We start from the raw sequence: 53,522 nt of genomic DNA, 5'->3' as shown, positions 1-53,522 counted from the left end.
TCTGGTAGCGGAACTCTGAGAGTTGTTCGAAATCGCTTTTCGAGAGGCGCGACGACCTGGGGCTTCGGGACATAGCGGGGCATGGCGATCAACGGGATCGCCAATATATCACAGTATGATATATATGCCGAAACCCTATGACTGGTGGATAAGTGCCATCAGGTCGCCCTGAATATTCGTCGTGTACACATCCAGCGGCAGGTCGTTCGGCATCACGTCGAACGGATCCTCGATCTGATCGCCCAGGGCATCCAGGCCGAAGAAGGTGTAAGCCAGGATCGCCACCACCACCGGGGTGAACCAGCCCATGACGCCGACAAGGCAGAACGGCAGGAAGAAGCAGTACACGTGCACCGAGCGGTGCAGCAAAAGGATGTACGAGAACGGGATGGGCGTATTGCTGATACGTTCGCAGCCGGCCAATACGTGCGAAAGCTGGCTGACCTTGCTGTCGATACTTGCCAGCAGGATCGGGTCCGAGCCTTCCGCGCGCGATGCCTCGGCGAGCGCGACGCCAAGGCGATGCACAAGGAAGGCGGGTCGGTTGGGGGCGGCAAGCGCCTGCTCGGCCACGCTTGGCGCAAGCCATGTGGAGAGTTCGGGTGCGGGGTCTGTGTCGCGCAAGTGGTGACGCAGCGCGTGCGCAAACGCGATCACCATGCCGATGAGCGTGGCCCGCTCAGCCGCGGAAGCCCGCGGCAGGAAGGCGGTTACCTGTCGCGCAAGGTCGCGGCCCACGGTGACCAGCTCGCCCCAGAGGTTCCGCGCCTCCCACCAGCGCTGGTAGGCAACCTGGTTGCGGAAGCCAAGGAAGATCGCCAGCGTGAGGCCCATCAGTGTGAGTGGCGTGGCGTTCAGGCCGCCGCTGAACCAGCCGTATTTCAGGTCCAGCACGGCGACGACCAGCGATAGCGCCACGGCATAGAGCACCCGGCGCAGGATCACCGGCATGATCGTGCCGCGGTACGCAAAGAGCAGGGAGCGGATGCCAGGGGTGCGGGTATGTGGTGTCATCCCGTTATCGTACGCCCTCAGGTTCCGGGGTCTTCGCTCTTCTTGCGGCGGCGTTTTGGCGCAGGCTGGGCCAGCAAGGCCTGGAGGTAGGCGATGCCTTCTTCTTCCGGGAACCAGGAGACCACATCGGCGACGCTCAGCTTGTAGCTGATACGCAGGGCATCGAAAGCCACCCGCGCGTCGGCCAGGGGGTCTACGCGGACGGTCTTCGGCCTGCCGGGTTTGCGCTTCTCGGGCGCCGGCGCGGCGGGCGCCGCGACGGGCGGCGGGGAAGCGGCTTTCTGGCGGTCGAGTGCGGCGAGTTCGTCCTGGAACTGTCTGAAATCGTATTTGCCGGACGAATTCATCACTTCAATCTGCAGCGGCGAGGGCTGCCATTGTGGCACGGGCAGATGTCGGGAATTTGAGAATCCGGGACACTTGTTGGTGCGAACGTCTCACCGCGATCGGCCATTAGCCTCCGCGGAACGTCACCACCAGCACGTCGCGGTGGGAGGCCTTGGCCGGATCGAGCGGTGTAACGGGCGTAACCCCATGGAATACGCGCGGATCGTGGATGAGTGCCGAATCGAACGGCCGGGCCAGGGTGAACTCGCCGAGCGCGGTGCCATCCGGTGCGTGGATCGTGGTCGTGCCGCTGGCAATGTTTTCGCGATCGACCAGGAGGACCAGTACGTAGTCGACGCCATCGCGGTGGCTGCCCTCCGGGGTCGGTTCGCCGGCGGCGCCGGCGGTCGCCTCGATGCGGAACTGGTGCACCTCGATATGCCAGTGCGGCACCTCAGGCGAAAGGCCGCCGAAGAAGTCCCGGCAAAAGCCGAGGATGGCCTGCATGGTCGCACCGACGGCAATTTCCGGGAGCACCGGTTCAAACCACCGCTGGATATCCCCTTGCAGCGAATTGTAGGTCCGGGCCTGGAAGTGGGCCTGGTGCGGCCGTTGCTCGACGCGGCCGAAGCGCTCAGCGGAGTAGGTGGCGTGCCGGCGGCGGCGGAAACGTCCCGTGGCCGCAAGGTACGTATCCGGCTCGAGTGCGTTCCAGCTTGCCGCGAAGGCCTCCCAATCGGCCAGCGAAGCCACGTGGCTGACCAGGTCGCGCATGGTGTCGCCGTGTACGAAGGCGAAGCCCTCGTCGTGCACCTGGTCGTGGAGGGTCAGTTCGGTCGCTTCGAGGGGGGCGTTCATTCGCGCAGTATACGCCCGGCCACCGCGGCCGGGCTGCGGCAAAACGCATCAAGGCGGTGCGCTACAAGGTCTTCAGCAACTGTGGTTTGTTGAGCGCCGCCAACAGCGGCGCATCCCTGCCATAGATATCGTTCTTGTAAGCCAGCTTGCCGTCGTTATCGATATCGACCGTCCAGTAGGCCAGCAGGATCGGCACCTTGGTTGGCAAGGTCACGTTCTGGGTCTTGCCGGTGGCGATGCGCTCATCGATTGCATCGCGGTTCCATTTCTCATCATCGTTGAAGAGGAGCTGCACGAGATCCAGCGGGTGCTCTACGCGGATGCATCCGGAACTGGTATCCCGCTTGGCCTTGGAAAAGAGCTCCTGGTGCGGCGTATCGTGCAGGTACACCGCGAATGAGTTCGGGAAGCGAATGACCACCTGGCCCAGCGAGTTGCCGGGGCCAGCGTCCTGCCGCAAGGTGACGCCGCCGGGCCTGGACCAGTTCACGCTGCCCGGAGAAATGGCGTTGCCGGCGCTATCCAGCACCCGGATCCGGTTGTTCGCGAGATACGACGGGTTCGCACGGATCTTGGGGATCACGTCGTTCTTCAGGATCGTAGGCGGAATGGTCCACGTGGGATTAAACGTGATGTACGTGATATCCGAACGGAAAATGGGCGTGCTGCGGTAAGGCTTGCCCACCTGCACGCGGGATTTCCAGATCGGATTGCCGTCACGGTAGTAGGTAACCCTAAAGCCAGCCACATCCACGACCACGAAGGTGTCCGGCAACGCATGCAGCAGCCAGCGCGCGCGCTCCATGTTCGCGCGGACCTGGCCGATCCGCTGGGCGATGGAAACATTGAGCGCTGCGAGCGTATCGGCACCCACGGCCCCGTCGATCTCCAGGAACTGGTCCTGCTGGAAGCGCTTCACCGCATCGGTCACGGCATTGTCGTAGTGCTGCCCGTGGTCCAGCGACGCATCCAGGTGCCCGCCGGCGACCAGTCGCGCGCGCAACGCACTCACCCGGGGATCCTTCATGCCGGGCTTCAGCGATGGCCCCTCCGGCACGGTTGGCCATTCGCCGTTCGCGGCGGTGGCGCGGAGCTGGGCCAGGCCATCACGTAGTTGCGCATACAGGGGGTTCTGCGGCCGTGCCATGGCGAAGGCCTGCGTCACGGTGTGATCGTTGATCGACGCCTCGATAATGGCCAGGCCCTGTTGGGGATCAATGGCCAGCGGATCGATGTTCCACACCGGATCGAGCCGCGTCGGATCAACCTTGCCACGGGCGAGTTGCACCAGGGCCGTCATGTAGGCACGGGTCGCCATGAGGTCAAAATCGGCATGTTGGGCGGGGCTGGCATCCTTGTAACCGGGCGCCTGCCAGACATTGCGCAGGGCATCGAGCCCGTAATCCTGTGGCAGCAGGCCATCGCCCTCGAGCGATGCCAGGCCGCCGAGCAATTGATCGACGTTATCGCCATCGGCCCATGCGGGGGCGTAGTGCCGCTGGGTATAGAAATCTGACAGCGCCTGACCGATGGCCGCCTCCTGGCGGCTTATGGGCCCGCCCTGGATCGGGACCATGGCCACGATCCGGGCGTAGATAGCCTGCGCGGCCGGGTCATCCGACGGAGGGGGTTGCGGCACGGTGACGCTGGTGCCTGATCCCGGGGCAGGGGCAACGATGGGGGGTGGATTCGCCGCAGAGGCGGGGGGCGCAGGGGTCTGGGCATGGCTGCACAACGGCAGAGCCATTCCCAGGAGGAGCAGGGCGAGTAAGCCGGGTAGCCGCTTTTCCATAGTCATTATCTATTGCTTCCAGTTTTTTCTGCGGTGATTCCTTCACCCTTTCACATATATGAAGGGCAGAGATGTGACGATGTTGTGGTCAGTAAATGATCACCACGTTAGGATCGGCCCATCTGTAGTCCCCCCGGCTGGCCTGATGATTCGATCGATTCGTACGCTTATCGCGTCCGCACCGCTCCTGGGTGCGCTCGCTCTCCTCCCGCTCCAGGCCCATGCCGCCGATTCGCTCGGTGCTGCGCTGGCCAAACTGGCTCCCTCCGCCGACCCGAAAGTGATTGGACTTGCTGTCCAGGCGGCGGAGTGTGCGCAGAGCCAGGGCGGCAACCCTTCGAGCCGCCTGGCCGTCATTGATTACTCGAAGCCATCCTCGCAGCCGCGCCTTTGGGTGTTCGATACCGTGAACCGCAAGCTGCTGTTCCAGGAGCTGGTGGCCCACGGCAAGAACAGCGGCGATGGCAGCAGCACGAAATTTTCGAACGCCCCGAACAGCCTGGCCTCGAGCATTGGGCTGTTCCGCACCGAAGACACCTACATGGGCAAGAATGGTTATTCGCTGCGCATGGAAGGGCTCGAGCCGGGTGTGAACAGCAACGCGCTGGCGCGGGCGATCGTGATCCACGGCGCTGCGTACGTGAGCGAAACCATGGCGCGTGCAGCTGGCCGCATCGGCCGTAGCTGGGGTTGCCCGGCAGTGAGCACGGCCGTGGCGCACAAGCTTATCGATGCGCTGAAGGGTGGGCAGATGGTGTTTTCGTACTACCCCGACCAGAAGTGGCTGGCCTCGTCGAACTACCTGAAGTGCAGCGCCAACCAGCTTGCGAAGGCCGACGCCAATACCTCGGTGCACGCGGGGACCTGATTCCGGTACCCGCTCTCGGCTAGAATCCCGGGAACCTTACCGTGGAATCCAGCATGAAACACGTTCTTGCGATCGCCGGCTGCATCCTCCTGGCCGGCTGCGCCACCAGCGGCATGAAAGACACCCTGCCCAAGCTCAGCAGCAAGACGGGCAAGAGCGTGCCGGCCTACGTGCAGTGCGTCGTGCCGAAGTGGCAGGCCATCACGAAGGATGCGAAGGGCGACGCGAAGGACGACAAGGGCGTGGTCACTGCCAGCGACGATGGCAAGCACGAGCGCCTGGAAGTTACCGCCAACGGTTCCGGCGCGCAGGTCGTGATGTACGAACTGCAGAAAATGAAGAAGGGCTCGGAATACGACAGCCGCTTCCGCGACGAAGCCATCAGCTGCCTCTAAGCGATTCACCTGTAGGAGCGCGCTGGCGCGCGATGGGCGTTACCGCAAGCCACCTATCGCGCGCAAGCGCGCTCCTACAGGGGTTGTACCAGCTCGGGGGTGTTGTTCCTGGGCGAGCCTACGGCCTTGGTGACCGGGTAGTAGACCAGGTCCGGCTCCCTGGCCGCCTCCAGTAGTGGCAGCGCGACATCCGCCGGCGCAAACAGCCAGTCTTCCCAGGCGTCCGGCGCCAGGATGACCGGCTGGCGGTCGTGGATATCGCCGCCGACCTTGCCAGGTTCGCCGGTAATGATCGTGTAGGTGCGCACCGGCTCACCCTCCGCGTCACGCCAGACTTCCCATAAACCCGCAAACAACAGCAAGCTGCCATCGGGCGGCCGGATGAAGTACGGCTGCTTGCTGCCTTTCTCGCCCTGCCACTCAAAGTACCCAGAGGCGGGCACGAGGCAGCGGCGTTTCTTTACCGCGGCCCGGAATGCCGGCTTTTCCGCAAGGCCCTCGCGGCGGGCGTTGATCATGCGGGCGCCGATCGAGGGGTCCTTCGCCCATGACGGAATGAGCCCCCAGCGGAACAGCCCGGCCTCGGCGTGGCCCTCCGCAGGCCCCGTCACCACCAGAGCGCGTTGGGTCGGAGCGATATTGAAGTGATCCTCGCGCTGGTTGATCTCGCTGGAAAGATCGAGTTCAAGACGCTCGAGCACATCGCGGGCTTCCCGCGACATGCTGGCCGGGCCGTAGGTGGCGTAGCGTCCGCACATGCGCCCGAGCATACCGCCATACTGGCAAGCGGGTGCCTTGCTGCCGGGTAGCTGGGGACGTCCCAGGGCCCTTGCCAGCCAGCCCGGGCAAGGCCAAACTCGCCCCGTCCTTGGGGGAGGCACGCATGGCGCGTTTGTTGATGATCGGCCTGCGCCTGGTGGAGGGGTCCGACGATGCCGGGCTGATCGGGCTGGTACGCTCGGCCCTCGACGTGGCGCGGCTAAAAGGCTACCTGAGCGAGTTCCCGGCGCGGCTGGTCCGCACCGAGGCCGGCATGCTCCTGCTGCTGGCGGAGCTCGTCTCCGTGCGCACGGTGGATGCCATGGACGAGGACCCCGATTTGCAGGATGTGATCATGCAGATTTCGGCGATCGCCGAATCCTTTCCGTTGCACTCGCTGGTGGAGTTCAACGCGAACCGGGTCACGTTCGAGACGCTGGATAGCTAGGCCGACACTTTTTTTCCCTGGCGTTCGCGCGTTCTTTATACGGACCTTGCTGCACTCATCCTCCCGACAGCCGGCGGAGCGTGCCATGGGCCATGACCTGGACGAAGAAACCCGCATCGACGTGGAATGCCTGCGCGACAGCAGTGCCCACGATGTGCCGCGATACACCTGGGATTACCGCGTGTTTGCGCGCGACGGAACCACCATCATAGACACCAGTGATAGCGGCGGCGTGTCCTACGATTCGCAGAAGATGGCCTTGTCCGAGGGCTGGCGCATGGCCCGGGAGTCGCTGCATCGCCTGGAGCGTTAACTAAGCGCTTTCGTGGCGCGCGCCGCGGGCCTGGGCGATCGCCTCCAACAGCTGGGCGCGGTCAAACGGCTTTTCGAGGAACACGGCGCTGGGCGGGAATGGCGCCAGGTCCTCGGGCACGCGGCTGGAAACCACGACAATCGCCGTCTTTGGCCGCTCCCGGAGCACCGCCTGAAGCAGGGCCGTGCCCCGGCGCTCCCCTGGCGTATCGGCGTGTATTACCAGCAGCGATAGATCGGGCATGTTCTGGTAGGCCCGCTTCGCGTCGCGGTAGGTCACCGTGGCGCGCGCGGCGTAGCCCTCGAACTCGAGGGCCACGGCGACGGTCTCCGCCACCAGGCTGGCTCGGTCGAATACAAGGGCGTCAGGGCGGGGGCTCATGGGCTGAGTCTAGATCTGATTGGCGTGGCCGGGGTGAGTTATTTGCCTGGGGACCCGGGCGGCCACGCCGCGTTGACGGTTTTGACCTTGGCCATCAGCTCGCGCACTTCTTCATCGCGGTCGGCGATGCGCTTTTCCTCGGCTGCCCGTTGGGCCGCGTAGTCGTGGTTGGTGCCCTGTACGGCATCGTTGACCAGGCGGCAGGTTTCCTCGATGTGCGCCGCGCGGGTGTGGAATCCCAGGCGGTCGGCCAGGATTTCCATGCGCAGGCCCGGCTGGGTCTGTTCGAGTGCCCGGGCGCGGACGACGAAGAACTGCTGCCATTCGCGCTCAGGGGCACCGCTAAGAATCGCCTCAACCCGCGGGATGTCGGGCCGATCGAACTGGCCGATGTCGTCGACGGCTTCGAAGGATTCGATTTCGATCCAGTCGCGGCTGGCCATGGCGGGTTTTCCTTAAGGGGCGTGGGGGCGGCATTGTTCGGTGCCCTGCGTGCAGGCCGCGTTACGGCACTTCACTCCGGTTGCACACTTGCGAAAGAATGCTGGGCAAGTCCCCCAAGGAGTTGCACGCCATGCGTTATCTCGCCATCGCCGGCCTTGTCCTGCTTACCGGCTGCGCCACCCAGAACGAGCGCCACGTCGGGATCCACGATGTCCTGTCGAGTACTACCTTTGCCTACCAGAACCCCTCCGACGGTGATGCCACGCTGACGATCGTCCGTGACCAGGGGCTTTGGGGCGCGGGTTGCTCCAGTGCCATCTACCTCGACGACAAGGTGGTGGCTGACATGGAGATCGGGCAGCAGCTGGTCCTTCACGTGCCCTCGGGCAGCCGCAAGCTGACCGTGATGCCGCATGGTGCGTGCAGCAGCGACCGCGTGGACGCCGATGCCACGGTGGGCCAGGGCGAGACCAAGACCTTCTCGATTCCTGCCAGTGGCGAAGGGCTCGCGGCTGCGACGGCGGCCCAGCCCAAGGCCTGAGCGGTCATATAACGCTTGTCATTGGCGACGCGAAGGCGCAAGAATCCAGTTATTCGCATCGCGTCGCCAGACGGGAGTTCCGTGACATGCACCGGCGCATCGTGGGCCAGTACTGCGTAGAAGTGCGCACCCTCCGCAACCCGCTGGGGTTGTGGAAGTCGGCCTATATCGTGGAGTTGGCGCATGCCGGCCCACGTGATTTCGTAATGATTACCCTGCTCGAGGAGTTTCTCGACGAGCGCGCCGCCGTGGACGCCGCCATGGAAAAGGGCTGCCAGCACGCTAACTGGCTTGCCGCCGCCCGCAATGCGTATTCCGGCTGACGTGACCGCCACGGCCACCTGGCCGTAACGCCTCCGCGACGACCCCGCCCCTAGCTTCGAACCATGGAGGGCAATTCGCCTTCCCATGGCGGAGTGCCTTGTGCGGATCATTCTTTACCTGCCTTTTAACGCCGCACCGCGCGGACAATGGATCGTGCGCCGCAACTCGGACCTGGCGGGCCAGTTCGCCACGCGTGAGGAGGCTCTTCGCCACGCGCGCATGTTGCTTGGTTCCATCCAGGCCCAGCCCGGCCAGGATGCGGAGATCAAGGTAGAGGACGAAAACGGCAACTGGCATGTCGATGCCGCCCATGGCGAGCCCAGCCTCGCTGGGTGATCGGGGCGGTCGCAGGATCTGAGACGGGGCGGGCCCATAAACGGGCCTCCCCTTTGTGCCCGACCCGCCATGGCCGCCTACCTCCAAGCTAAGCGCAACGACGAGGCCGATGCGGCGCTCGCTACCCACCACGATGGCCGCACGCTGGCCCACCGGTTAACCGACAAATACGGCGACCGGGTCGCCACGGCGTTCACGGTCTTTGGGCGCGAGGGCAGCTTCGTGCCATTGCCGGCCGACCTCCCGCCATCGCTCGCCGCGGCGCTCGCTGCCCGGGGTATCGAGCGGCTTTACTCGCATCAGCAGGAGGCCTGGGACGGGGCCCGCGCTGGCAAGCATGTCCTGGTCGCCACGCCGACCGCCTCCGGCAAAACGCTCTGCTACACGCTGCCCGTCGTGTCCTCGGTGCTCGAGGCGGGCGCCAAGGCCCTGTACCTGTTCCCGACCAAGGCGCTCGCCCAGGACCAGGTGGCCGAACTGCTGGAACTGAACCGGGCAGGGGACCTGGGGGTGAAGGCATTCACCTTCGATGGCGATACCCCGGGCGATGCGCGCCAGGCCATCCGGCTGCATGGCGATGTGGTGGTAAGCAACCCCGACATGCTGCACCAGGCGATCCTTCCGCACCACACCAAGTGGGCGCAATTCTTTGAGAACCTGCGTTACGTGGTGATCGACGAGATCCACACCTACCGTGGTGTATTCGGCTCACACCTGGCCAACGTGCTGCGCCGGCTGAAGCGGATATGCGCGTTTTACGGTGTGCGCCCTCAATTTATCCTCTGTTCGGCCACCATTGGTAATGCGACGGAGCACGCCGAGGCATTGATCGAGGACGAGGTGCTAAGCGTGGCAACCAGTGGCGCGCCCAGTGGCGACAAGCATGTGCTGCTGTGGAACCCACCTGTCGTCAACCCGGATCTCGGCTTGCGCGCCTCCGCTCGCTCGCAAACGAACCTGATCGCGCGCGTGGCGATCAAGGCAAAGATGAAGACGCTGGTTTTCGCGCAGTCGCGGCTGATGGTTGAGGTGCTCACAAAGTACCTGAAGGATGTGTTCGACCACGATGCGCGGAAGGCGCCGCGCATCCGCGCTTACCGCGGCGGCTACCTGCCAACGGAACGCCGTGCGGTCGAGCGCGAAATGCGTGCGGGCAACGTCGATGGCATCGTGTCCACATCGGCGCTGGAGCTGGGCGTGGACATCGGCAGCCTCGATGCCGTCGTGCTGAATGGATACCCGGGCTCCATCGCCGCCACGTGGCAGCGTTTCGGCCGTGCTGGCCGACGACAGCAGCCATCGCTTGGCGTGCTCGTGGCCACCAGTGCACCGCTCGATCAGTACCTGATGCGGCATCCGGCCTTTCTTACCGAGGCCAGCCCGGAACACGCGCGAATCCAGCCCGATCAGCCGCTCATCCTCCTCGACCACATCCGCTGCGCAGCATTCGAGTTGCCGTTCGTCGGCGCCGATCCATTCGGTCCCAATGATGCCGAGCCCTACCTGCAGGTATTGCAGGAAGCCGAAGTGCTCCACCGTGAAGGCGAACGCTGGGAATGGATTGCCGATAGCTATCCCGCGAACGCGGTGAGCCTGCGTTCGGTGGCGGATGGCAATTTCGTGGTCGTGGATCGCACGGAAGGGCGCCAGTCGATCATTGCGGAAGTGGATTACTCGGCGGCGGCACTGACCTTGTACGAAGGCGCCATCCATATGATCCAGAGCGTTCCGTACCAGGTCGAGCGGCTGGACTGGGAGGGGCGCAAGGCGTATTGCACGCGTACCCGCGTCGATTACTACACCGATGCCATCGACTACACGAAGCTCAAGGAACTGGAGTGTTTCGATGGCGCCCATGCGGGTGAGGGCACGGCGCGCCATGGTGAGGTGCATGTGGTTCGCCGCGTATCGGGCTATAAGAAAATCCGCTATTACACCCACGAGAACATTGGCTACGGGCCGGTCAACCTGCCGGATCAGGAGCTGCACTCGACCGCGGTGTGGTGGCAGTTGCCGCAGGGGGTCCTCGATAGCGCATTTCGTTCGCGGCAGCACGCACTGGATGGCTTCCTTGGGGCCGCGTATGCGCTGCATACCGCTGCTGTCGTGGCAGTCATGGCTGAGCCGCGCGATCTGCAGAAGGCCGTCGGGTCGGGCGATGGCGGCTGGTCGGCGCAAGTCGATACGGGCGGGCGCGGGCAAATCCGTGCGCCCGATGGCTCGCTGGCCTTGCCCGATGCGTTCGAGCGGTTCCTGCCGACGGTCTATCTCTACGATAACTTCCCCGGCGGTGTCGGGCTCAGTGAGCCGCTGTTTCGCCGGGCGCCCGAGTTGGTGCGGCACGCGCTGGCAACCGTGCAGGGGTGCGAGTGCAAGGCGGGCTGCCCGGCCTGTGTCGGTCCGGTGCTTGCTGCTGATGAGCATCGCGATGACACGCCGCGTTCGCTGGCGGTGAAGGTGCTGGCGTTGCTGGGGGCGAATGCGTGAGTGACCTGGCCGCAAAGCTCGCCGCGCTGCGCAAGCAGGCCGGCGGGCAGGGCGCCACCGTTGCCCATGGCGGCGCGGGAGCGAGGGCTGCTGCCGGCGTCGTCCCGGCTGTTGCCGGAGCGCGCGCGATCGCCGGAGCGGTGGCTCCAGCCATCGCTCCGGGTGTGGATCTGGCGGCTTTGCGCCGCATGGCCGGTGTGCGCGATCGCCTCGGCATCGTCAAGGCGGTGACGCCGCGGGCCATGACGCGCGATGTGCCCGGTGAAGAAATCGCACCCGGCCTGCGCTATCTCGAGTACGCCACGGTGTGGCCCGAGCCACCGGAGGAGTTCGACCTTTCGTTTGCCCGGTTGACCACGGCGCGCCGTGAACACCTGCTGCACTTCGATACGGAAACGACGGGCCTGGCCGGCGGCACGGGCACGCGCGCGTTCATGATTGGCGCCGCCGACTGGCATGGTGGCCGGCTGCGCGTACGCCAGCTCTACATGACGAGCATGGCGGCGGAAACGGCGATGCTCAACGTGTTCGCCAGTTGGGTCGGCGTCGAAACGGTGCTGGTGAGTTACAACGGCAAATCGTATGACGCGCCGCTGCTGTCGACGCGCTACCGGCTGGCACGCCTTCCGAATCCTCTCATGGGTCTCACCCACGTCGATCTGCTTCATCCCATGCGCCGCCGTTTTCGCCACGCATGGGAGAACTGCAAAATGCAGACCGCCGAACGCAAGCTCCTGCGGATCGTGCGCGAGGATGACTTGCCAGGTTCCGAGGCACCCCGGGCGTGGCTCACCTACTTGCGCGGCGGCTCATCGATCGATCTGATCCGTGTCGCTGAACACAACCTGCAGGATGTGCGCAGCTTGAGCGGATTGCTGGTGGAGGCGCATGGGTGGGCCGCGCTCGATGCGCAGGCCGCTTCGCCGGCCAGTAACGAAAAATAGACGTCGCGCCGCGCACGCTCGCGGACGGAATGTAGGTCAGGAGACGTGGCGATGAATGAACCGACCAAGCCCTGCGACCACACCGGCTGCGGATGCCAGGTGCCCGTATCGCGAGACTACTGCAGCGAAGCCTGCCGCATGGCGGCCGAGACGCAAAACGTGGGTGGCGCGTGCGAGTGTGGCCATGCCGCCTGCCAGCAGCGGCACTGATGCGGAGGAGAGACGTATGACCACAACGAACGATGGTAAGCAGGAAACCCCAGGTTACAAGGAAGATAACCCCAAGCCCCGCACCGGTAAGGAGCACATTCCGGGCGAAGGCCACCCGAAGGAACACCAGAACATGCCGGAGAAAAAGCCCGGCAAGCAGGGCAGCTGAGCTGCCTGGCCATCGGGAAAAGCGATCGCGCGCAAGCGCGCTCCTACAGTCCGCCCGTCGCGTCGTGTAGGAGCGCGCTTGCGCGCGATGCGCTGTACGGTTACGCCGCCTTACGCAGCAGCCCGCCAATACCGGCCACGGCGGTCTCGACCGCCTGGGCCTTGTGGTCATCGCTCATGGCCACGCCTTCGGCGCGGACAAACTCGATGTCGGTCACGCCAAGGAAGCCCAGCACCGCACGCAGATACGGCTCCTGGAAGTCCATGCCAGCGGCCGGGCCGGCGCTGTAGATGCCGCCGCGGCTCGACGCGATGATCACGCGCTTGCCGCCAGCCAGGCCCTCGGGGCCATTCGCGGTGTAGCGGAAGGTCTTGCCGGCCACGGCGATGCGGTCGATCCAGGCCTTCAGCGAGCTGGTGATGCTGAAGTTGTACATCGGGGCGCCGATCACGACGACATCGGCCGCCAGGAATTCTTCCATGACCTTGGCCGCTTCGGCGGCGTTCGGGTCGTCTTCGCCGGCCGGCAGGCCCCAGTGGGCGAGCGGGGCGGCATGCAGGTCACGGTAGGTGACTTCGGTGCCCGGGTGGTTGTTCACGAACTCCGAGACGATGGCCTGGGTCAGGCCGCGCGAGACGGAATGGGCGCCCAGGGCGCTGGCGTCAATGTGCAGGAGTTTCATGGCAGGTCCTCGTTTCGTCGGTCCCGCGGAGAGCGGGAATGAGGAAAAGGTACGCTTCGGACAATCAATTGATTAGTCGGCATGGAGTAGACTGATTGTTCCGGATAGGAAACGACCGAGGCATGCCCTGATGGAAGGCGCCCTGCAAGACCTGAATGACCTGTATTTCTTCGCGTCCGTGGTGGAACACGGTGGCTTTTCCGCCGCCGGCCGCGCCCTGGGCATCCCCAAATCGCGCCTCTCCAAGCGGATCGCCCAGCTGGAAGACCGCCTGGGGGTACGCCTGCTCCAGCGCACCACGCGCCGTTTCGTGGTTACCGAGATCGGCGAACGCTTCTACCAGCACTGCCGGGCGGTGCTCGAGGAGGCCAAGGCGGCCCAGGATGCCGTGGACGAGCTGCGCACCGAGCCGCGCGGCATCGTCCGGATCAGTTGCCCCATTTCCATCGCCCAGAACATCGTGGGGCCGATGCTGCCGGCCTTCATGCTGGAGCACCCCAAGGTGCAGGTCCGCCTGACCGCCACCAACCGCCGCGTCGACCTGATCGGCGAGGGGTATGACGTGGCCGTGCGCGTGCGCGAAAAGCTGGATACCGACGCCACCCTCGTCCTGCGCAGCATTGGCTATGCCCGCAGCCTTCTGGTCGCCAGCCCGAAGTTCCTCGATAGCCACGGCCGGCCGAAGTCGCTTGAAGAGCTCGCGCAGCTCCCGGCCCTGAGCATGTACGAGCACGAAGGTGCCCAGGTCTGGGAGCTGGTGGATTCCAACGGCAAGAAGGCGGCCGTGGAGGTGAAGCCACGCCTCGTGAGCGGGGATTTCACCGTGCTGATCGCCGCCGCCGTGCAGTGCTGCGGCGTTGCCCTGCTGCCGGAGGACTACTGCGCGCCCATGCTGAGCACCGGCCAGCTGGAGTGGGTGCTGCCCGAATACACCACGGCCCAGGGCACGCTCCACTTCGTGTACCCGAGCCGGCGCGGCCTGCTGCCGGCCGTGCGCAGCTTCGTGGATTTCCTGGCCGAGCGCCTGCCCAAGGCGCAGGCGGAGTTCCACAAGGATTGCGAGAAGGTGGCGGCCGACCCGGCCAGCAGGGGCGCGGTTGCCATGCGCCGCATGTTAGGATCGGAAAATACGGCCGCGTTTGGCCGTCCAAACGAATAAGGGCGTTCGATGCAGATCGAAACCAAGCTTCCCAAGGTCGGTACGACCATTTTCAGTGTCATGAGCCAGCTTGCGCTGGAACACAAGGCCGTGAACCTGGGCCAGGGCTTTCCGGATTTTGAGCCGCCGGAGCCCCTGCGCGAAGCGATCACGCGTGCCATGGCCGAGGGTAAGAACCAGTACGCCCCGGGTGTTGGCATTCCGAAGCTGCGCGAACAGATCGCACTGAAGACCGAGCGCCTGTACGGGCACCGGGTCAGCCCGGATACCGAGGTCACGGTAACCTCCGGTGCCACCGAGGCCTTGTTCTCGGCGATCGCCGCCGTCGTGCGCGCGGGCGACGAAGTGATCGTGTTCGATCCGTGCTACGACAGCTACGAGCCGGCCATCGAGCTGCAGGGCGCGACGGCGGTGCATATCCCGCTGGAGCTGCCGTCGTTCGGCATCAACTGGCAGCGCGTGCGCGAGGCGATCACGCCGAAGACGCGCATGATCCTGATCAACTCGCCGCACAATCCTTCGGGCGCGGTGCTATCGCGTGCCGACCTGGACGAACTGGCCGCCATCATTCGCAATACGGCGATCGTGGTGCTTTCAGATGAGGTGTACGAGCACATCGTGTTCGACGGCGCGGACCACCAGAGCGTGCTGCGTCACGAGGAACTGGCCGCGCGCAGCATCGTGGTGTCGTCGTTCGGCAAAACCTTTCATTGCACGGGCTGGAAGGTCGGCTACGCCGTGGCGCCCAAGGTGCTCACCGCCGAATTCCGCAAGGTGCACCAGTACCTTACCTTCTGCACGTTCAACCCGGCCCAGTGGGCATTCGCGGAATTCCTCGAATCCACGCCCGAGCATTACCTTGAGCTGCCGGCGTTCTACCAGGCCAAGCGCGATCGCTTTCGCGAGCTCCTTGCACCATCGCGGCTGAAGCTGCTCGATGTACCGGGCGGGTATTTCCAACTGGTGGATTACAGCGCTATCCGCGACGTCGATGACATCAATTTCAGCGAATGGCTGGTTCGCGAAGGCGGTGTCGCCGCCATCCCGCTCAGCCCGTTCTACGAGACGGCACCGGACACGCGCCTGGTTCGCCTGTGCTTCGCCAAGAACGATGCCACCATGGAAGCCGCCGCGGAGCTCCTGTGCAAACTCTGACCGTTTCCCTCGTCCAGGGCGCCACCCGCTGGCACGATGCGCCGGCCAACCGTGAGTATTACGGCAGCCTGGTGCGCGGTGCGCCGCAGAGTGATCTTTTCGTGCTGCCGGAGACCTTCCTCTCCGGCTTTACCAACGACACGCTGGGCAACGCCGAGACGATGGATGGCGAAAGCGTGGCCTGGCTGCGCGCGCTCGCCACCGAGGTGAACGCGACCATCACCGGCAGCCTGGTGATTCGCGAAGGCGAGACGGTCTACAACCGCCTCCTGTGGGTTTCGCCCAACGGTGACCTGGCGTACTACGACAAGCGCCACCTGTTCCGCATGGCGGGCGAACATACCCGCTATGGCGGCGGCCGCGAGCGGCTGATCGTGGAGCTGAAGGGGTGGCGGATCCTGCCGCAGGTCTGCTACGACCTGCGTTTCCCGGTGTGGCTGCGTAACGGCCGCAACGAGGGCGCGGCCGGTGGCATGGATTACGACCTTTCGCTATTCGTGGCGAACTGGCCGTCGCCACGCCGCGGGCCGTGGCGCACGCTGCTGCGCGCCCGCGCCATCGAGAACCTGGCGTACACGATCGGTGTTAACCGCGTGGGCGTGGATGGCAACAACCACCCGTACGCCGGCGACAGCGCCATCATCGATCCGGTGGGCGAGCCGCTGATCGAGCTTGGGCCGGTGGAGCAGGTCGTGACGGTGAACATCGACCCGGCGCCGCTGGTTGCCCATCGGGAGCGCTTTCCCGCGTGGATGGACGCCGATGCGTTCGCCCTGAAAGCGGATTAAGCCGCGGGGCTATTTGCTCGCTGGAGCGAAGGGCACCGCGGGCCCGATTTTGGCTACCTTCCGCCACGCCGCGAGCTTGTCTTCAATCCCGGCACCGATATCGATCTGCGGCTCCGAAGGGGTCACCGAATCGCGTTTCTCCCAGCCCGCGATTTCCACCTTGGCCCTGTTGAACGCCTCGACGAAATCCGGCGTCGCCTTCAGGCCATCCGCCAGCCACGCATGGCCGAAGTAGGTGATATCCGAATCGGTGCCGCAGCCGAACGAGGTGCGATCGGTACGCGCCGAGGCCAGCACCAGGCTGCCGTCGCCACGTAGCTTGGGTAGGTAGCCGCCGGAGTAGCAGGCGTTGACCACTACCACTTTCCAGCGGAAATCGTGCTTGGCCAGGATCTGTGCCAGGCCATCCGGGTCGAGCTGGTCGAGGGGGATGGGGTCCATGTCGACCAGCAGGCTGTGATCGCTGCCGCCATGCGTGGCGATGTACACGAGGAGGATGTCCTCCTTCGGGTTCATTACCTTGGCCAGGCCATCCACTGCGCCTTCGAGGTTGGTCCAGCTCGCCAGCGGATGGCTCGCCAGCGTGGCCGGGTTGTTCTCCAGCACCAGTGTGTGGGCGGGGCTGCCGAAGCGCGTGGCCATGAGCTTGTCGAGGTATTCGGCTTCGTTGCGAAAGACGTCCTCGGAGCCATCGGCGCCGAACGCCAGGGCGTACACATTGGGCTTGCCTGGGGTGCGCTTCGCAAGGCGCCCCAGTGCCGCATGCAGCGCCTCGGGCTGGGCGGCGAATACCTGCTCGGGTGATGGGGCATCCTGCGGCCAGCTATCTACGTCGAGCTGGGCACCCTGGTCATCTTCGGCGTCGGCATCGGGATCTGGGGCGGTCGAGGCTGGAGCCGGCACGGATGCCGTGTCGGCCGTCACGGCGCGTGCGGCCGCTGTCGTGGCGGTGGTCGCGGCAGCGGGTGCGGCTACGGGCTCAGTCGGCGCCACGCCCGTGACCACGGGCCGCGGCCCGAAGTTGAGGATCGCTGCGGTCAGCAACGCTCCGGCAATGAAGCCGGCGAGCGTGTAGATCGCCGTCCGGCGGCGTGGATCAAGGCTGGATGGCATTGAAATCGGCCACGGCCGGGTGGCCGGCGTCAACCATGGGCAAAGGCGGGCGAACCAGGTGGGTGGTGCGCATGCCTGCCTCGCGCGCGGCATCCAGCTCTTCCCTGATGTCGGAAAGGAATAGCACCTGGGCCGGCGGCAGGCCGATCGCCCCGGCAATGCGGCGGTAGGATTCAGCGTCGCGCTTGTGACCCGTCTGCGTGTCGAAGTAACCCGAGAACAGTGGGGTCAGGTCGCCGCTCTCGCTGAAGCCGAACATCAGCTTCTGCGCGGGTACCGAGCCCGATGAGTACACGTAGAGCTGGAGGCCCTGGTCGTGCCATGCCTGCAGGCGGGTGGCTACCTCGGGATACATGTGGGACACGTAGGCCTTTGCTTCGTAGCCTTCGCGCCAGATCATGCCCTGCAGGGCCTTTAGCGGGGTGGCCTTGCGGTCCTCGTCGATCCAGCGGATCAGCAGGTTGATGATCTCGGTGCGCGACGCCTCGACGATGCCCGCTTCCCTGGCCGCCTCGTGCAGCCAGTGCTGCACTTCCGGCTCGTCCGCGTGGGTTTCCACGAAGGCGGGCAGGTGCTGCCGGGCGTACGGGAAGAGCACATCCTTCACGAAGTCAATCGAGCTGGTCGTGCCCTCGATGTCGGTGAGGACGGCGCGGATATCGGACATGGGGAAAACCTGCGGATCGGGGAGATCCGCAGGATAGCCGAGCCGGGAGCCCTTTACGACGCGTTAGCGGCCGACGGATGCGGGTCCATTCGCGGAAAGCGCTCGGCGATGTCCTCGCCGGTGAACTTCGCGACCCACCCTTCGGTATTCGTAAACAGGCGAATGGCCACGAAGTAGGGTGACACGCTCATATCGAACCAGTGCGGCGTGCCATCGGGTACGCCGATCAGGTCGCCCTTTTCGCACAGCACCTCGTAGACCTGGCCATTGATGTGCAGGGTGAACTGGCCGGCACCGGCGACGAAGAAGCGCACCTCATCCTCGCTATGCGTGTGCTCGTTCAGGAACTTTGAGCGGAACGCGGCGCGATCGGGGTGATCCGGCTTGAGGCTGATGACATCCACGGCCTGGTAGCCGTTCTCCTGCATCAAGCGATCGATATCGCTGCGGTAGGCGGCGATGACCTCGTCCTGCGTGGCGCCGGGCTGGATCGGCTGGTTCGCCTCCCATTGCTCGAAGCGCACGCCAACGGTGCCCAGGGCGGCAGCGATGGCGGCGTGGTCCTCGAGGACCGCTACCGGGGTGTCATGGTTGGCATCGTCGTAAATACGTAGACGGCTCACGGGGAAAGCCTCCGAAGGTCGAGTTCGCAGCCCAGCAGGAATTCCAGGGCCTCGAGGTGGCGGCGCGTCTCGGCCATGTCACGGCCCCAGGTATAGATACCGTGGCCATTGATCAGGTAGGCGTAGAGCGGCTTGCCGCTATCGATCCAGGCATCGACCTGGGCCTCGAGTTCGGGCATGTGCTGGGTGTTGGGGAAAACGGGGACATCGAGCACGCTTTCGTGCGTGGTATAGCCGGAGATGGCCTTTTGCAGCTCCCAGCCTTCCAGGTGCACGCGGCCCTCGGCGGCGAACAGGCGGGAGGCCACGCTCTGGGTCCGTGAGTGGGTGTGCAGCACCACGTTGGCGCCCGGGTAACGCTTGTAGATCTGGGTATGCAGCCCGGTCTCGGCCGAAGGGCGCGCATCGCTGCCCACGGCCTTGCCGTCCATGTCCACCACCATGATGTCGTCGCGGCCCAGGCGGCCCTTGTCGCGACCCGAGATCGTGATGGCGGCCAGGTCATCGTCCAGGCGCATCGAGAAATTACTGCTCGTGGCGGGCGTCCAGCCAAACGCGGCCAGCTCGCGCGCGGCGTCCGCAATGGCGTCAGCGCGTGCGGCGAGCAGGGCAGGGTCGATGTGGTCGAGGGTCTTGGTCATGGGTTTGGACGTCTAAATCGAAGGGCGACTATACCATGGGGGTGTTTCAGCGCTGGTTCCACGTCGTCTGCGAAAATGCGAACCATTTCAGTTTTGCGATTTGCGTAGGATGCGGGCATCCCCTGCAGAAGGCTGATCCATGTCGCAGAACGACCATGACAACATCGAGGGCCGCCGCCGTTTCCTCAAGGCTGCCGCTGGAACTGTAGCCGCCGCCACCGTACTCGGCGGGCTCCCCCGGCTGGCCGGGGCGCAGGACCTGCCGCACCTTTCCCCGTCTGACCCCACGGCCTCGGCCCTGAAATACGTCGAAGACGGCAGCAAGGCCCAGGGCAAGAAGGCGCCGGGTGATGCTTGTTTCAACTGTAACTTTTACCAGGGCAAGGCCGGTGGCGCCTGGGGCCCGTGCCAGCTGTTCCCGGGCAAGGCCGTCGCGGCGAAGGGCTGGTGCGTGTCTCACGCCGTCATGATCTGAGCACCGCGCCGCCCGGCGGGTTCAATCCGGAAACAGAAAGGCCAGCCGCAGGGCTGGCCTTTTCATTGGGTGAAACAAAATGCTGCCCAAGCGCGCCAGGCCGAGGAGCTGACCCGCCTGACGCGCTGGGCGGCAATCCGGGGCCCACTGCCAAGTGATTTACCCACGGAACCGGGATCATACTCCCCTCCGGGCGCGACCGGCCAATGGCAGTTAAATGACGATGTTGTTTTTGCGCCTTCTGTCGCAAAAACAACAAGTTAAGCGAAAGTGTTAAAGCTTCGTTGGAGAAGCGCGCCTGTGTGCGATCCGGGCCTCAGGAGGGCCGTCGCAGACGACTGTGCCGGTAGCTATAAGCGAAGTACACGACGACACCAAGCACCGTCCAAACTCCCATCAACACCCAGTTGCGAATGCCCATCGACCACAGCAGGAAGATGCAGCTGAGCACGCCGAGTGCGCACGTCACGGGTGCGAACGGCACGCGGAACGAGCGCGGAATATCCGGTGCGGTACGACGCAGGATCAGCACGCCAATGCATACCGCACTGAACGCGACCAGCGTGCCCATCGACGTGAGATCGCCGAGCAGGTTGAGCGGGAACACGGCAGCAAGCGCCGCGATGCCCACGCCGGTAATGATCGTGTTGAGATGCGGCGTGCGGTACTTCGGATGAATGGTCGTGAACACTTTCGGCAGCAACCCGTCGCGGCCCATGATCATGAAGATGCGCGGCTGCGCAATGATCATGACCAGTACGACGGACGACAGGCCGATGAGTGCGCCGACTTCCACGATGCCGCGCAGCCAGCTCAGTTCCGGATGGTTGCGGATGGCGGTGACGACGGGCTCGGCGGTATCGAGCTGCGCGAACGGCACCAGGCCGGTCAACACCGCGGCCATGGCGATATAGAGCACGGTGCAGATGCCGAGCGATGCGAGCGTGCCGATCGGCATGTCGCGCTGCGGGTTCTTTGATTCCTGCGCCGCCGTGGAGGTGGCCTCGAAACCGATGTAAGCGAAGAACACCATCGACGCGCCGCGCAGGATGCCCGGCCAGCCGTACTTGTCGCCGCCCTGGTTTTCCGGAATGAACGGATGCCAGTTGCTGGTATCAATGTGGCTTGCGCCAACGATGATCACCACGATGATCAGCGCGACCTTGAGCAGCACCATGGCCATGTTCAGGCCGGTGGATTCCTTGATTCCCACGTAGCAAAGCCAGGTGAGCGCCAGCGTGATACCCACGGCAGGCAGGTTGAACAGCGCGCCGGTGGTCACCAGGTGGCCGTCGACGAAATCCAGCGGCGCATTGGTGAGCGCCGGTGGGATGTGGATGCCGACATGGTCGAGCAGGCTCACGAAGTATCCGGTCCAGCTCACCGCCACGGCGGAGGCGGAGACGCCGTACTCCAGGATGAGGTTCCAGCCGATGAACCACGCGGCGCCTTCGCCCAGCGTGGCGTAGGCGTAGGAATAGGCACTGCCTGAGACCGGGATCAGTGAAGCGAACTCGGCGTAGCACAACGCGGTGAACACGCTGCAGATGGCCGCGAGGATGAAGGAAAGGATGATGGCCGGGCCAGCATGCTCTGCCGCGGCCACGCCCGTGATCACGAAAATGCCGCCGCCGATCACCGCGCCAATGCCAAGCGCCGTCAGCCCCCAGGGCCCCAGTGTCCGTCGCAGGGCGGGACCGTGGGCATCATCGGGTTCGGCTTGCGGGCTTTTCTTGGCGAGTAGCTGTTTGAGCATGGAGGGCTCGGATCAAGGTGGCGAAAGGGAGGATAGCTTTAAAACAGGGAAGGCCGGCGAGTGATCGCCGGCCTTCCCGGGTGGTTCTGTGAATCAGCCGAGCGACTTGCGCAGCTTGCTGTGCGCGTAGCCGTAGCCGAAGTAAATGAGCTGGCCGATGATGATCCAGCCGACCATCAGGCGCCAATGTTCTTCAAACGCCTGCCAGAACAGGTAGATGCAGGCGAGGGCGCCGAAGATCGAGATCGGCCACACCATCGGTACGCGGAAGCTGCGCGGCAGGTCCGGGCGGGTGTAGCGCAGGATCAGGATGCCGATGCACACCGTGGCGAAGGCCAGCAGCGTACCCATGGAAACCAGCTCACCCAGCACGCTGACCGGGAACAGGCCGGCCATGGCGGCGGCGGCGACGCCCACGATGATCGTGCCAAGGTACGGCGTGCGGAACTTCGGATGCACCTTGGCCATGCCCTGCGGCAGCAGGCCGTCGCGTGCCATGGAGAAGAAGATGCGCGGCAGGCCCATCAGCATCACCAGGATCACCGACGAAAGGCCGGTGATGGCGCCAACCACCACGATGAACTTCAGCCACGACAGCTGCGGGTACAGGCCCAGGGCGGTCGCCACCGGCTCCGGCGTGTTCAGGATGCGGAACGGCGCGATACCGGTAAGCACCAGGGCCACGGCGATGTACAGCACGGTGCAGATGGCGAGCGAACCGAGGATGCCGATCGGCATGTCGCGCTGCGGATTCTTTGCTTCACCTGCGGCGGTGGAGACCGCATCGAAGCCCACGTAGGAGAAGAACACGATGGTGGCGGCGCGGAAGATGCCGCTCCAGCCGAACACGCCTTCGCCTTCGTTCGGCGGGATGAACGGATGCCAGTTCGCCGGGTTCACGACCTTGATGGCGAAGGCCAGGAACAGCAGGATGACGGTGACCTTGATCGTGACGATGATCGAGTTGACGAAGGCCGACTGCGTGATACCGACGTAACACAGGCCCGACAGCGCAGCGATGATGACGACCGCTGGCAGGTTGATCAGTGCGCCGGTGGCCTGGATGTGGCCTTCGACGAACTGGAACGGCGCCGACGACAACGTGGCGGGCAGGGTGATGTCGCTGCCGATCAGGCCGCCGATCAGGCCAAGCAGTTCGTTGAAGTAGCCCGACCAGCCTGCGGCGACCGTGGCCGCGGCGAAGAGATACTCGAGGACGAGGTTCCAGCCCACGAACCAGGCGACGTACTCGCCGAGCGTGGCATAGGAATAGGAATAGGCGCTGCCCGAGACCGGCAGCATGGCCGCAAACTCGGCGTAGCAAAGGCCGGCCAGTGCGCAGGCGAAGCCTGCGATTATGAAGCTGATAACGAGGGCGGGGCCGGCGTGCATCGCGGCCGCCTGGCCGGTGATGACGAAAATACCCGCACCGATCACGGCGCCGATGCCGAGGAGAATCAGGTGCTTTGCGGTGAGTACGCGCTTGAGGCCGCCATCGCCGTGGGCGCCGGTCTCAATATGCTCACCAGCATCAACGTGCGGCGCGGCCTCGATGGGATGCGTCGCGAACAGGTGTTTCAACATGTGTCTCCCCTACTGCCGGAAGTGCTCTTTATTATTGGGACCGCCGTGGCAGCCATGATGGAACGCCGCCCCCGGTGAGTCGGCACGGCACCATAGCCCAGCGGGGCACGGCCGTACAAGCTGCATTGCGAGGCCTTCCAAGGCCTTGCACGGAGGGCGGCGGAAGTCACCATGACTTACGGCGGTTGTGATGGAACGAGGGTGGTGTGTCAGAACACCATATTCAGTGCGGCTTGCGGTGCCACGTACGCAGGCGCATTGCGTCCTGCGACGGTGAACTGCACGCCCGCGATGAGGCCCAGGGTGGAGCTGAAGTGGTATTCCACGGCAGGCGCGAGGCTGAGTTCTTCCGTGGGGTTGTGATCGTGGTGGCGATAGCGCCCCCACGCGTCACTCCCGGCCACATGGACCGTGCCGGTGCGATTGAGGATGGCTTCACCCACCAGGACCCACTGCGCATTGAGTGCGTACTCGGCGGCGGCGGAGGCGCTCCACGCCTGCCCCTGGCGCACGGTGCCATGGAAGCCGCGACCGGTGCCGTAGACACTGCTGCCATGGACATGAATGCGCCCTGGTGAGGGGCTCCACGCGACCTGGCCGCGCCAGCGCAGCGCCTGGCCATCGGGCAGCCACTGCAGCTTTTGCACGCCGTAGGCCAGTGTCGTGCGCGCCATGCCATTGCCGAGGCCGTTCAGCGGATTGGTATCCAGGTGGTGGTATTGGCCCGTCGGCAGTCGCTGTGCGAGCGAGACCGCCGTCACCCAGCCGGTGCCATCACCGGCGTCCGTCAGCCGTTGCTGGAGCCTGAGGGCAGAATCGCCCATGCGCATACCGTCGGTATGGCCGCCGTGGGTTGAGGTACGGCCGGCGCTGAGGGTTAGCTGTAATGCGGTGGTATCGCCAAGGCCGTAGATCATGGGCAACGCTACCTGCCATTGGCGCGCGTGGTCGTGGCGGGTGTGGCGTGCACCGGCGTTGCCGTAGTGGCCGCGCACATTGGTATAGATGAGGTATGGCTCGACGTTGAGCATGCCGGCGGGCAGGGTGTTGACGGCCGGGGTTACCAGGGGGCCGGTGAAGTTGGGTGCCGGGTGTTCGCTGCTGGCGAGCGCGGTCGCGGGTGCCACGGTGAGCAGAAGGATGGCGTAGAGGGTATTGCGAGAAAGGCGGGACGACATGCGCGGCTCCATGCATGGGGCAGCTGTGCGGCTGCGGGAAGGTCGGTGCGCTCCTTGCGCACCCAGCCATGCTAGGGAGAGGCGGATAGCCAGCGACATCGGATATGTCTGAAAATGGCGTGCGAAAATACGCTCATGCTCAGTCGGAATTCCCTGATGGATCCCTTGTTTGTGCCCCTCGCCACCGCCCTGGTGGCCTACGCCGGCCGCCATCCCGGTGAATCGGATGTCACGCATTTCACCCGGTGGCTTGCCACCGAGGCACAGCCGTTCCACCGCGAAACGCTCGCGGGGCATTTCACGGGCTCGGCGTGGCTGGTAAGTGCGGATGGGCAGCGTGTGCTGCTGATGCACCACCGCAAGCTGCAGCGCTGGCTACAGCCGGGCGGCCATGCCGATGGCGAGGCCGACCTGGCCAGCGTGGCGCTGCGCGAGGCGGAGGAAGAAACGGGGCTGACCGATCTGGAGGTGATACCAACGCTGTTTGACGTCGACCGGCACGTCATCCCGGCTCGCGGGACGGAGCCGGAGCACTGGCACTACGACGCGCGCTACGTGGTCGTGGCGCGGGGTTCGGAGGCGTTCGCCGCGAACGAGGAATCGCTTGGGCTGGCGTGGCGCGATATCGCGGATATTGCCGTGGATGAGGCGAGCGACGAATCGCTGCGGCGCATGGCACGCAAGTGGCTGGCACGCTGAGCTGTTACGTAGGCGCGCTATGGTAGGAGCGCGCTTGCGCGCCATGGGGGCTCGCCGTGCGCCCTATCGCGCGCGAGCGCGCTCCTACAGGGGCCTGGTGGCGGCTTACGCCTCGGCGTACCGGGCAGGCGCGGGGTGCACGGTGCCGCAGTTGGGGCAGGTGCGGGCCTGTTCGTCGCGGTAGAAGGTATCGAATACCGGTGGGAAGTCCGATTCGATGCTCTTGAGCTCGAAGTAACGCTCGAACAGCTTGGTGTTGCAGTTCTCGCAGAACCACATGAGGCCATCGCGCTCGCCGTTGAGCCGGCGGCGCTCGATCACCAGGCCCACCGAGTTGGGCATGCGCTGGGGCGAGTGCGGCACCCGTGCCGGCAGGTAGAACACCTGGCCCGCGCTGATCGGGATGTCCTTCGCCATGCCCTCGTCCTGCACCTTCAGCACCATCTCGCCCTCGAGCTGGTAGAAGAACTCCGGGCCTTCGTCGTAGTGGTAATCGGTGCGCGCGTTGGGGCCACCGACGATCATGATGATGAAATCGCCATCCACGATGCACTTGTTGCCAACGGGAGGCTTCAGCAGGGCGCGGTGCTCGTCGATCCAGCGCTGCAAATCGATGGGAGGCGTGAGGCTCATGCGGCGGGCTTCGTGGAGTGGTTTGCGGATGATACTCCCGCCCGGGTACTTCCCGGCGGGCTCGCCGTGTCGTACAACGACCCTCCGTTCTGTCAGGATTCCCTTACATGGCGTCGTGGTACCACGCCCGCCAGGCCGCCCCCACGCCCCGTCCAGCGCCGCAAGGCAAACGGGAGGCGGCGGTCGTCGTCGTGGGCGGTGGCTTTGCCGGCTTGAACACAGCCCTTGGCCTGGCGGCACGCGGTGTCCGGGACGTGGTACTGCTTGAGGCCCAGGCCATCGGCTTCGGCGCATCGGGGCGGAATGGCGGGTTTGTGTTCGCCGGGTATTCACTGGGCGAGCGAGCACTGCTCGAGAAGCTCGGTGAGCCAAGCGCCCGCGACCTGTATGGGCGAACCGTTGCGGCGGTGAACCTGATCCGCCAGCGCATCACGACGCTTGGCATCGCATGCGACATGGTGGATGCGGGCGTCGTCTGGGCTAACTGGTTCCGTGACGCGAACCTGCTCAGTGCACGCCAGAAACTGCTTGCGGAGCACTACGGTTCGGAGTGGCAATGGATTCCGGCGGATGCCATGCACGAGTTCGTCCACAGCCGCCGATACCACGATGGCCTGTACGAGCGGAACGCGCTGCATATCGATCCGCTGGCGTATGCCCGCGGCCTGGCGCAAGCGGCGGAAACGGCGGGCGTGTCCATCCACGAAGGCTCACGTGTGCGCATGCTCGAGCGTCGCGGACCGCGCTGGATACTGCGGGTTGGCGATGCGGAGATCGAAACGCCGAACGTGGTACTCGCGTGCGGCGGCTATCTGGCAGGCCTTGACCGGCGTATCGATCGTGCCGTATTGCCGATCGCGACGTATGTGATGGTGACGGAACCGTTGGGCCCGCGGCTTGCCGAGTGCCTGCGCACGCAGGCAGCGGTGTACGACACCCGCTTCGCGTTCGATTACTACCGGCCGCTCCAGGATACGCGACTGCTTTGGGGTGGGCGCATCTCGGTGCGTGACCGCAGCCCGCGCGCCGTGCAGAAGCTGCTCACCCACGATCTCGAAAAGGTGTTCCCGACCTTGAAAGGCGTAAAGGTGGAGCACGCATGGTCAGGGCTGATGAGCTACGCCCGGCATGAGATGCCCCAGGTGGGTACGCATGGCAACGGCCTGTGGTACGCGCAGGCCTTTGGCGGCCATGGCCTGGCGCCGACGTGCGCGGCGGGCGAGACGTTGGCTGATGCGATCGCGTCGGGTGAGAAATCGGTGCCAGCCTATGCGGCGTTCGGCTTGGAGCCGGTGCACCGGCCGTTTGGGTATCTGGCGGCGCAGGGTACTTATTGGCGGATGGAGTTGGCGGACTGGTTCAAGGCGCGGCTGGAGGGCTAGCGAGGCTCGTGTAGGAGCGCGCTTGCGCGCGATCCACGTTCTCGCAAGCACCCATCGCGCGCAAGCGGGCTCCTACAGTTTTGCCGCCTTATCTAGCCAAACGACGATGCCCTGCGCATTTAGCTTGATGTCGATCCGGAGGAGTTTGGTGATGTCCTCCGTGCTCATGGCCACGCCGTGCTTTTTCGCCCGCCCCACATACAGGTCGGCGAACGCGGCAGCGATGCGCGCCTCGCGGTCCGGATCTTCCGCGTGACGCTTCGCGATCGCCACCATGGCATCGATCTGTTCGTGCAGGTCCCGCGCCAGGCGCTTCACGTCCTCGACCCGGTCGTAATGGGTGAGGTACATCGCCTGTGGCTCGTAGCGCATCATGCGCTCGATGGAGGCGTGCGCTTCGTCCGGATCGAACTGCACCGGGGAGGTGGTGGGGATGATGAAGGGTCCGTTGGCTGTATCGAATTCGCGGTACGACAGGCCGAAGATGTCGCCAGTGAAGAACGCGCTGGCACGGTCGTCATGGATGGCGATATGGTGCTTCGCATGGCCCGGTGTATCCAGGCAGAGCAGGGCGCGGCCCGCCAGGTCGACAACGAAGCCATCCGTCGCCTCGATAACCCGATCCTTAGGCACCGGCACGATCGTGCCGTAGTCACGGCGTACGGCCTCCTCGCCATAGACCCCGGTGGCGCCGGCGATCAGTACGGAAGGATCCATCATGTGCCGCGCGCCGCGCGGATGCACCGCAAGCATGGCGTTTGGCAGGTGCTTCATGAGCTCGCCGGCACCACCGGCGTGGTCCAGGTGGACGTGGGTGAGTATCACCCAGTCGATATCCGCGGGCCGCAGGTCGGCGGCGTGAATCGCGTCGAGGAAGCGGGGCACGGAATGCGTGGTGCCGCTATCGATGATCGCGCCCCGGCCGTGCTCCACCACCAGGTAGGCGGCGTCGAACGCCGGGCGGCCGAAGCCGGTGTCGATGGTGTGGATGCCGTGCATGGGCAGGAGCCTACCGCCGATGGGTTCGTCGTGCATCTGTAGGAGCGCGCCTGCGCGCGAAGAGGGGTAACGCGCGATGGGCGTGGCGTCGTGGCTTCACGGCTTTACCGCTTCACCGCTTCGTTGGCTTTTCGCGCGCAAGCGCGCTCCTACATTTCTTTTTACAGCGCTTCGAAGATGCCGGCGGCGCCCATGCCGGTGCCGATGCACATGGTCACCATGCCGTACTTCTGCTTGCGGCGGCGCAGGCCGTGGATCAGCGTGGCGGCGCGGATGGCGCCGGTGGCACCCAGCGGGTGGCCGAGGGCGATGGCACCGCCCAGCGGGTTCACCTTCGAGGTATCCAGGCCGAGGTCGCGGATAACCGCCAGCGCCTGGGCAGCGAAGGCCTCGTTGAGCTCGATCCAGTCCAACTGGTCCTGGGTGATGCCGGTCTGCTTGAGCGCCTTGGGAATCGCTTCCTTCGGTCCAATGCCCATGATGTCCGGCGCCACGCCGGCCACGGAGAAGCCGACGAAACGGGCCAGCGGAGTCAGGCCGTAGTCCTTGATCGCTTTTTCCGAGGCGAGCAGCAGTGCACCGGCGCCGTCGGACATCTGCGACGAGTTGCCCGCGGTCACCGACCCGCCGAACTGGCCGTTACGGAACACCGGGCGCAGCTTGCCGAGCACCTCGAGCGAGGTATCGGCACGCGGGCCTTCGTCGATCGAGATGATCCGGCGGTCTTCCTTCACCGTACGGTTCTTAAGGTCCGGGTAGCGGTCGTCGAGCTGGAACGGGGTGATCTCGTCCTTGAACTCGCCGTTCTGGATGGCGGCCAGCGCGCGCTGGTGCGACTGCAGCGCGAACGCATCCTGGTCTTCGCGGCTGACCTTCCAGCGTTCGGCCACTTTCTCGGCGGTGATGCCCATGCCGAAGGCGATGGCGCGGTTCTCGTCGTTCTCGAAGATCGCCGGGTTCATGGCGATCTTGTGGCCCATCATCGGCACCATGCTCATCGACTCGGTACCGCCGGCGAGCATCAGGTCGGCTTCGCCCAGGCGGATGCGGTCGGCGGCCATCGCAATGGCCTGCACACCGGAGGAGCAGAAGCGGTTGATGGTAACGCCTGGCACCTGCTCGGGCAGGCCGGCCAGCAACACGCCGATGCGCGCGACGTTCATGCCTTGCTCGGCTTCGGGCATGGCGCAGCCGATGATCGCGTCGGCGATCAGCGCCGGGTCGATGCCGGGCGCCTGCTCCATGACGCCACGGATCACGTGGGCGAGCAGGTCATCGGGGCGGGTGTTGCGGAATACGCCGCGCGGCGCCTTGCCAACCGGCGTGCGGGTGGCGGCGACGATGTAGGCGTCTTGCACTTGCTTGCTCATGGGGTGGTTCCTAATAAGTGGGCAGGTCGTTGGCGTAGAGCGCGAATCGCGTCAGTTACGCAGCGGCTTGCCCGTCGTCATCGTGTGGGCGATGCGGGCCTGGGTCTTTTCGGTCTGGGCCAGCTCGACGAAATGCTTGCGCTCGAGCGAGAGCAGCCACTCTTCATCCACTGCCGAACCGCGTTCGATACGGCCGCCCGAGAGCGTGTCGGCGATGCGGCTGGCAATGTTGATGTCGTGCGGGGAGGCGAAGTAGCCCTCGGCCATGTTGGCCAGCGACGACTTGAAGGTGGCGGTGCTGGTATCGCCCGCGGCCGGGATGGCGCGTGCCGGCATCGGCGGACGGTAACCGGATTCAGCCAGCGCCCGTGCCTGGGCCTTCGCCACGTGCAGCAGTTCGTACGCGTTGAAGACCACGATGTCCTCCTTGCGCAGCAGGCCGAGCGTCTTGGCCTCCAGTGCGCTGGTGGATACCTTCGCCATGGCGACGGTCTCGAACACCTTCTTCAGGTACTCGAACGGATCTTCCGGGTTGGCCTGGGCGGCGCGCACGGCCAGCTCTTTCAGGCCGCCACCCGCCGGGAGCAGGCCCACGCCGGCCTCGACCAGGCCGATATAGCTTTCCAGCGCTGCGACGGTGCGCGCCGAGTGCATCTGGAATTCGCAACCGCCGCCCAGTGCCAGGCCGCGCACGGCGGCCACGACCGGCACCAGCGAGTACTTGATGCGCATGCTGGTGGCCTGGAAGTTCGCCACCATGGCTTCGAACTCAGCCAGCTTGCCGGACTGCAGCAGGCCCAGCGCACCCTTCAGGTCCGCACCGGCCGAGAATGGCTCGGAGGGCTGCCACAGCACCACGCCGCGGAACTGCTGCTCTGCCAGGCCGATAGCGTGCTGGATGCCATCGAGCACGTGGTCGTTCACCGTGTGCATCTTGGTCTTGAACGAGATCACGCCAATGTCGTCGCCGGTGGTCCACAGCCGCACGCCATCGTTCTCCCACACCGTGGTGCCCTGGTCGAACTTCTCGCCCAGGATCGGATCCGGGAACGCCTGGCGGGCGTAGACCGGGTGGGTGGAGCGCGGCTTGTCGGCGTTGGCGCTGGCCGAGTACGAGCCGGCCTTGCCGTGCACGCCGGTGCGGCCATCCGTAACCCATGCCGGCAGCGGGGCGCTGCTCATGGTCTTGCCGGCGGCGATGTCCTCGGCGATCCAGCCGGCGATCTGCTGCCAGCCGGCCGACTGCCAGATCTCGAAGGGGCCGAGCTTCCAGCCGTAGCCCCAGCGGATGGCGAAATCGACATCACGTGCCGTCTCGGCGATATCGGCCAGGTGGAATGCGGTGTAGTGGAAGAGGTCGCGGAACACGGCCCACAGGAACTGGGCCTGCGGATCGGATGAGGCGCGCAGCCTGGCAAACTTCTCGGCCGGATCCTTGATGGCCAGGATGGCGGCGACTTCATCGGAGGCCTTGCCCTCGGACGGACGGTAATCCTGCTTCTGCAGGTCGAGCACCACGATGTCCTTGCCGGCCTTGCGGTAGAAGCCCGCGCCGGTCTTCTGGCCCAGGGCGCCCTTGTCGATCAGGCCCTTCAGCCACACCGGCGGCTGGAAGTATTTATGCCAGGGGTCATCGGGCAGGGTATCGCCCATGGTCTTCACCACGTGGGCCAGCGTATCCAGGCCCACCACGTCGGCGGTGCGGAAGGTGGCGCTCTTCGGGCGGCCGATGGCCGGCCCGGTCAGGGCGTCCACCGTATCGAAGCCCAGGCCGAACTGCTCGGTGTGGAACATGGTCGAGAGCATCGAGAACACGCCGATGCGGTTACCGATGAAGTTCGGCGTGTCCTTGGCGAACACGACGCCCTTGCCGAGCGTGGTGGTGAGGAAGGCTTCAAGGCCTTCAAGCACGGCGCCGTCGGTCAGCTTCGTCGGGATCAGCTCAACCAGGTGCATGTAGCGCGGCGGGTTGAAGAAGTGCACGCCGGTGAAGCGGTGGCGCATCTCTTCCGGCAGTGCCTCGGCCAGGCCGTTGATCGACAGGCCGGAGGTGTTGCTGGCCAGCACCGCGGTCTTCGACACGTGCGGGGCGATCTTCTGGTACAGGTCCAGCTTCCAGTCCATGCGCTCGGCGATGGCTTCGATCACCAGGTCCACATCGGCCAGCTGGGCCAGGTCATCTTCGTAGTTTGCCGGGATGATCGCGGCGCCCAGCGCCTTCTCAGCCAACGGGGCCGGGGAAAGCTTGGCCAGGTTGGCAATGGCCTTGAGGGCGATGCCGCTCTTCGGACCTTCCTTGGCAGGCAGGTCGAACAGGACGGTTTCCACGTTGGCGTTCGTCAGGTGCGCGGCAATCTGCGCGCCCATGACGCCGGCGCCGAGTACCGCGGCCTTGCGAATGCGTAGCGGTGTTGCGGTCATGGTGATCTCCAGGGTGCAAAAAGTCGTCCGGGCCAGCTCAGCGGCTGGCCGGGGCGTTCGAAACGGATGGGTTGCGCATGCCAGCGGCGGCAAAGCGGATGAGGTGCTCGGCCGCGGTTTCGCGGTGGTCGCGCTCGGCGACATCGCTCTTGCGCTGGATGATGCCGAAGTCGGCCATGGCGTAGGTCAGGGCGCCGGTCACGATATCCAGGCGCCAGTAAATGTCTTCCTTGGCCAGCCCCGGCAGCAGGCGGGCGAATTCGGTGGCGAACTGGCGCAGGATGTGGCCGTAGTTCTCCGAGAGGAACCGGCGCAGGGTCTCATTGTGCTCGGCGTAGGCCCGGGCCAGCACGCGGACGAAGGCAGCGCCGCCCCCATCGGTGCGGGAAAGGTCCAGGGCGGGCCGGATGTAGGCATCGAGGACATCCTCCAGGGAGGTGTCTTCCTTGCCGGCGAGACGGTGCAGGGCAGCCAGGCGGCGGCTGTTCAGCTCATCCAGGCGGCGGCGGAACACCTCCTCGATCAGCTTGTCCTTGGAGCCGAAGTGGTAGTTCACGGCAGCGAGGTTTACCCGGGCCGCGGCGGTCACCTGGCGGAGCGAGGCCCCGGCGAACCCGTGGGTGGCGAACAGGGCCTCGGCGGCGCCCAGGATCCGTTCCTTCGTACTGCGCTCACGTGAGGCATAAGGGGCAGGGGTCATGGCGGGCCACTCCGGCGGGGTCAGTTTGAATCAAACGATCGTTTGAGAATACGCCTGCCCTGATTTGGTGGTCAATGTGCGCCGCACAACCTAAGCAATCGGCTTGCGAATGAGCTAGAATCCGTCAAGAATTCGTGAGCTAAGTCAGTCATTCCTGACGGCTTTGCCATCAAACTTTCACCGGGCGTCCTAGCGGACCCCGGCACTATCTGTTTCTTCAATCCTTTCCCGGAGTACCCGTATGGCGCTGGAGCGCACCCTTTCGATCATCAAGCCCGACGCCGTCAAGAAGAACGTCATTGGCGAAATCCTGGCCCGTTTTGAAAAGGCCGGCCTCAAGATCGTGGCCGCCAAGATGAAGCAGCTGACCCGCGAAGAGGCCGAAGGCTTCTACGCCGTCCATAAGGAGCGTCCGTTCTTCGGTGCGCTGGTCGAGTTCATGATCTCCGGCCCGGTGATGATCCAGGCGCTGGAAGGCGAAGGCGCGGTGCTCAAGAACCGTGACCTGATGGGCGCCACCAACCCGAAGGAAGCGGCTGCCGGCACCATCCGCGCCGACTTCGCCGAATCGATCGACGCCAATGCCGTGCACGGCTCGGATTCACTCGAGAACGCCGCTAACGAAATTAAGTACTTCTTCAACGACTCGGAAGTCGTTTCGCACTGAGAACTGCCGTGAATACGCCTGCCGACAAGGTCAACCTGCTCGACTTCGATCGCCAGGGCCTGCGCGATTTCTTCGCCAGCCTGGGTGAGAAGCCGTATCGTGCGGACCAGGTCATGAAGTGGATCTACCACCGTCTCGAAGACAAGTTCGAGAACATGACCGATGTCGGCAAGGCCCTTCGCGAGAAGCTCAATGCCAGCTGCTATGTCGGGCCGCCATCCACCGTGTTCGAAAAGGGTGCGGTGGACGGTACCCACAAGTGGCTGCTCGGCATGGATGGCGGCAACGCCATCGAAACCGTGTACATCCCGGAGCCCACCCGCGGCACGCTATGCGTGTCCTCGCAGGTGGGCTGCGCCCTGAATTGCCAGTTCTGCTCCACGGCAACCCAGGGTTTTTCCCGCAACCTGTCCACGGCCGAAATCATTGGCCAGATGTGGGTGGCGGCCAAGTTCCTGGGCAACGTCACGCACCAGCAGCGCCGCATCACCAACGTGGTGATGATGGGCATGGGCGAGCCGCTGCTCAATTTCGATAACGTGGTGAAGGCCATGAGCCTGATGCGCGATGACCTGGGCTTTGGCCTGGCCAGCAAGCGCGTCACCCTTTCCACGGCCGGCCTTGTGCCGATGATCGACAAGCTCTCGGCCGAGAGCGATGTGTCGCTGGCCGTTTCGCTGCACGCGGCCAACGACGAACTGCGTACCGAGCTGGTGCCGCTCAACAAGCGCTACAACCTGGCCGAGCTGGCCGGGGCCTGCGAGCGCTACATCCGCCGCGCACCGCGTACCACCATTACGTTCGAATACACCTTGATGAAGGGCGTGAACGATCGCCCCGAACACGCGCGCCAGCTGATCAAGTTCATGCGCCGCCTGCCAGGTGCCAACAAGGTCAACCTGATTCCGTTCAATCCGTTCCCGGGCACGCGTTTCGAGCGCTCGGAGCCGGAGGAAATCCGGGCGTTCCAGACCCAGCTATTGAATGCCGGTGTGCTTACCATGCTCCGCCGTACCCGCGGTGACGATATCGATGCTGCCTGCGGCCAGCTGAAGGGCCAGGTCGTCGACCGTACGCGCCGCCAGGCGGAGTTCCGCAAGAAACTCGAGGAAGGGGTAGTGAATGCGGCTTGAGCGGTGGGGGATGCTTGTGGCGCTCGCGATGGCGTGCGCTGGCTGCGTGACGACGGGCGGCGATGGCCCCGGGGCGCGGCTGAAGCAGGATACGAAGGCGGATGAGCGCCGGCACGGCGCCGAAGTGCACACCGACCTGGCCACCAAGTACATGGAGCAGGGCAACCTGGAGGGTGCCATGGGCAAGCTCAACAAGGCGGTGGAGTTCGATCCCACGTATGCCCCGGCACACACTGTGCTGGGCGTGCTCTACGAGCGCATCAACGATCCGGCCAATGCCGAACTCCAGTACCGCAAGGCATTGGAACTCGACCCCAGGAAGGGCGACGCAAACAACAATCTCGCCGTCTTCCTGTGCAAGCAGGGACGTGCCGCCGATGCGAAGCCGTTCTTCGATCGCGCCCTGGCTGATCCGTTCTACGCGACCCCTGATATTGCGCTGTCGAACGCCGGTACGTGCGCGACCAAGGCGCACGACTACGATGGCGCCGAGGTTTACCTGCGCAAGGCGCTCGATCGCAATCCGAAAAACCCGGACGCCCTGTTTCAAATGGCGAACGTGTTGTACCTTAAGAACGATGCATTCCGGGCCAGGGCATTTCTCCAGCGTTTCGACGCACTGGGGATGACCAGTCCCGACGCATTGAAGCTCGGTCACGATATCGAGCTCCGTCTGGGGAACGGGGAGGTTGCCCAGGACTATGCCAAACGCTTGCGTGAAAAGTTCCCGGATTCGGAACCCGCGCACGCTCTCGAAGCCACTGCACGTCAATGACCACTGCATCGTCGAATTCCAACGGTCGGGACGGACGCGAACAGGATCTGTTCGCCGGCATCGAGCCCTTTAAGAGCAGGGAGGATGCCATGGACCCGCAGACTGATTCCCAGGCGGCCGATGGCGGTCGCATCCTGATCGACCACGCGCACGAGGACCATTTTGGCTCCCGCCTGCGCGCCGCCCGCGAAGCGCGTGGCTACACCATCGAAGCCTGCGGCCAGGCCTTGCGCCTGCCTGTGCGCGTGCTGCGCCAGCTCGAGGCCGGTGAGTACGGCGGCATCGATTATCAGGTTTACCTCAGTGGCTACCTGACCAAGTACGGCCGCCATGTGGGCGTGGACGAAGAAGCCATCCAGGCTGAATTGTCCCGGCTGGCCCCGGGCCAGCGCCAGCCGGACCTGGTCGTGACCGGTGGCGTCTCGCACTCGCGTTACCTGCTCGAGCGTTACGTCACGGCGGCTACCTATGTCGTGCTTACCGCGATCATCGTGGTGCCGATGGTGTGGCTGGGCGTGCGTGGCACGCTCGATCGCGACATGCCGCGCCTGGCGCCGCTGGATGCCACGCCGGTGGCCCAGCAGGATGCCCCGGCTGCGGCGTCGAGTAGTGCTACGGCGGTCGCCGCGGCGCAGCCGCAGGCGGCAGCACCCGCGGAGTCGCACCCGGAAGATCAGCAGCCGGTGCTGGCCAGCATGGCCATGTTCCCGCCACTGGATCACAGCGCCTCCAAGACGCCGTTGGCGACGAGTGCCGCGGCTCCGGCCGCCGCCGCTACCGGCCAGGGTGGCCACGATCTCACGCTCAACCTCCCGGCGGCGAGCTGGGTGGAAGTGACCGATGCCACGGGCCAGCGCCTGGAATACGGCATCCTCCCCGCCGGTACGCAGAAGTCGTACCACAGCGATAGCGCGCTTGATGTGCGTATCGGCAACGCCAACGGGGCCCAGGCCTCGGTGGATGGCCAGCCGGTGCCGATCGAAACCTTCCGCCGCGCCAACGTCGCCCGTTTCCGGGTCGATGTGCGAGATGGAAAGGCCGCGCCGGTCGCCTACTGATTGACCCGGCGCCGCCTTGCGGCGCTTTTCGGGTATCCTTGCCTATTGATCCGCGCCGCCGTCCCCGGACGGCCGGCTCGGGCCCGTTTCTTCAAAGGTTTGCTGCGTTTTTGGCGCAGTGGGTGATTGCATGGCATTCGACGTTTACGACGATTACGAACAGGGCGAGCGCGTCCAGCAGTGGCTCCGCAAGAACGGCATTTCCATTGCCGTGGGTATTGCTCTCGGCCTGGTGCTGATCTTTGGCTGGCAGCAGTGGAAGTCGCACCGCGCCAACCACGAGCAAGCCGCCGCCGGTGAGTACAGCGCGCTGCAGGCAGCCGCCGCCACCAACAAGACCACCGAATCCGATGTCCGCACCGAGACCCTGATGAAGGAGTACTCGGATACGGCGTGGGCCGTGTTCGCCGCCAGCGAACGCGCCCAGCGCAGCGTGCTGGCGGGCCAGTTCGATAAGGCTGCGGGCGACCTCGACTGGGCCCAGGCCCATGCCAAGGATGAAACCCTCAAGGCCCTCGTGAGCCTGCGCGTGGCGCAGCTCAAGTACGCCCAGGGCAAGCCGCAGGATGCGCTTACGGCGCTCGATGCGCTCAAGGGCAAGAACTTTGCGGCCTCCGCACAGGAACTCCGCGGCGATGTGCTGGTCAAGCTGGGACGCCAGGATGACGCTCGCAAGGCCTACGAGGCGGCGATCGCCGCCATGGGCGACAGCGCACCGCAACGCGGTGTGGTTCAAACCAAACTCGATGATCTGGCTGTGGCCGGGAAGCAGGGTGCATGAAACGTTTCTGGGCAATCGCGTTGACTTCGTCGCTGGCCGCTGTGGCCGGCTGCCACTCGTTCAAGAAGGAAAACGTCGAACCGCCGACCCCGCTCGATAAAAAGTTCGAGCCGTCCATCAAGGTTGAGCGTCTGTGGAAGAACAGCGTCGGTGACGGTGCCGCCGAATCCGGCATCCGCATGCGCCCGGCCGTGGTCGATGGCGTGGTGTACGCCGCCAGCACCGATGGCAAGATCGCCGCGTTCGATGCGAACAGCGGCAAGACCCTGTGGTCGAAGAGCATCCGCCAGCACGGCTGGTTCGGCTGGGGCGATGACAAGCGCGAGGATTCGCGCTTTGCCGGCGGCCCGGGCGTCAGCGGCGATCTGCTCGCCGTCGGCACGCTCGATGGCCACGTGTATGCCATGGGCGCGAAGGATGGCGAGCGCCGCTGGGCGGCGGAAGTGTCCTCGGAAGTCGTCACCGCGCCGGTCGTGGTGAGTGACCTGGTCGTGGTCCGCTGCAACGATGGCCGCGTGTACGGCCTCGATGCCAAGACCGGCGAGCGTCGCTGGGTTTACGATCAGTCGCAGGTGCCGCTGCTCAGCCTGCGCGGCAATGGCCGCCTGCTCGTCGCCAACGGCGTCGTCTTCATGGGTAGCGATGCCGGCAAGCTGGTCGCCATTCGTCTCGATAACGGCGAAAAGCTCTGGGAACAGACCCTCGCCAGCGGCGAAGGCCGCACCGAGATCGATCGCCTGAATGATGCCGATGGCGCTATCACGCTCGATGGCACCACGCTCTACGGCGCCGCTTACCATGGTGACCTTGCCGCGTTCGATGGCCCCAGCGGCCGCCCGCTGTGGAACCACAAGTTCTCCACGTTCACCTCGATCGATGTGCACGACAATTCGGTGTACGGCGCGGACGATACCTCGCAGGTGTTCGCGTTCGACAAGAGCAGTGGCGCCAACATCTGGAAGAACGACGCCCTGAAGTGGCGTTGGGTCACCGCGCCGGCCGCCCAGGGTAACTATCTGGTCGTGGGCGATCTCGATGGCCACATCCACTGGTTGAACGGCACCGATGGCAAGATCGTCGGCCGCGAGCGCCTTTCCAAGAAGGCTATCCGCGCGCAGCCGGTGGTTTCCGGCGACACCGTGTACGTGGAAGACGTGGAAGGCCACGTCGGCGCGTACCGCGTCGCTCACTGATTTACTGAAGGACCTTAGCTACCCCCATGTTGCCCGTCATCGCCCTGGTCGGCCGCCCCAACGTCGGTAAGTCGACCCTATTCAATGCGCTGACGCGTAGCAGGGATGCTCTTGTCGCTGATATGCCCGGTGTCACTCGTGATCGCCACTACGGTGTCTGCCATGTCGGCGAACGCCCGTTCGTGGTGGTCGATACCGGTGGTCTTTCGGGCAGCGATGAAGGCATCGAAGGCCTGACCGCGCAGCAGGTTCGCCTGGCTATCGCCGAAGCGAACCTGCTCGTGTTCGTCGTGGATGCCCGCGATGGCATCCTCCCGCTCGATGCCAACATCCTCAGCGAGCTGCGTCGCAGCGGCAAGCCGATCATCGTTGCGGTCAACAAGACCGATGGCGTGGACGAGCCTTCCGCCATGGGCGAGTTCGCCCGTTTCGGCGTGGCCGAGACCATGCCGATGTCCGCGGCGAACAACCGCGGCGTCGACAAGCTCATCCTGCAGATCATGCCGCACCTGCCGCCCGATGAGGACGAGGAGGCGGAGGGTCGCCTGCCGCTGGAAGAGCAGGGCATCCGCGTGGCCATCGTCGGCCGTCCGAACGCTGGCAAGTCCACGCTGATCAATCGCCTGCTTGGCGAGGACCGGCTCATCGTGTCCGACCTGGCTGGCACCACGCGCGATCCCATTCGCGTGTCGCTGGAGCGCGACGGCAAGCGCTACACCCTGATCGACACCGCTGGCGTGCGCCGCAAGGCCCGCGTTGAAGAGGCGATCGAGAAATTCAGCGTCATCAAGACCCTGCAGTCGATCTCGGCGGCACAGGTTACGGTCATCATGATCGATGCGCGGGAAAACCTGGCTGACCAGGATCTCACCCTGATCGGCCATGTGATCGAGGAAGGCCGCGCACTGGTCGTCGCGGTGAACAAGTGGGACGGCCTGGACGCGTACCAGCGCGACCAGACCGTGAAGGCACTGGAGCGTCGCCTGGCGTTCGCGGACTGGGCCAAGATCGTGTTTATTTCCGCCCTGCATGGGTCGGGTATGCGCGAACTCATGCGCTCCGTCGTACGTGCCCATGCCGCCGCGACCAAGGAGCTGACTGCCAGCGACCTGACCCGCGCGGTGGAAAAGGCCTACGAGGCCTATCAGCCGCCGCTGGTTCGCGGCCATGCACCCAAGCTGCGTTACGCGCACCCGGGTGGGCACAACCCGCCCACCATCGTGATCCACGGCAGCCGCACGAAGCACATCGCGCCGGCGTACCGCCGTTATCTGGAAAACTTCTTCCGCAAACGCTACAAGATGGAAGGCACGCCGATCCGCATCGACTTCCGCGACGGTGAAAATCCCTTCGCTGGCAAGAAGAACGTGCTGACGGCCAGCCAGGCGCGCAAGCGCCAGCGTTTGATCCGCAACGCGAAGCGGCGCGACAAGTAAGCGCGCCGCACCTTTAGAAAGGTGCCCGCCATGACCCAAGGCCTCGATCGCGAACGCTGGTTGGAAGACCTGCGCGGGCGCGTCCCCGAAATCACGTCGACCGAGGCCCTGGCCCGTCAGTTGGGCGGGGCTCTGCTGGTGGATGTGCGTGAAGATAACGAGCGGGCCACGGGGTCGCCCTCGGGTGCGCTGGGTCTGTCGCGCGGTTTCCTGGAGCTCCGTATCGAGCAGGTCGAGCCGGATCGCGAGCGCGAGGTCGTGTTGCTGTGTGGCAGCGGCCAACGCTCGCTGCTCGCGGCGGAGGCCCTGCAGCGCATGGGTTACCGGCGGGTACATTCCGTCGCTGGCGGCATGGCTGCCTGGAAGGCTGCGGGCCTGCCGGTAAGTGCGGGCGCGCTCGATAGTGATGCCGCTGAGCGCTACAGCCGCCAGGTGCTATTGCCGCAAGTCGGTGAAGCGGGGCAGGCGAAGCTTTCCTCATCGCGCATCGTCGTGATTGGCGCGGGTGGCCTGGGCGCGCCGGCGTTGCTTTACCTTGCTGCCGCCGGTATCGGCCACATTACCGTGATCGATGACGATCGCGTGGAGCGCTCCAACCTGCACCGGCAGGTCGTCCATGCCGATACGCGGGTAGGGATGGGCAAGGCCGAGTCCGCCCGGATGACCCTACTCGCGCTGAACCCGCGGGTGCAGGTCAAGGCTGTGACCGAGCGGTTGCGTGCGGAAAATGTTGAAGCGCTCATCCGTGACCACGACGTTGTGGTGGATGGCGCGGACAACTTCGCTACGCGCTACCTGCTGGCGGCCGCGACGCGGCGTCTCGGAATCCCGATGGTCTATGCAGCCATCGAGCGCTTCACGGGGCAGGCCAGCGTATTCGATCCGCGGCGCCACGACTCCCCCTGTTACCGCTGCCTGTTCCCCGAACCACCTTCCGCTGCGGATGCACCGAACTGCGCGGAGGCGGGCGTGCTTGGCGTCCTGCCGGGCTCGTTGGGCCTGGTGCAGGCCACCGAAGCCATCAAGCTGGTGCTCGGCATCGGCCAGCCGCTGGTTGGGCGTCTACTTATGTACGACGCCCTGGGCATGCGCTTTCGCGAGCTGACCCTGCGCCGCGATCCCGCGTGCCCCGGCTGCGGGCTTGATTCGCGCTTTGAGGGCTACACCGACCTCGAGCGCATGTGCGCCATGAACCTGTAGGAGCGCGCGCACGCGATGGGGATTGCGGCGCGGCCGGATCGCGCGGAAGCGCGCTCCTACAGGTCTGCGGGGATCACGGAGTACATCGCGGCGTCCATCGCTTTATCGTTGATAACCAGTCGGTTGCGTAACATTCCTTCGAAACGACCTCCGATGCGTTCGGCGGCCCTTCGGCTTGGCACATTGTTGTGGGCCGCGACGATTTCCATCCGGCTCATGCCTGCCACCTCGAACGCCCAGCGCAGGGCCAGCTTGCCGGCCCGGGTGACGATGCCCCGGCCTTGCGCGCTCTCGCGAACCCAGTAACCCAGGTTTGCAAAGCGGTGCTCACGGTGCCGCTGGTTCACGCCCATGCCGCCCAGGAAGCGATCGGTGTGCGCGTCGACGATGACCATTTCAAAGCCATCGCCGAGCAGCCACGCCTGCTTGCACAGCCGGATCCAATCCTGTGCCGTCGCCGTGTCGTAGTCTGCGCGTGCCCAGCTCAGCCATGCGCCTGCGGTGCTGACGGATTCACGCACGGCTTCGGCCAACGCTTCGGCATCGTCATCGCGGTAAGCGCGCAGGCGCACCACGCCATCGGTCAGGTCATGCGGGTAGGGCACGGTATCAATGGTCATTCCCCATTAAATCACGGATAATGCAACGCTTTTCGCAGGGCGAACTTTCCATGACGGCACGTATCCTCGACGGCAAGCGCATCGCCCACGAATTGCTCGACCACATCGCCCTGCGTGTCGCAAAGCGCGTTGCCGAAGGTCGCCGCAAACCCGGCCTGGCCGTCGTGCTGGTTGGCACCGATCCGGCCTCCGCCGTCTACGTGAAGAACAAGCGCCGTGCGTGCCAGCAGGTCGGCTTCGAATCGTTCGGCTATGACCTGCCGGCAGAGACGTCGCAGGAAGAGCTGCTCGCACTCATCGATAACCTCAATGCCGATCCGGCGGTGCATGGCATCCTCGTGCAGTCGCCGCTACCCGATCATATCGACGAGGATGCGTTGGTGGATCGCATCGATGCGCGCAAGGACGTGGATGGTTTCCAGGCCGTAAACGTGGGTCGCCTGGCCCTGCGCCGCTTCGGTCTTCGCCCGTGCACGCCCAAGGGTGTGATGACACTGCTGGGTCACACCGATCGTCCGGTCCGCGGCCGTCACGCGGTGATCGTCGGTGTCTCCAATCATGTGGGCCGCCCGCTTGCGCTTGAGCTATTAATTGCAGGTTGTACAGTTACTTGTTGCCATAAGTTCACGCAGGATCTTGAGAGTTTTGTGCGCCAGGGCGATATCCTGGTCGTGGCGGCGGGCAAGCCCGGGCTCGTCAAGGGTGAGTGGGTCAAGCCGGGTGCCGTGGTCGTGGACGTGGGCATTAACCGCCTGGAAGACGGCCGCCTGGTTGGCGATGTGGAATTCGCCCCGGCCGCCGAGCGTGCCTCATGGATCACCCCGGTGCCGGGCGGCGTGGGCCCCATGACCGTGGCCACGCTCATGGAAAATACCCTGGAAGCCGCCGATGCAATGGATGCCTGAACGGGGGCATCCACAACATGTTGGGGTTTTGCGGGCGGCGTGACGCACCCCCTGTCGCATTTGTGCAATGCGGGGTATAATGGCGTGATTTACTCGCGGGACTAATGCTATGCGCATCCTTGCCGAGGCACTCACTTACGATGACGTGTTCCTGGTTCCCGGCCACTCCACGGTACTTCCCCGTGATGTGGACACCTCAACGCGGTTCACGCGCGGCCTGCGCCTGAATATCCCCATCGTGTCCGCCGCCATGGACACCGTGACCGAAGCCCGCCTGGCCATCACCATGGCCCAGAACGGCGGCATCGGCATCATCCACAAGAACCTGACGCCTGCCCAGCAGGCCGCCGAAGTGGCGCTGGTGAAAAAGTTCGAGGCCGGCGTCATCCGCAGCCCGATCACTGTGGGCCCGGATACCTCCATTGGCGACGTTATCGCGCTGACTCGCGCACACAACATCTCTGGCGTGCCCGTCGTCGATGGTGGCCGCCTGGTCGGCATCGTGACCGGCCGCGATACGCGCTTCGAGCGCAAGCACGATGATCCGGTCCGCAACATCATGACGCGCGAAGAGCGCCTCATCACGGTCCGTGAAGGCGCCTCGCAGGATGAAGTTCTCCAGCTCCTGCACAAGAACCGCATCGAGAAAGTCCTGGTCGTCAACGACGCTTTCGAGCTGCGTGGCCTGATCACGGTGAAGGACATCCAGAAAGCCCGCGATAACCCCAACGCCGCCAAGGATTCGCACGAGCGCCTGGTGGTTGGCGCCGCGGTTGGCGTGGGTGGCGATACTGAGCAGCGCGTCGAGGCCCTCGTGGCCGCTGGCGTCGATGTCATTGTGGTCGATACCGCACACGGCCATTCGCAGGGCGTCATCGATCGCGCCGGCTGGGTGAAGAAGCGCTATCCGCAGGTGCAGGTCATCGCCGGCAACATCGTGACCGGTGAAGCCGCTCGCGCACTGCTCGATGCCGGCGTCGATGCCGTCAAGGTCGGCGTGGGCCCCGGCTCCATCTGCACCACCCGTATCGTCACCGGTATCGGTGTGCCGCAGATCACCTCCATCGACCTGGTCGCCACCGCGCTGAAGGGCGAAATCCCGCTCATCGCCGATGGCGGCATTCGTTACTCGGGCGATATCCCCAAGGCGCTGGCCGCCGGCGCCTCCTCGGTGATGCTCGGCTCCATGTTCGCCGGTACCGAGGAATCCCCGGGTGAGGTCGAGCTGTTCCAGGGCCGTTCCTACAAGAGCTACCGCGGCATGGGCTCCATTGGCGCCATGCAGCTGGGCTCGAAGGATCGTTACTTCCAGGACGAAGCGGATGCCGACAAGCTGGTGCCGGAAGGCATCGAAGGTCGCGTGCCGTACCGTGGCCAGATGCGCAACATCATCCATCAGCTGATGGGTGGCCTGCGCGCCTCCATGGGTTACATGGGCACGGCCAATATCGACGAGATCCACCAGAAGGCCCAGTTCGTGAAGGTCACGGGTGCCGGCGTGCGCGAAGCGCACCCGCACGATGTGCAGATCACGAAGGAAGCGCCTAACTACCGCCTGGACTGACGCCGCCAGGCGCTCTTCCAGGTGGACCCAGGACGCCCGCTCGCAGTGGGCGTTCTGCTTTTTGCCCTACCGAATTCCACTGCAGGCCGTACCGATGACCGATATCCATAGCGACAAGATCCTCATCCTCGACTTTGGCTCGCAGTACACGCAGCTGATCGCCCGCCGCATCCGCGAGATCGGCGTCTATTGCGAAGTGTGGGCCTGGGACCACGCGCCGGATGAGATTCGCGGCTTCAATCCGCGCGGCGTCATTCTCTCCGGCGGCCCGGAGTCGGTGACGGAGGAGAACTCGCCGCGTGCCCCGCAGGTGGTGTTCGAACTGGGCGTGCCCGTGCTCGGCATCTGCTACGGCATGCAGACCATGTCCGAGCAGCTCGGCGGCAAGGTCGAGGCCGGCCACCACCGCGAGTTCGGCCCGGCCACCGTGACGTTCGCCTCGTGCGGCCTGTTCGATAGCGTGATGGCCGATGGCGAGGCGCTGGGTGTGTGGATGTCGCACGGCGATCGCGTCACGAAGCTGCCGGAGGGCTTCCGCGCCACCGCCGCCACGCCGAGCCTGCCGCTGGCTGCCATGGCCGATGACGAGCGCCGCTTCTACGGCCTGCAGTTCCACCCGGAAGTGACCCACACCAAGAAGGGCATGGAGCTGCTGCGCCGCTTCGTGGTCGATCTGTGCGGTTCGGCCACGCTGTGGGATGCCGCGCACATCATCGAAGATGCCGTCGCCCGCGTCCGCGAACAGGTCGGCTCCGACAAGGTGTTGCTGGGCCTGAGCGGTGGCGTCGATTCCTCCGTGGTCGCCGCGCTGCTGGAGAAGGCCATCGGCCACCAGCTCACCTGCGTTTTCGTCGATACCGGCCTGCTGCGCTACCAGGAAGGCGACCAGGTCATGTCGACCATGGCCGAGCACATGGGCGTGCACGTTATCCGCGTGGATGCGAAGCAGCGCTACTTCGATGCGCTAGCCGGCGTGGAAGACCCGGAAGCCAAACGCAAGATCATCGGCCGCCTGTTCATCGAGATCTTCGATGAGGAATCGGCGAAGCTCGAAGGCGTGAAGTGGCTGGCCCAGGGCACGATCTACCCGGATGTCATCGAATCCGCCGGCAGCAAGACGGGCAAGGCCCACGTCATCAAGAGCCACCACAACGTGGGCGGCCTGCCGGAGCACATGAAGCTCAAGCTGGTCGAGCCGCTGCGCGAGCTGTTCAAGGACGAGGTGCGCCGCATCGGTGTTGAACTCGGCCTGCCGCGCGAGATGGTCTACCGCCACCCGTTCCCGGGCCCGGGCCTGGGTGTACGCGTGTTGGGCGAAGTGAAGGCCGAGTACGTCGACCTGCTGCAGCGTGCCGATGCGATCTTCATCGAAGAGTTGCGTTCGCACGGCCTGTACGACCGGGTGAGCCAGGCGTTTGCGGTGTTCCTGCCGGTGCGCTCGGTAGGCGTCGTCGGCGACGGCCGCGCCTACGAGTGGGTGATCGCGCTGCGCGCCGTGGAGACGATCGACTTCATGACGGCGCACTGGGCGCACCTGCCGTATGACTTCCTTGATAAGTGTTCTACGCGAATTATCAATGAGTTGCGTGGTATTTCTCGTGTTGTTTATGACATCAGCGGGAAGCCGCCGGCGACGATTGAGTGGGAATAAGCTGACGCCAAGAGGGGCCTACCCCCTACAGCGAGCGGCCTTCTTTGTACGGTATAGTGCCGTACAAAGGAGAAGCTTATGACTCATTCGACCGCTCGCCTCGACCTTCGGCTTGAAGCTCGGGACAAAGATCGCATTACTCGCGCTGCTGCTTTGCGAGGCATCCCCGTAGCCGCCTTTGTACGTGATGCGGTTCTACGTGAGGCCGATGCCGCTATTGCTGCAGATACGGTTGTCTCCCTGTCGGACGAGGAGTCGCGCCGGTTCCTTGATGCGCTTGACGCACCATTCCGCCCCAACGATCGCCTGAGGATGGCGATGGATGCCGCACTTCGCCTGACGCATCGTTGAACCATGGCCCTGGCATTCGCGGTCCTGGATGGCCGTTTCCATGATCGCGCCGGGTTCACATGTGGCGTGGCCGCGCTGGATGAGTACCTTCGGCAGCGAGCGGGGCAGCATCAGCGCGATGGTATTGCGACGACTCACGTCCTTGTTGATGAGGACACGCCTCGCGTCGTGCTCGGGTATTGCGCGCTCTCGGCGGCACAACTCCGCCTGGACGAATTGCGCGAGGACGACCGGCGAAAGCTTCCCGCATATCCGGTTCCGGCCATTCGCATGGGGCGATTAGCGGTTGCGAAGAGCGAGCAGGGCAAGGGCCATGGCGCACTGCTGATCGGCCATGCGGTCAATGTCGCCGTGGCCGTAAGACGGACGATGGGTGTCAAGGTGCTTATCGTGGACGCGAAAGACTCATCCGCGGCGGCCTTCTACGAGGGATTTGGCTTTCGGCCGATCTCAACTACTGCGCTCACGATGTATCTGCCGATCTGATCTGACTAGCGTAACGTCCTTTTCAGCCTGTTGCGGGTGCAAACGTCTTCGTCCTCGAGACCCTGATATCCCGCACCGGCGGCGCACCAAACATTCGCCCGTACTCGCGAGTGAATTGCGGCACGCTCTCATAGCCCACGGCGTAGGCCGCCGTGCTCGCGGAGGTGCCTTCTGACAGCATCATCCGCCGGGCCTCGATCAGCCGTAGTTGTTTCTGGAATTGCAGCGGCGACAGCGTGGTGACGGCACGGAAGTGCTGGTGGAAGGTGGATGGGCTCATGCCTGCCGCTTCAGCCAGTCGCTCCACGCGCAGGGGCTGAGCGTAATCAGAGCGGATGATGGCCACGGCGCGCGCCAGGCGTTGGGCGCTGCCCTCAGCGATGCCCAGGTTGAGGATGGCCGGCCCGTGCTTGCCAGCCAGCAGCCAGTAGTGCATCTCACGGATCATCTGCGTCTTCAGGACCGGGACCGCCGCAGTCCGCGCAAGCACTTGCACCAGGCGCAGTGCGGCGTGGGCGACTTCCGCCTCGGTGGGTTCCACGCGGACTGGCGCGCCCATCTCTTCTCGCGCTATCTCCATCGCGAGGGCAAGCTCCTGGATCACGGTGGGGTCCAGGTCGAATACGAGCGAGTAATACGGGTCTCCGGCGCTCGCTCGCGTTATCTGGCTGATCGTGGGCACGTCCGCGGTGATAAGCAGTGAATCGCCGGCGCCGAAGTCAAACGTGCGGTTGCCCATCATGACGCGCTTGTTTCCCTGGACGACCAACGCGACCAGCGGCCGCGATATGGCGTAATCCATTTCGCTCGGAGTGGTGGCGCGGAGCATGGTCAGCCCTGCGATCGGCGTGGCCGCGATGCCTTGCGCGTTGGCGTGGGAGTCTACATAGCGGCGCACTTCAGTAAGCAGGGTCTCGGCCATGGCTCGAGCGTAAGCCCGGCGGAATACGCGGCGCAATCGCTAGTCGGAGGAATAGGCAAGAACAGCCGAGGAACCCGCAACCCGGATCTCCTGGTCGCCCGAATACTGCGCTTGTCATCCCGACACCTTGCACAGGAGCCCAGCATGTCTACGATTTCGCTAGTGACCGGCGCCAGCCGTGGTCTCGGCCGCAACACCGCGTTGAGCATCGCCCGCCATGGCGGCGATGTGATTCTGACCTACCGTAGCGGGGACGCCGCAGCCCGCGAGGTGGTTCACCAGATCGAAGCGATGGGCCGCAAGGCGGTCGCCCTCCCACTGGATACCAGCGACGTCTCGACGTTCGCCGTGTTCACCGCGGCGGTTCGCGCCGCACTGAGCGACACCTGGGGGCGCGATACCTTCGATCACCTGGTCAATAATGCCGGCCACGGCGAGATGGCTTCCTTCGCCGAGACGACCGTGGCGCAGTTTGATGCCTTGATCAACGTGCACGTCAAAGGCGTGTTTTTCCTCAGCCAGGCCTTGTTGCCGCTGCTCGCCGAGGGCGGCCGCATCATCAACCTCTCCACGGGCCTGACCCGGGTCACCTATCCCGGTTTTTCGGCGTACGCCACTGCCAAGGGAGCGGTCGAGATTCTGAGTGTGTGCATGGCGAAGGAACTGGGTAGCCGCGGCATCACCGTCAACGCCGTGGCCCCAGGCGCGATCGAAACCGATTTCCTTGGCGGTGCGGTGCGTGACATGCCGGAACTCAACCAGCAGTTCGCCGGCATGATCGCCCTGGGCCGGGTGGGCGTGCCCGACGATATCGGCCCGATGATCGCCAGCCTGCTGGGTCCGGACAATCGTTGGATCACCGGGCAGCGGATTGAGGTTTCGGGCGGGCAGGTGATCTGACGAGCGACCGCCCACTGGTAACCTAGGCCACATGGATTCGTTTGATCTGTTCGAAGTGGCCGGTGCGCAGCTGCGCCTGGGTAGCCATGCCGCGCTCCTGCACGGGTTCGCGCTCCCCGATGTCGGGGAGCTCGTTCCTGCCATCGCCGGTATCGAGGCCGCCTCGCCACTGCGCCACATGGTGACGCCCGGCGGTCTCCCTATGTCCGTGATGTCGACGAGCTGCGGCATGTTGGGCTGGGTGACCGACGAACGTGGCTATCGCTATACCTCCGTGGACCCAGAGTCGCGCAAACCGTGGCCGGTGATGCCGGAGGTGTTCGCCTCGCTGGCGATCCGGGCCGCCGCGGAAGCGGGGTTCCCTGGCTTTGAGCCAGACGCCTGCCTGATCAATCACTACGCGCCCGGCGCGCGCATGTCGCTGCACCAGGATAAGGACGAGCAGGATTTCGGCGCGCCGATTGTTTCGGTTTCACTGGGCATGTCGGCGACCTTTCTCTTCGGCGGCCAGGAGCGTTCTGACCGTGCCGCAAGGGTGCCGCTTCACCATGGTGATGTGGTGGTATGGGGCGGCGCCGATCGCCTGCGTTATCACGGCATCATGCCGCTGAAAGATGTGCCGCACCCGATGATGGGGAGCGAGCGCATCAACCTGACCTTCCGCAAGGCGGGGTGAATCAGTCGGTGGTGGCGTCGGCTGTGGCCTCTTCATGGGCGCGAACGCCAAGCCGATACGACCGGGGCGATTCACCGACGGCACGCTTGAATGCCGTGCTGAAGGCACTCTCCGACGCATAGCCCAGCTCCTGGGCCAGCACGGCCACCGGCTTCTTGCCTTCGCGCAACGCGCGCGTGGCCAGGTGCATGCGCCATCCGCTGAGGTAGGCCAGCGGCGTGCTGCCGGCCACATCGCGGAAGCGGTTCGCAAACGTCGTGCGCGACATGGCGCAGGCCTCGGCAAGCTCATCCAGGCTCCACGAACGCGAGGGATCGGCGTGCATCAGGCGCATGGCCGGGGCGATGCGCGGGTCGCCGATCGCGCGCAGCCAGCCGGCAGGCATGGGGCCGGAGGTCTGCAGGTGGGCGCGGAGAATCTGGATAAACAACAGTTGCGAGAGCTGTGCGGCGGCAAGCTGGTTGCCGGGCAGGTCGGCGCGTCGCTCGGCGACCAGTTCCGCGAGCAGCCAGCGGAACGAGGTCGCCTGCGGCGATTCGGCGGAAACGTGGATCCACGCCGGAAGGACATCCGCCAGCAGCCGGCCGCTGGCGGGGTCGAGCAGCACATGGCCGCCGATATGGGCGAAGTCCTGGCCATCGCCGAGCATGGCCACGGTCTTTCCCGAGCCCGAAAACACGGCCATCGCATCGAGCGGCGGCAGGCTCAGGTCGCTGGCCAGTACCAGGCCGCGCTTCGCTGTGATCAGCCCGACATCGCCCGTGCCGAACCATACGGGCTCGGGCTCGCCTTCGATCGTGACCCAGCAGCCGCCTTTGACCACCGCGAAGAACTTGATGCTTGAGGGCGGCGGAAACGCGATTGCCCACGGGCCGCCCGCCGAGAACCCGCCGGTGGCCAGCGATTCGGCGCGGGTGAACTTAAGGATGTCGGAAAACGGATCGGCGCTCATGGCTGTACTCGCGAGCAAGTAATGCGCACTCTATCGCATTCAAAGTACGAGGTGCGCTCCCTAAGCTTGTCGGCATTCCTCAACTGACAGGCACACGACATGGCCAGCGAACTCGTCCTGGTGACCGGTGGCACCGGTTTCATCGCCCAGCACTGCATGGTGGCGCTGTTCCAGCAGGGCTTTACCGTCCGTACCACGGTCCGGACCCTCGCCCGGGAGGGCGAAGTGCGTGAGCACCTGCGCGTGGCGGGCATCGAACCGGGCGATCGTCTTTCGTTTGTCCGCGCGGACCTTGGCGATGATGCGGGCTGGGCTGACGCGGTATCGGGATGCACCTACGTGATTCATGGTGCCTCGCCGACACCCTCCGGCGACCATGTCACTGAAGAGGATTGGGTGCGCCCGGCGGTCGATGGCAATCTTCGCGTGCTGCGGGCATCGCGCGATGCCGGCGTAAAGCGCGTGGTGCTGACCTCCGCGTTCGGCGCGATCGGGGCAGGGCACAAAGCCAGCCACCGGCGCCCGTTCGACGAGACCGACTGGAGCGAGATCAACGGCGACGTGTGGCTGTACCAGAAGTCGAAGACGCTCTCTGAGCGCGCGGCATGGGATTTTGTCGCACGCGAAGGCAACGGACTGGAATTGTCATCGGTGAACCCCACAGCGGTGATGGGGCCGGTGTTGGGCGCCGACTATTCGCATTCCATTCGTCTGATCAAGAACCTGCTCGAAGGCCAGCAGGGCGTCCCGAAGATCAACTCGGGCTTTGTCGATGTGCGTGACGTCGCCGACCTGCACGTGCGCGCCATGCTCGACCCCGTCGCCGCGGGTGAGCGTTTCGTCGCGACCTCGGGCGAAAGCCTGTGGCTTGCCGAGGTGGCCAAGGTGCTGCGGGATCGCCTGGGGCCGGTGGCCGCCAAGGTAACCGACCGGGTCCTTCCGAACTGGGTCGTGCGCATGGCGGCCGCGACCAACCCGGCCATGCGGTCGACGCTCCCGCTTCTCGGCATGGACCTCAACGTGACCAGTGCCAAGGCGCAGCGCATGCTCGGCTGGCAGCCGCGCTCGCGCGAAGATGCCATCGTGGCGACGGCCGAGAGCCTGATTCGTCTCGGCCTCATCGCGCCGTAAAGCTCTATTTGGTCGTGTAACCACCATTCACCAGGATCGTCTGGCCGGTCATCCACCAGCCGTCCGACACCAGGAAGCGAATAAACGGAACGATATCCTCGATGTCGGTCAGGCCGGTTTTCGAGAAGGCCGAAAGTGCCGCGGCTGTCTTGTGGTAAGCCACGGCATCCGCGCCTTCGGCCGGATAGAAGAACGGCGTATCCATGGGGCCGGGGCCAATAGCCGTCACGGAAATGCCGCGCTCGCCGAACTCCTTGGATGCCGCACGCGTGAAGTGCTCCACGGGCGCCTTCGTTCCCGCATAAGCCGCGTAGAACGGTGTGTAGGCGCCCAGCAACGAGGTGACCAGCGTGCAGACCTTGCCGTTGTCGTTGAGGTGCTTGCCGGCTTCCTTCAGGAAGAAGAACGCGGTTTTCGAATTCACCGCGGTCATCTCGTCGTACTCGGCTTCGGAGATATCGGCCATCGGCTTCTTCAACACCTTGCCTACGGTGTTGATCGCGATATCGGGACGCCCTGCGGCGGCGATCGCCTCGGCGAAGAGCTTTTCGGTCGCGCCGGCGGTGGTCAGGTCAGCCTGGATGGCGAACCCCTTCGCCCCTGCGGCGTTGATGGCGGCCACGGTTTCATCAGCGGCCGCTTTCGTGGCCGCGCTGTTGTAGTGGACGACGACGGCTTTCGCGCCGTGGGCGGCCAGGTCGCGGGCGAGCAGGCCGCCCAGGTTCTTGGCGCCGCCGGCGATGAGAACAACTTTGCCCTTGATGCTGTGATCGGTCATGGCTTGTGGCCTCGTGGGGTTAGCTGGCGGCCACCCATGCGGCCGCTACCTGTCGCTCACCATATCGTCTATAAATCCCCCATAAAGCAGCCATTTCTGACAGGACCCGTCAGGCATGGCGAACAATGGGGGCGTGGTGGATCGCATTGACCTGTTTCGAACCTTTGCCCGGGTCGTGGAGTGCGCGAGCTTTACCCGCGCAGCCGATTCGCTCGGCCTGCCACGCTCAACGGTTTCCGCGGCCGTCAGCGAGCTGGAGGAGAGGGTGGGAGCCCGATTGCTCCATCGCACGACGCGCAAGGTATCGCCTACCCAGGATGGCGTGGCCTTTTACGAGCGCTGCCTGCGCCTCATCGCCGATATGGAGGAGACCGAAGGCCTGTTTCGCGAGGCGTCGGCCGGTACCAGCGGAAAGTTGCGGGTCGATGTGCCGGGACGCATCGGCCGCCTGGTCCTCGCGCCGGCACTCCCCGATTTCCTCGAGGCGCATCCGCAGCTCGATATCGAACTTCGCCTGACCGATCGCGCGGTGGACCTCGTTGAAGAAAGTGTGGATTGCGTCTTGCGCGTGGGGCCGTTGAGCGACTCCGGCCTGGTCGCCCGCAAGATCGGTGACTTGCGTTTGATCAACGTGGCGAGCCCCGCGTACCTGGAAACGCATGGCGCGCCCACGCACCCCGCAGAGCTCAGCGCTCATATCGCCGTGAACTACAGCTCCCCCTCCACCGGTCGGGTCGAAGCATGGGAGTGGCTGGATGACGGTGAGGTGCGCACGACAGCGGTGCGCGGACGCGTCACCGTCAACAGCGCCGAAGCCTACATCGCCTGCTGCCTGGCCGGCCTGGGCCTGATCCAGATCCCTGCTTACGATGTGAAGCAGCATCTGACCTCGGGCGAGTTGATCGAGGTAATGCCTGGCCACCGCGCCGCGCCCATGCCGATGAGCTTGCTATATCCTCACCGCAAACATCTCTCCCGAAGGCTGCAGGCCTTCGCGGACTGGCTGGAAGAGCTGCTGAAAAAGGACATTCTGTAGCGTGAAGATCATGAGTGATGAAGGGGGCATCGGTGCCCGCGCGACGAGCCAGCCGTTGTATCGACGGATCCTGGGTTCGGCATTCGATTCGCTGCCGCCACGGCTACGCGAACTGCACGGAACCAGCGAGGCGCGCCGCTGGTCGGGTCATGCCGAGGTACGCCACGGTGGCGGGCTGCTGGCCCGCATGGTGCGTGGTGCCGTCGGCTTCCCGAAGGCGGGTTCGAATGTGCCCCTGGTCGTCGCGTTTACGCCTGAGGGCGAAGGCGAGCGGTGGACGCGGAGCTTCGACGGCAAGGACTTCTCCTCACATCAATCCGCAGGCGAAGGTCGCGACGAATACCTTTTGACCGAGCGCTTCGGGCTGGCCACCTTTGCGCTCGCCCTGGTTGTCGAAGGCGAGCGCCTTCTCCTCGTGCCGCGACGCTGGTCGCTGCTCGGCGTGCCCATGCCTGCATTGTTGTTGCCCAAGGGGATCAGCTTTGAGCATGAGAGCGAGGGGCGGTTCTGTTTCGACGTGGAGATATCGATGCCGGGGGTTGGGCTGATCGTCGGCTACCGTGGCTCCCTGGAGCCCTGTGGTGGTCTAATCTTTCTGGACACCCCGGTAGGATTCACAGCCAGAACGAGGTGAACCATGGGACGTAAAGACATTACGCAGGCGCAGCGGGA

Annotated in this window: 60 protein-coding genes (1 of these 60 running past the window's edge); 35 read left to right on the top strand and 25 right to left on the bottom strand. The window is 64.9% G+C overall.

Annotated features, from left to right (window positions below):
• The 5 genes from ABIE56_RS00300 to ABIE56_RS00280 all read right to left on the bottom strand — a co-directional run.
• Positions 1-73, bottom strand: partial view of a MarR family winged helix-turn-helix transcriptional regulator gene (locus tag ABIE56_RS00300; RefSeq protein ID WP_429241828.1) — the 5' portion only. Its footprint begins 356 nt before the window's first position; the window shows 73 of its 429 coding nt (coding positions 1-73); the start codon lies at positions 71-73; its stop codon lies beyond the left edge, outside the window.
• 62 nt (positions 74-135) lie between these two features.
• Positions 136-1,014, bottom strand: coding sequence for a bestrophin family protein (locus tag ABIE56_RS00295; protein ID WP_429241827.1), 879 nt, complete (start codon positions 1,012-1,014; stop codon positions 136-138).
• A gap of 17 nt (positions 1,015-1,031) precedes the next feature.
• Positions 1,032-1,400 (bottom strand): 2-hydroxyacyl-CoA dehydratase, encoded by a 369-nt coding sequence (locus tag ABIE56_RS00290; RefSeq protein WP_429241826.1) that lies wholly within the window; start codon positions 1,398-1,400, stop codon positions 1,032-1,034.
• 67 nt (positions 1,401-1,467) lie between these two features.
• Positions 1,468-2,199, bottom strand: coding sequence for a 2OG-Fe dioxygenase family protein (locus tag ABIE56_RS00285; RefSeq protein WP_429241825.1), 732 nt, complete (start codon positions 2,197-2,199; stop codon positions 1,468-1,470).
• A gap of 61 nt (positions 2,200-2,260) precedes the next feature.
• The gene (locus ABIE56_RS00280) at positions 2,261-3,838 is read right to left on the bottom strand and encodes a L,D-transpeptidase family protein (RefSeq protein ID WP_429241824.1); all 1,578 of its coding nucleotides are present in this window, start codon (positions 3,836-3,838) and stop codon (positions 2,261-2,263) included.
• A gap of 298 nt (positions 3,839-4,136) precedes the next feature.
• On the opposite strand from ABIE56_RS00280, the gene ABIE56_RS00275 reads away from it, so the two are divergent.
• The gene (locus ABIE56_RS00275; protein WP_429241823.1) at positions 4,137-4,859 is read left to right on the top strand and encodes a murein L,D-transpeptidase catalytic domain family protein; all 723 of its coding nucleotides are present in this window, start codon (positions 4,137-4,139) and stop codon (positions 4,857-4,859) included.
• A gap of 53 nt (positions 4,860-4,912) precedes the next feature.
• Entirely contained in the window at positions 4,913-5,254 is a 342-nt protein-coding gene (locus tag ABIE56_RS00270; protein ID WP_429241822.1) for a hypothetical protein, read from the top strand.
• Positions 5,255-5,328: 74 nt separating this feature from the next.
• On the opposite strand, the gene ABIE56_RS00265 is transcribed toward ABIE56_RS00270, so the two are convergent.
• Entirely contained in the window at positions 5,329-6,012 is a 684-nt protein-coding gene (locus ABIE56_RS00265) for an SOS response-associated peptidase (protein WP_429241821.1), read from the bottom strand.
• Between the two features lie 125 nt (positions 6,013-6,137).
• On the opposite strand from ABIE56_RS00265, the gene ABIE56_RS00260 reads away from it, so the two are divergent.
• Positions 6,138-6,461, top strand: a complete 324-nt coding sequence (locus ABIE56_RS00260; protein ID WP_429241820.1) for a hypothetical protein — start codon at positions 6,138-6,140, stop codon at positions 6,459-6,461.
• A gap of 85 nt (positions 6,462-6,546) precedes the next feature.
• Complete coding sequence (locus ABIE56_RS00255; RefSeq protein WP_429241819.1) at positions 6,547-6,774, top strand: hypothetical protein; 228 nt, start codon at positions 6,547-6,549, stop codon at positions 6,772-6,774.
• Here ABIE56_RS00255 and ABIE56_RS00250 read toward each other — a convergent pair whose 3' ends face one another.
• Together ABIE56_RS00250 and ABIE56_RS00245 are read right to left on the bottom strand one after the other, a co-directional pair.
• On the bottom strand, positions 6,775-7,155 hold the full coding sequence (locus ABIE56_RS00250) for a hypothetical protein (protein ID WP_429241818.1): 381 nt from the start codon (positions 7,153-7,155) through the stop codon (positions 6,775-6,777).
• 38 nt (positions 7,156-7,193) lie between these two features.
• A complete protein-coding gene (locus ABIE56_RS00245; protein ID WP_429241817.1) occupies positions 7,194-7,598 on the bottom strand; it encodes a hypothetical protein in 405 nt (134 codons plus the stop codon).
• A 131-nt stretch (positions 7,599-7,729) separates the two neighbouring features.
• Here ABIE56_RS00245 and ABIE56_RS00240 point away from each other — a divergent pair, with 131 nt between their 5' ends.
• From ABIE56_RS00240 to ABIE56_RS00210, 7 genes are all read left to right on the top strand, one after another.
• Positions 7,730-8,140: a hypothetical protein gene (locus tag ABIE56_RS00240; protein ID WP_429241816.1), complete on the top strand. Its 411-nt coding sequence runs from the start codon at positions 7,730-7,732 to the stop codon at positions 8,138-8,140.
• An 86-nt stretch (positions 8,141-8,226) separates the two neighbouring features.
• Positions 8,227-8,463: a hypothetical protein gene (locus ABIE56_RS00235; RefSeq protein ID WP_429241815.1), complete on the top strand. Its 237-nt coding sequence runs from the start codon at positions 8,227-8,229 to the stop codon at positions 8,461-8,463.
• A gap of 100 nt (positions 8,464-8,563) precedes the next feature.
• Entirely contained in the window at positions 8,564-8,800 is a 237-nt protein-coding gene (locus ABIE56_RS00230; RefSeq protein ID WP_429241814.1) for a DUF2188 domain-containing protein, read from the top strand.
• Between the two features lie 69 nt (positions 8,801-8,869).
• On the top strand, positions 8,870-11,287 hold the full coding sequence (locus tag ABIE56_RS00225; protein ID WP_429241813.1) for a DEAD/DEAH box helicase: 2,418 nt from the start codon (positions 8,870-8,872) through the stop codon (positions 11,285-11,287).
• Positions 11,284-12,231 carry a ribonuclease H-like domain-containing protein gene (locus tag ABIE56_RS00220; protein WP_429241812.1) on the top strand — a complete coding sequence of 316 codons (948 nt, stop codon included), beginning with the start codon at positions 11,284-11,286 and terminating at the stop codon, positions 12,229-12,231. Before ABIE56_RS00225 ends, ABIE56_RS00220 begins: the two co-directional genes overlap by 4 nt.
• A gap of 51 nt (positions 12,232-12,282) precedes the next feature.
• Complete coding sequence (locus ABIE56_RS00215; protein ID WP_429241811.1) at positions 12,283-12,441, top strand: hypothetical protein; 159 nt, start codon at positions 12,283-12,285, stop codon at positions 12,439-12,441.
• Between the two features lie 16 nt (positions 12,442-12,457).
• Positions 12,458-12,610, top strand: coding sequence for a hypothetical protein (locus ABIE56_RS00210; protein ID WP_429241810.1), 153 nt, complete (start codon positions 12,458-12,460; stop codon positions 12,608-12,610).
• 100 nt (positions 12,611-12,710) lie between these two features.
• Here the strand turns inward: ABIE56_RS00210 and ABIE56_RS00205 are convergent, their stop codons facing one another.
• A complete protein-coding gene (locus ABIE56_RS00205) occupies positions 12,711-13,292 on the bottom strand; it encodes an FMN-dependent NADH-azoreductase (protein WP_429241809.1) in 582 nt (193 codons plus the stop codon).
• 130 nt (positions 13,293-13,422) lie between these two features.
• Between ABIE56_RS00205 and ABIE56_RS00200 the strand changes: the two genes are divergently transcribed.
• Genes ABIE56_RS00200 through ABIE56_RS00190 form a run of 3 tightly spaced genes read left to right on the top strand, consistent with a single transcriptional unit; the run spans position 13,423 to position 16,394 of the window.
• Positions 13,423-14,451, top strand: a complete 1,029-nt coding sequence (locus ABIE56_RS00200) for a LysR substrate-binding domain-containing protein (protein ID WP_429241808.1) — start codon at positions 13,423-13,425, stop codon at positions 14,449-14,451.
• Between the two features lie 9 nt (positions 14,452-14,460).
• On the top strand, positions 14,461-15,606 hold the full coding sequence (locus tag ABIE56_RS00195; RefSeq protein WP_429241807.1) for a pyridoxal phosphate-dependent aminotransferase: 1,146 nt from the start codon (positions 14,461-14,463) through the stop codon (positions 15,604-15,606).
• Positions 15,594-16,394, top strand: a complete 801-nt coding sequence (locus ABIE56_RS00190; protein ID WP_429241806.1) for an amidohydrolase — start codon at positions 15,594-15,596, stop codon at positions 16,392-16,394. The genes ABIE56_RS00195 and ABIE56_RS00190 overlap by 13 nt, the downstream gene beginning before the upstream one ends.
• A gap of 9 nt (positions 16,395-16,403) precedes the next feature.
• Here the strand turns inward: ABIE56_RS00190 and ABIE56_RS00185 are convergent, their stop codons facing one another.
• From ABIE56_RS00185 to ABIE56_RS00170, 4 genes are read right to left on the bottom strand one after another with little or no spacing between them, the layout of a single operon-like run.
• Positions 16,404-17,507: a C13 family peptidase gene (locus tag ABIE56_RS00185; protein ID WP_429241805.1), complete on the bottom strand. Its 1,104-nt coding sequence runs from the start codon at positions 17,505-17,507 to the stop codon at positions 16,404-16,406.
• Positions 17,491-18,174, bottom strand: a complete 684-nt coding sequence (gene mtnC, locus ABIE56_RS00180) for an acireductone synthase (protein WP_429241804.1) — start codon at positions 18,172-18,174, stop codon at positions 17,491-17,493. The genes ABIE56_RS00185 and mtnC overlap by 17 nt, the downstream gene beginning before the upstream one ends.
• Positions 18,175-18,227: 53 nt before the next feature.
• Complete coding sequence (locus ABIE56_RS00175) at positions 18,228-18,797, bottom strand: 1,2-dihydroxy-3-keto-5-methylthiopentene dioxygenase (protein ID WP_429241803.1); 570 nt, start codon at positions 18,795-18,797, stop codon at positions 18,228-18,230.
• Entirely contained in the window at positions 18,794-19,438 is a 645-nt protein-coding gene (locus tag ABIE56_RS00170) for a methylthioribulose 1-phosphate dehydratase (protein ID WP_429241802.1), read from the bottom strand. The genes ABIE56_RS00175 and ABIE56_RS00170 overlap by 4 nt, the downstream gene beginning before the upstream one ends.
• Positions 19,439-19,577: 139 nt before the next feature.
• Here ABIE56_RS00170 and ABIE56_RS00165 point away from each other — a divergent pair, with 139 nt between their 5' ends.
• Positions 19,578-19,913: a high-potential iron-sulfur protein gene (locus tag ABIE56_RS00165; protein WP_429241801.1), complete on the top strand. Its 336-nt coding sequence runs from the start codon at positions 19,578-19,580 to the stop codon at positions 19,911-19,913.
• Between the two features lie 316 nt (positions 19,914-20,229).
• Here the strand turns inward: ABIE56_RS00165 and ABIE56_RS00160 are convergent, their stop codons facing one another.
• The 3 genes from ABIE56_RS00160 to ABIE56_RS00150 all read right to left on the bottom strand — a co-directional run bounded on the left by ABIE56_RS00160 (position 20,230) and on the right by ABIE56_RS00150 (position 24,431).
• A complete protein-coding gene (locus tag ABIE56_RS00160) occupies positions 20,230-21,669 on the bottom strand; it encodes an amino acid permease (RefSeq protein WP_429241800.1) in 1,440 nt (479 codons plus the stop codon).
• A 93-nt stretch (positions 21,670-21,762) separates the two neighbouring features.
• Complete coding sequence (locus tag ABIE56_RS00155; protein ID WP_429241799.1) at positions 21,763-23,253, bottom strand: amino acid permease; 1,491 nt, start codon at positions 23,251-23,253, stop codon at positions 21,763-21,765.
• Between the two features lie 209 nt (positions 23,254-23,462).
• Positions 23,463-24,431, bottom strand: a complete 969-nt coding sequence (locus ABIE56_RS00150) for a hypothetical protein (RefSeq protein ID WP_429241798.1) — start codon at positions 24,429-24,431, stop codon at positions 23,463-23,465.
• 156 nt (positions 24,432-24,587) lie between these two features.
• Here ABIE56_RS00150 and ABIE56_RS00145 point away from each other — a divergent pair, with 156 nt between their 5' ends.
• On the top strand, positions 24,588-25,130 hold the full coding sequence (locus ABIE56_RS00145) for an NUDIX hydrolase (protein WP_429241797.1): 543 nt from the start codon (positions 24,588-24,590) through the stop codon (positions 25,128-25,130).
• A gap of 105 nt (positions 25,131-25,235) precedes the next feature.
• Here ABIE56_RS00145 and ABIE56_RS00140 read toward each other — a convergent pair whose 3' ends face one another.
• The gene (locus ABIE56_RS00140) at positions 25,236-25,763 is read right to left on the bottom strand and encodes a 3-hydroxyanthranilate 3,4-dioxygenase (protein WP_429241796.1); all 528 of its coding nucleotides are present in this window, start codon (positions 25,761-25,763) and stop codon (positions 25,236-25,238) included.
• Between the two features lie 107 nt (positions 25,764-25,870).
• Here ABIE56_RS00140 and ABIE56_RS00135 point away from each other — a divergent pair, with 107 nt between their 5' ends.
• The gene (locus ABIE56_RS00135) at positions 25,871-27,145 is read left to right on the top strand and encodes an NAD(P)/FAD-dependent oxidoreductase (protein ID WP_429241795.1); all 1,275 of its coding nucleotides are present in this window, start codon (positions 25,871-25,873) and stop codon (positions 27,143-27,145) included.
• Positions 27,146-27,217: 72 nt separating this feature from the next.
• Here the strand turns inward: ABIE56_RS00135 and ABIE56_RS00130 are convergent, their stop codons facing one another.
• The 4 genes from ABIE56_RS00130 to ABIE56_RS00115 form a co-directional block, all read right to left on the bottom strand.
• The gene (locus ABIE56_RS00130) at positions 27,218-28,180 is read right to left on the bottom strand and encodes an MBL fold metallo-hydrolase (RefSeq protein WP_429241794.1); all 963 of its coding nucleotides are present in this window, start codon (positions 28,178-28,180) and stop codon (positions 27,218-27,220) included.
• Between the two features lie 125 nt (positions 28,181-28,305).
• A complete protein-coding gene (locus ABIE56_RS00125) occupies positions 28,306-29,514 on the bottom strand; it encodes an acetyl-CoA C-acyltransferase (RefSeq protein WP_429241793.1) in 1,209 nt (402 codons plus the stop codon).
• A gap of 51 nt (positions 29,515-29,565) precedes the next feature.
• Positions 29,566-31,935: a 3-hydroxyacyl-CoA dehydrogenase/enoyl-CoA hydratase family protein gene (locus tag ABIE56_RS00120; protein ID WP_429241792.1), complete on the bottom strand. Its 2,370-nt coding sequence runs from the start codon at positions 31,933-31,935 to the stop codon at positions 29,566-29,568.
• A 37-nt stretch (positions 31,936-31,972) separates the two neighbouring features.
• Positions 31,973-32,635 carry a TetR/AcrR family transcriptional regulator gene (locus ABIE56_RS00115; RefSeq protein WP_429241791.1) on the bottom strand — a complete coding sequence of 221 codons (663 nt, stop codon included), beginning with the start codon at positions 32,633-32,635 and terminating at the stop codon, positions 31,973-31,975.
• A gap of 241 nt (positions 32,636-32,876) precedes the next feature.
• Between ABIE56_RS00115 and ndk the strand changes: the two genes are divergently transcribed.
• The 8 genes from ndk (at position 32,877) to moeB (ending at position 40,878) form a co-directional block, all read left to right on the top strand.
• Entirely contained in the window at positions 32,877-33,302 is a 426-nt protein-coding gene (gene ndk, locus ABIE56_RS00110) for a nucleoside-diphosphate kinase (RefSeq protein WP_429241790.1), read from the top strand.
• Between the two features lie 8 nt (positions 33,303-33,310).
• Positions 33,311-34,435: a 23S rRNA (adenine(2503)-C(2))-methyltransferase RlmN gene (gene rlmN / locus ABIE56_RS00105; RefSeq protein WP_247426368.1), complete on the top strand. Its 1,125-nt coding sequence runs from the start codon at positions 33,311-33,313 to the stop codon at positions 34,433-34,435.
• A gap of 10 nt (positions 34,436-34,445) precedes the next feature.
• Positions 34,446-35,210, top strand: a complete 765-nt coding sequence (gene pilW, locus ABIE56_RS00100) for a type IV pilus biogenesis/stability protein PilW (protein ID WP_429241789.1) — start codon at positions 34,446-34,448, stop codon at positions 35,208-35,210.
• Between the two features lie 89 nt (positions 35,211-35,299).
• Complete coding sequence (locus ABIE56_RS00095) at positions 35,300-36,268, top strand: helix-turn-helix domain-containing protein (protein WP_429241788.1); 969 nt, start codon at positions 35,300-35,302, stop codon at positions 36,266-36,268.
• Between the two features lie 130 nt (positions 36,269-36,398).
• On the top strand, positions 36,399-37,049 hold the full coding sequence (locus tag ABIE56_RS00090) for a YfgM family protein (RefSeq protein WP_429241787.1): 651 nt from the start codon (positions 36,399-36,401) through the stop codon (positions 37,047-37,049).
• Complete coding sequence (gene bamB, locus ABIE56_RS00085) at positions 37,046-38,242, top strand: outer membrane protein assembly factor BamB (RefSeq protein WP_429241786.1); 1,197 nt, start codon at positions 37,046-37,048, stop codon at positions 38,240-38,242. Before ABIE56_RS00090 ends, bamB begins: the two co-directional genes overlap by 4 nt.
• 26 nt (positions 38,243-38,268) lie before the next feature.
• Positions 38,269-39,678: a ribosome biogenesis GTPase Der gene (der, locus tag ABIE56_RS00080; RefSeq protein ID WP_429241785.1), complete on the top strand. Its 1,410-nt coding sequence runs from the start codon at positions 38,269-38,271 to the stop codon at positions 39,676-39,678.
• A 30-nt stretch (positions 39,679-39,708) separates the two neighbouring features.
• A complete protein-coding gene (gene moeB / locus ABIE56_RS00075; RefSeq protein ID WP_429241784.1) occupies positions 39,709-40,878 on the top strand; it encodes a molybdopterin-synthase adenylyltransferase MoeB in 1,170 nt (389 codons plus the stop codon).
• Between the two features lie 56 nt (positions 40,879-40,934).
• On the opposite strand, the gene ABIE56_RS00070 is transcribed toward moeB, so the two are convergent.
• On the bottom strand, positions 40,935-41,498 hold the full coding sequence (locus ABIE56_RS00070) for a GNAT family N-acetyltransferase (protein WP_429241783.1): 564 nt from the start codon (positions 41,496-41,498) through the stop codon (positions 40,935-40,937).
• A 50-nt stretch (positions 41,499-41,548) separates the two neighbouring features.
• Between ABIE56_RS00070 and folD the strand changes: the two genes are divergently transcribed.
• The 5 genes from folD (at position 41,549) to ABIE56_RS00045 (ending at position 46,455) form a co-directional block, all read left to right on the top strand.
• Positions 41,549-42,403, top strand: a complete 855-nt coding sequence (gene folD, locus ABIE56_RS00065) for a bifunctional methylenetetrahydrofolate dehydrogenase/methenyltetrahydrofolate cyclohydrolase FolD (protein ID WP_429241782.1) — start codon at positions 41,549-41,551, stop codon at positions 42,401-42,403.
• A 109-nt stretch (positions 42,404-42,512) separates the two neighbouring features.
• The gene (guaB, locus tag ABIE56_RS00060; RefSeq protein ID WP_247426350.1) at positions 42,513-43,967 is read left to right on the top strand and encodes an IMP dehydrogenase; all 1,455 of its coding nucleotides are present in this window, start codon (positions 42,513-42,515) and stop codon (positions 43,965-43,967) included.
• A 94-nt stretch (positions 43,968-44,061) separates the two neighbouring features.
• Entirely contained in the window at positions 44,062-45,618 is a 1,557-nt protein-coding gene (gene guaA / locus ABIE56_RS00055) for a glutamine-hydrolyzing GMP synthase (RefSeq protein ID WP_429241781.1), read from the top strand.
• Between the two features lie 78 nt (positions 45,619-45,696).
• Positions 45,697-45,969 carry a DUF1778 domain-containing protein gene (locus ABIE56_RS00050; protein WP_429241780.1) on the top strand — a complete coding sequence of 91 codons (273 nt, stop codon included), beginning with the start codon at positions 45,697-45,699 and terminating at the stop codon, positions 45,967-45,969.
• A 3-nt stretch (positions 45,970-45,972) separates the two neighbouring features.
• Entirely contained in the window at positions 45,973-46,455 is a 483-nt protein-coding gene (locus ABIE56_RS00045; protein ID WP_429241779.1) for a GNAT family N-acetyltransferase, read from the top strand.
• 22 nt (positions 46,456-46,477) lie between these two features.
• On the opposite strand, the gene ABIE56_RS00040 is transcribed toward ABIE56_RS00045, so the two are convergent.
• The gene (locus tag ABIE56_RS00040; RefSeq protein ID WP_429241778.1) at positions 46,478-47,377 is read right to left on the bottom strand and encodes an AraC family transcriptional regulator N-terminal domain-containing protein; all 900 of its coding nucleotides are present in this window, start codon (positions 47,375-47,377) and stop codon (positions 46,478-46,480) included.
• Positions 47,378-47,521: 144 nt separating this feature from the next.
• On the opposite strand from ABIE56_RS00040, the gene ABIE56_RS00035 reads away from it, so the two are divergent.
• Both ABIE56_RS00035 and alkB read left to right on the top strand, forming a co-directional pair.
• Positions 47,522-48,277, top strand: coding sequence for an SDR family NAD(P)-dependent oxidoreductase (locus tag ABIE56_RS00035; RefSeq protein WP_429241777.1), 756 nt, complete (start codon positions 47,522-47,524; stop codon positions 48,275-48,277).
• A 31-nt stretch (positions 48,278-48,308) separates the two neighbouring features.
• Complete coding sequence (alkB, locus tag ABIE56_RS00030) at positions 48,309-48,953, top strand: DNA oxidative demethylase AlkB (protein WP_429241776.1); 645 nt, start codon at positions 48,309-48,311, stop codon at positions 48,951-48,953.
• A gap of 1 nt (position 48,954) precedes the next feature.
• On the opposite strand, the gene ABIE56_RS00025 is transcribed toward alkB, so the two are convergent.
• Positions 48,955-49,905 (bottom strand): AraC family transcriptional regulator, encoded by a 951-nt coding sequence (locus tag ABIE56_RS00025; RefSeq protein ID WP_429241775.1) that lies wholly within the window; start codon positions 49,903-49,905, stop codon positions 48,955-48,957.
• A gap of 99 nt (positions 49,906-50,004) precedes the next feature.
• Here ABIE56_RS00025 and ABIE56_RS00020 point away from each other — a divergent pair, with 99 nt between their 5' ends.
• Entirely contained in the window at positions 50,005-51,036 is a 1,032-nt protein-coding gene (locus ABIE56_RS00020) for an SDR family oxidoreductase (protein ID WP_429241774.1), read from the top strand.
• Positions 51,037-51,040: 4 nt separating this feature from the next.
• Here the strand turns inward: ABIE56_RS00020 and ABIE56_RS00015 are convergent, their stop codons facing one another.
• Positions 51,041-51,814, bottom strand: a complete 774-nt coding sequence (locus ABIE56_RS00015; protein WP_429241773.1) for an SDR family oxidoreductase — start codon at positions 51,812-51,814, stop codon at positions 51,041-51,043.
• 115 nt (positions 51,815-51,929) lie between these two features.
• Between ABIE56_RS00015 and ABIE56_RS00010 the strand changes: the two genes are divergently transcribed.
• Both ABIE56_RS00010 and ABIE56_RS00005 read left to right on the top strand, forming a co-directional pair.
• Positions 51,930-52,850 carry a LysR family transcriptional regulator gene (locus ABIE56_RS00010; protein WP_429241772.1) on the top strand — a complete coding sequence of 307 codons (921 nt, stop codon included), beginning with the start codon at positions 51,930-51,932 and terminating at the stop codon, positions 52,848-52,850.
• A gap of 10 nt (positions 52,851-52,860) precedes the next feature.
• Positions 52,861-53,484, top strand: a complete 624-nt coding sequence (locus ABIE56_RS00005; protein WP_429242222.1) for a DUF4166 domain-containing protein — start codon at positions 52,861-52,863, stop codon at positions 53,482-53,484.
• The last annotated feature ends 38 nt before the right edge of the window (positions 53,485-53,522 follow it).

This window comes from Luteibacter sp. 621, assembly GCF_050435445.1.
Classification (GTDB): Bacteria; Pseudomonadota; Gammaproteobacteria; order Xanthomonadales; family Rhodanobacteraceae; genus Luteibacter.
The sequence above is the reverse complement of the archived record's forward strand: the minus strand, read 5'-3'. Positions and strand labels throughout refer to the sequence as shown.

What these genes read in the sequence shown, in the direction of transcription:
- ABIE56_RS00295 (WP_429241827.1), bottom strand. Translation starts at nt 1,014, where the DNA reads ATGACACCACATACCCGCACCCCTGGCATCCGCTCCCTGCTCTTTGCG.
- ABIE56_RS00285 (WP_429241825.1), bottom strand. Translation starts at nt 2,199, where the DNA reads ATGAACGCCCCCCTCGAAGCGACCGAACTGACCCTCCACGACCAGGTG.
- ABIE56_RS00275 (WP_429241823.1), top strand. Translation starts at nt 4,137, where the DNA reads ATGATTCGATCGATTCGTACGCTTATCGCGTCCGCACCGCTCCTGGGT.
- ABIE56_RS00270 (WP_429241822.1), top strand. Translation starts at nt 4,913, where the DNA reads ATGAAACACGTTCTTGCGATCGCCGGCTGCATCCTCCTGGCCGGCTGC.
- ABIE56_RS00265 (WP_429241821.1), bottom strand. Translation starts at nt 6,012, where the DNA reads ATGTGCGGACGCTACGCCACCTACGGCCCGGCCAGCATGTCGCGGGAA.
- ABIE56_RS00260 (WP_429241820.1), top strand. Translation starts at nt 6,138, where the DNA reads ATGGCGCGTTTGTTGATGATCGGCCTGCGCCTGGTGGAGGGGTCCGAC.
- ABIE56_RS00255 (WP_429241819.1), top strand. Translation starts at nt 6,547, where the DNA reads ATGGGCCATGACCTGGACGAAGAAACCCGCATCGACGTGGAATGCCTG.
- ABIE56_RS00250 (WP_429241818.1), bottom strand. Translation starts at nt 7,155, where the DNA reads ATGAGCCCCCGCCCTGACGCCCTTGTATTCGACCGAGCCAGCCTGGTG.
- ABIE56_RS00245 (WP_429241817.1), bottom strand. Translation starts at nt 7,598, where the DNA reads ATGGCCAGCCGCGACTGGATCGAAATCGAATCCTTCGAAGCCGTCGAC.
- ABIE56_RS00240 (WP_429241816.1), top strand. Translation starts at nt 7,730, where the DNA reads ATGCGTTATCTCGCCATCGCCGGCCTTGTCCTGCTTACCGGCTGCGCC.
- ABIE56_RS00235 (WP_429241815.1), top strand. Translation starts at nt 8,227, where the DNA reads ATGCACCGGCGCATCGTGGGCCAGTACTGCGTAGAAGTGCGCACCCTC.
- ABIE56_RS00225 (WP_429241813.1), top strand. Translation starts at nt 8,870, where the DNA reads ATGGCCGCCTACCTCCAAGCTAAGCGCAACGACGAGGCCGATGCGGCG.
- ABIE56_RS00215 (WP_429241811.1), top strand. Translation starts at nt 12,283, where the DNA reads ATGAATGAACCGACCAAGCCCTGCGACCACACCGGCTGCGGATGCCAG.
- ABIE56_RS00210 (WP_429241810.1), top strand. Translation starts at nt 12,458, where the DNA reads ATGACCACAACGAACGATGGTAAGCAGGAAACCCCAGGTTACAAGGAA.
- ABIE56_RS00205 (WP_429241809.1), bottom strand. Translation starts at nt 13,292, where the DNA reads ATGAAACTCCTGCACATTGACGCCAGCGCCCTGGGCGCCCATTCCGTC.
- ABIE56_RS00200 (WP_429241808.1), top strand. Translation starts at nt 13,423, where the DNA reads ATGGAAGGCGCCCTGCAAGACCTGAATGACCTGTATTTCTTCGCGTCC.
- ABIE56_RS00195 (WP_429241807.1), top strand. Translation starts at nt 14,461, where the DNA reads ATGCAGATCGAAACCAAGCTTCCCAAGGTCGGTACGACCATTTTCAGT.
- ABIE56_RS00185 (WP_429241805.1), bottom strand. Translation starts at nt 17,507, where the DNA reads ATGCCATCCAGCCTTGATCCACGCCGCCGGACGGCGATCTACACGCTC.
- mtnC (WP_429241804.1), bottom strand. Translation starts at nt 18,174, where the DNA reads ATGTCCGATATCCGCGCCGTCCTCACCGACATCGAGGGCACGACCAGC.
- ABIE56_RS00170 (WP_429241802.1), bottom strand. Translation starts at nt 19,438, where the DNA reads ATGACCAAGACCCTCGACCACATCGACCCTGCCCTGCTCGCCGCACGC.
- ABIE56_RS00165 (WP_429241801.1), top strand. Translation starts at nt 19,578, where the DNA reads ATGTCGCAGAACGACCATGACAACATCGAGGGCCGCCGCCGTTTCCTC.
- ABIE56_RS00160 (WP_429241800.1), bottom strand. Translation starts at nt 21,669, where the DNA reads ATGCTCAAACAGCTACTCGCCAAGAAAAGCCCGCAAGCCGAACCCGAT.
- ABIE56_RS00155 (WP_429241799.1), bottom strand. Translation starts at nt 23,253, where the DNA reads ATGTTGAAACACCTGTTCGCGACGCATCCCATCGAGGCCGCGCCGCAC.
- ABIE56_RS00150 (WP_429241798.1), bottom strand. Translation starts at nt 24,431, where the DNA reads ATGTCGTCCCGCCTTTCTCGCAATACCCTCTACGCCATCCTTCTGCTC.
- ABIE56_RS00145 (WP_429241797.1), top strand. Translation starts at nt 24,588, where the DNA reads ATGGATCCCTTGTTTGTGCCCCTCGCCACCGCCCTGGTGGCCTACGCC.
- ABIE56_RS00140 (WP_429241796.1), bottom strand. Translation starts at nt 25,763, where the DNA reads ATGAGCCTCACGCCTCCCATCGATTTGCAGCGCTGGATCGACGAGCAC.
- ABIE56_RS00135 (WP_429241795.1), top strand. Translation starts at nt 25,871, where the DNA reads ATGGCGTCGTGGTACCACGCCCGCCAGGCCGCCCCCACGCCCCGTCCA.
- ABIE56_RS00130 (WP_429241794.1), bottom strand. Translation starts at nt 28,180, where the DNA reads ATGCACGACGAACCCATCGGCGGTAGGCTCCTGCCCATGCACGGCATC.
- ABIE56_RS00125 (WP_429241793.1), bottom strand. Translation starts at nt 29,514, where the DNA reads ATGAGCAAGCAAGTGCAAGACGCCTACATCGTCGCCGCCACCCGCACG.
- ABIE56_RS00120 (WP_429241792.1), bottom strand. Translation starts at nt 31,935, where the DNA reads ATGACCGCAACACCGCTACGCATTCGCAAGGCCGCGGTACTCGGCGCC.
- ABIE56_RS00115 (WP_429241791.1), bottom strand. Translation starts at nt 32,635, where the DNA reads ATGACCCCTGCCCCTTATGCCTCACGTGAGCGCAGTACGAAGGAACGG.
- ndk (WP_429241790.1), top strand. Translation starts at nt 32,877, where the DNA reads ATGGCGCTGGAGCGCACCCTTTCGATCATCAAGCCCGACGCCGTCAAG.
- pilW (WP_429241789.1), top strand. Translation starts at nt 34,446, where the DNA reads ATGCTTGTGGCGCTCGCGATGGCGTGCGCTGGCTGCGTGACGACGGGC.
- ABIE56_RS00095 (WP_429241788.1), top strand. Translation starts at nt 35,300, where the DNA reads ATGGACCCGCAGACTGATTCCCAGGCGGCCGATGGCGGTCGCATCCTG.
- ABIE56_RS00090 (WP_429241787.1), top strand. Translation starts at nt 36,399, where the DNA reads ATGGCATTCGACGTTTACGACGATTACGAACAGGGCGAGCGCGTCCAG.
- bamB (WP_429241786.1), top strand. Translation starts at nt 37,046, where the DNA reads ATGAAACGTTTCTGGGCAATCGCGTTGACTTCGTCGCTGGCCGCTGTG.
- der (WP_429241785.1), top strand. Translation starts at nt 38,269, where the DNA reads ATGTTGCCCGTCATCGCCCTGGTCGGCCGCCCCAACGTCGGTAAGTCG.
- moeB (WP_429241784.1), top strand. Translation starts at nt 39,709, where the DNA reads ATGACCCAAGGCCTCGATCGCGAACGCTGGTTGGAAGACCTGCGCGGG.
- ABIE56_RS00070 (WP_429241783.1), bottom strand. Translation starts at nt 41,498, where the DNA reads ATGACCATTGATACCGTGCCCTACCCGCATGACCTGACCGATGGCGTG.
- folD (WP_429241782.1), top strand. Translation starts at nt 41,549, where the DNA reads ATGACGGCACGTATCCTCGACGGCAAGCGCATCGCCCACGAATTGCTC.
- guaB (WP_247426350.1), top strand. Translation starts at nt 42,513, where the DNA reads ATGCGCATCCTTGCCGAGGCACTCACTTACGATGACGTGTTCCTGGTT.
- guaA (WP_429241781.1), top strand. Translation starts at nt 44,062, where the DNA reads ATGACCGATATCCATAGCGACAAGATCCTCATCCTCGACTTTGGCTCG.
- ABIE56_RS00050 (WP_429241780.1), top strand. Translation starts at nt 45,697, where the DNA reads ATGACTCATTCGACCGCTCGCCTCGACCTTCGGCTTGAAGCTCGGGAC.
- ABIE56_RS00045 (WP_429241779.1), top strand. Translation starts at nt 45,973, where the DNA reads ATGGCCCTGGCATTCGCGGTCCTGGATGGCCGTTTCCATGATCGCGCC.
- ABIE56_RS00040 (WP_429241778.1), bottom strand. Translation starts at nt 47,377, where the DNA reads ATGGCCGAGACCCTGCTTACTGAAGTGCGCCGCTATGTAGACTCCCAC.
- ABIE56_RS00035 (WP_429241777.1), top strand. Translation starts at nt 47,522, where the DNA reads ATGTCTACGATTTCGCTAGTGACCGGCGCCAGCCGTGGTCTCGGCCGC.
- alkB (WP_429241776.1), top strand. Translation starts at nt 48,309, where the DNA reads ATGGATTCGTTTGATCTGTTCGAAGTGGCCGGTGCGCAGCTGCGCCTG.
- ABIE56_RS00025 (WP_429241775.1), bottom strand. Translation starts at nt 49,905, where the DNA reads ATGAGCGCCGATCCGTTTTCCGACATCCTTAAGTTCACCCGCGCCGAA.
- ABIE56_RS00020 (WP_429241774.1), top strand. Translation starts at nt 50,005, where the DNA reads ATGGCCAGCGAACTCGTCCTGGTGACCGGTGGCACCGGTTTCATCGCC.
- ABIE56_RS00015 (WP_429241773.1), bottom strand. Translation starts at nt 51,814, where the DNA reads ATGACCGATCACAGCATCAAGGGCAAAGTTGTTCTCATCGCCGGCGGC.
- ABIE56_RS00010 (WP_429241772.1), top strand. Translation starts at nt 51,930, where the DNA reads ATGGCGAACAATGGGGGCGTGGTGGATCGCATTGACCTGTTTCGAACC.
- ABIE56_RS00005 (WP_429242222.1), top strand. Translation starts at nt 52,861, where the DNA reads ATGAGTGATGAAGGGGGCATCGGTGCCCGCGCGACGAGCCAGCCGTTG.